Below are 57,671 nucleotides of genomic sequence, written 5' to 3'. Positions count from 1 at the left end.
TGTTATAGCAACATAATGTTCTTTTTTATTCAAATGAATAACCCCCATCTTTTTCGGCTTTTAAATTGACATGCTCGCCTTTAATGTTGTTATAAAATTTGCGTTGTTCCATTTTACTCATTAAATCTCTAGTTATCTTACCATCGGAAGATTTAATAGGCGTCAAATGGAAACGACTTGCTTTACCAGTCCAATCTTGCTGCACAATCATACCTTTATGATTTTTTGATAGAAATTCATCTGATGTTGTATTGCCTAAACTATAGAATATGGGTTTATTTTTGTACTTATCTATTTCTTGGATGACCGAATTATGTCCGATAATAATGTCAGCTCCTGAATTTATTAAAGCTTTCGCATATTCACGCTGTCGTTCTGTAACGTTGCGTTCGTTTGGAATACCCCAATCTACATTAACAACGACGTAGTCATTATTTTGTTTTAATTTTTTTAACAGTGGCATAAAAATATTAGGATCCAAACTAATGGATGTTGTATTTTTCAATGGCCCTGTGTAATTTGACTCGACATCTGTAAACGATACATTGGCAATTTTTTTATTTTTAATTGTTTGTTGAACCGTTTTACTATTAATAGGATTAGAGCCATTACCAGTTAAAAAGTTATATTCTGTTTGGGCCTCCACTTTTTTACTTAAATCTTGAGCTTGTACATTATCAACTTCGTTATTTATAAGATTGACACTTTTAATATTCTGATCTTTTAGAAATAAAATATTTTCTAAATTCTTTTTCAAATTCTCATCACTTTTATCTGAAAAGTGATTTACATGCAGTGATGCCGTTGAAAAATCACTTTGCTTTAATGGTTGTTTTAAACTAGCGAACACATCATTGAGATTGATATTACGTATATGTGAGTTAAGGTTAATGTTGCCTAGATAAGTCATGCGAATATTATTTCCAGATTTAGGGATACTATCTACTGGCTCAACCTTTTGCGAGCTAATTGCCACAACTAATAACACAAGCGTAATTACCAGCACAATTAATGTATATAAAAAGTTACGTCGTTTATGTCGTTTTGCTTGTTTTAACAACCACTCACTTGCTGTTAACTTCTTTTTCATGATTTTGCGCTCCTTGCTCGTAATTAATTAATAAAGCTATATAAGAACAAGATGACATAAGTGATACAAGTTAATAACATTGTCGTTGATAAGGTAATTACGACACCTTGTTTTTGAATTGTATTCGCAATTATTCCTGGTATAACAACACCTATGCCTGATACTTCTACGACTTCAAACGGGGTTATTGGATAAATTAAATCAAAGATAAATTTTAATACCATTCCCGTTAAAATCATCGCTGCAAATTTTCGTCTACCATATAAAATGACCCATTTGCTTATGCCAAATGTCACAATAAAATAAGTTAAGCAGCTAATGACGAGCACTGATAATAACATGATGGGCTCATCAAAGATAAGTGCTAGGTAGCCTGGTACAACAAGCCCTGCTGGATTAATTCCAAATTTTTCAGCAAAAATCAAACTAAGCACAATTCCTACAAATAAGGAAAAATATAATTCTGAACCTATCATTTTATTCTATCCCTTCTATAAATTCTGCTATTCTTCCACCTGGTCCATGAATGTTGCCGACACAAAATACAAGGGCATGTTGTGATTCTTTAAGAATCGTTCTTTCTATGTCTGCAAACGGGGCACCTTCTAAATTCAAATAGCGTTTATTAGGTTGTGATTGCATCTTATCTGTCACCATTTGCGTACTCTTTCCAGTGCAAATGAGTGTGTCATAATCTACTTCAGCAATAAAGTTTTCAACGAATTGTCTCGTTCTATCCACTCTGTCTGAGCGACAGTTTAAAATTACAATCTTCTTGCTGTATGGATAATCGTAACTTTCCACTTTATTTAAAATCGCTTTCGTAGATTGTGGTTCGTTAGCGGCAAATGCATTAACAAAGACGTTTGTTGTGCTATTTGCTTGGAAATATTTAATTTCTACCGCACCAGGATCAGGTGGTGCGTTAAGCATACCTTGCAGTGCTGTTTGTTGATCAATACCTAAAGCCTGGGCTACACCTAAAGTAATCGCCACATTATCTGGAAAGACAAGATAGTCAAATTTTCTCAAATAGGACTCTGGTACTTTTTCTTTATCAACAACAATTAACTCTGTTTTGCGCTTGCGTGCTTCTTTAGCAAAAAATTTAGTATACTTATCTTGCATTACGACTAATTTGCCGTTATATGGAATTGTTGCAGTGAAAGCTTGCGCCACATCTTGCAACGTTGGTCCTAAGACATCCATATGGTCTTCCATAACATTAACAATGACACCAATATTGGCCATAACTAAATCATTTTGAAACGTGATTTGATAATCTGGATTAACTGCCATACATTCATTAACAAGTGCCGTTGCACGTTGTTTTACCACTTTGCGGATAATGTCTCGTTGTTCCCCAATATTAGCTCCTTGTGGCTTTCGAATGACTGGATATTCTTTATCTGTAAACCAATACAGCATTCTGGCATCCGTACCAGTTGTCTTACCTACAACTCTAATGCGATCTTCACGTAGAACACTGTAAACCATCCGTGTGATTGTTGATTTACCTCTTATACCGTTAATATTAATTCGCACTGGAATTTTATTAAGTCGGTTGGTATGACGCCGTTTTTCTTTAATTCCTAACCATAATATAAGCGAGACGCAAATTATAATGAGAATCAATATTATGTACCTCTTTCCTTGATTTTCTACTAGCTGTAATAAATAGGTAGATAAATGAAAAGGCGGTCATAACTTCGACGATGCTTTTCACTTCGTACATTCCCGTTATGCCACCTATGCTGTTTTTAGTGTGTTGAACAAGTCACAACACTCTATCTCAATATGTATAGTTCAACTTAATTTTCTTTTAAGATGAAAACATCTTACATTAAGAACCCTCCCAATACGCCTAATATTATCAAACGGTTGTTGAGCGCGTTTTAAAAACTTTAATTTTTTGTTAAGTATAAATTAATATTTGTAAATTTTCAAATAAAATCGTTTCTATTTAAATTGTTTTTAAGTAAAAACTACAAAGATAACTTTTTTAATATAGTAATTAATCAAATAAAAAATATTTACTTAACCTTTACATTATCTTAAAGATGATATGTTACGTTAAACATGAGTTAAATGGGATTAGAATGATGACTTAAATTTAAGGATGAAATCTTAGGAGGAACAAAATGGCTAAGTCTAGAAAAATAGTGATTAGCATTTATCTAGGGACCGTTTTTATCGCATGTACAACTTATCTTGCATTAATTCTCATTGGTAGTTTACAAGGAAATGATATGAGCAATTCTGTACTTGATACCGATCATCGCTATATTAATCATTACAAAGAGGCAGCAAAATCTGATACATCTAATGGCACTTCTAATCACTCTCTAAATCACAGTAATCAAAACAATTGGCTTTCTCACACTATGATATCCCAAATCAATGATGATAATACCTTCAAATTAATTACCCAACCTAAAAAAGCAACTTCTTCTTATCTTGATAACTGATAGGTTGAAGTTGCTTTATAATTACATGTCTATTTGATAATTGTTTTCACTTGTGCAAAGAATTTTTCTCGTTCAGGAATTGGAAAAATCGGATAGATATGAAATAAATTGTAACCTGGATAGAAGTCGTGAAGAATGCCTTGTTGATTTAACAATTTAGATAAACGTAGTGCATCAGGATATAAAGTTTCTTTAGTACCGATAAAGATTGAAATTTTGCCAAGCCCTTGTAACGTGCCATTAATTGGAGATATTTTATAATCTTTAATAGCTGTTTTTCCTGCCCACAATTTAATAAAATATTTTGTTCCATCAATGGCAACCATTGGATCTACTTTTTCATATTTTTGAGTATCTGGGTTGCTAAATGTGCCATCCAATACTGGTGATATCAAAATAATATGTCCTGGTTGCGCATACGTCGTCTCTTCTTTTAAATATTGTGCAAATGATAAGGCAATTTGTCCTCCTGCCGAATCTCCCATAAGAATGAGTTGTTCTGGATTCTTAACCGTAGTCAATAACTTACCATAAAGTCGATACAATAAACTAAATGTCGTACGATAATCACGGTGTGGCACTTTCGGATAAACGGGCATCACAACTTTAGCATTTAAACAGCCTGCTAAGGTATCGATAAAGTCAAAATGTTGTTCAAGTGGATCTTGAAACCATGCACCACCGTGAATATAAAGAATCGTTTGTTGTGTAATATCTTGATGATCATTAATGATATATACAATTGAGCCACTGTCATCTTTAATAGTAACTGAATGTTTAAATTCATACGTCGTTCCACTATATTTTCCTGCCGTTATATCTTTCATTTCTTCTATAGCTTCTTTGGCGTTTTCCACTGATTCAAAAGGTTTTCTCACTCTAGTTAAGCGCAAATATTGTTCAAATAAAAAGCTTCGATAACTTCTTTTTTCTCTAAATTTAGCAAAAACCAGTGCTCCAAGCACTGTGGAACATAATATGCTAATCAATTGTTTTTTCATTAAGAAGCTCCTTCCTATATGTTACATTTCTAGTTTAATACATTTTTGACGATTATTTTAATGAATTTCATTAGTACATGGTTTTAAGATGATAATGTGAAGTAAATAGTAGCATATTTGCGACCTTTAAAGAGATGATTCATTAATTTCAGATGTCTACCACCGTAACATGTAGTTATTGCACGATATAATAAACCAAAGTTAGTAGTGTCATATTTTATTTTTATAAAATTAATGATAAAATCGAACTAATTAACTTTATGTTATAACCATTTCAATAATGAGGAGGCTTAATTTGATGAAAAGAAATAAAATTGTCTTAATTGGTAGCGGACATGTAGGTTCTTCCTTCGCTTACGCCCTAGTATCACATGGATCAGCCGATGAACTTGCTATTATCGACATTGACACTGAAAAGGCTGAGGCTGACGTTTGGGATTTAAATCATACTACCCCTTTCAGTCACAAACCCGTCAACGTTTATATTGGTGATTATAGTGACTGTCAAGATGCAGATATTATCGTTATCTGTGCGAGCGCATCTTTACCAAAAGGAGAAACACGTCTCAAATTATTAGAGGATAATGTAGAAATCTTTGTGCCAATGGTGCAAAAGATTGTAAATCAAGGGTTTGATGGCCATATTATATTACCGTCAAATCCTGTTGATATTATGAGCTATGTCGTGAAAAAAGTATCTGGATTTCCCAAATCAAAAGTTATTGGAACTGGAACATTGCTTGATTCGTCACGATTCCAATATTATATTGGTCAAGCACTAAATGTTGCACCTCAAAGTGTTTATGCGCCTGTTGTAGGTGAACATGGTGATTCTCAAATTGCTGTATGGTCTCATGCACGCGTTGCTGGAGAACCAGTTTTACCGATGTTACAACAATGCTACGGTAATAACGTTGATGCTGAAGTACAACGAATTACTGAAATCACTAAAAACGTTGGCTATGATATCTATGTACGTAAAGGCACAACTTGCTTTGGCGTAGCACTCGGCATTTTACGTGTTGTTGAAGCAATTTTAAATAATCAAAATATCATTTTAAACGTCTCTAGCTATGTTGAAGGAGAATATGGTCTCACTGATTTATATATAGGTACACCAACACGCATCAATGGTGCAGGTGCACAACAAGTTATTGAACTCAAACTCACAGAAGAAGAACAACATCAACTACAACAATCGGCAGCTGTTATTCATGACTATCAACAACGTGCAGATGCATTAATAGAAAAATTTAAGAAATAAGGAAAGATAAATATACTGGAATATACCCCCAAATAATACGGCGCGTGACAGCATTCATTATGAATTCGTAATCCCGCCCCGGCAAGAATGGCTAGAATTGAAAAAAGCTTGCTATCATCCTATTTTCAATCCAGTCAACGACTGCCAATATAGTGTTTATAGCCTAAAACATAATGATGTTACAGACTATATAACTATAAAAAAAGCTATGAATAAATCAATCGTCTCAGATTTATTCATAGCTCATCTTAGTATGTTTATAAATCAATACGCCGTATGATATGGCGAAAGCCATACCTGAGAAAAAGATTTTAGCGCTGCAATTTAGTCCATTACATTTATGTAACAAACTGTTTTATTTATACTCTATATTATCATTTAATTCTTTCAGTTGACGCTCAAATCTTTGCATGTCTATGAAACGTGCTTGTCTATGCACTTCCTTACCTTGGAAGAAGATTAGATCTACCGGCACTGTGAATATAGATAACTGCCTAGTGATATCTTCAACTTTGTTCTGATTAATCACCCCTAATTTAACACGGGGGAATTGTTGTATTAAGTCATCTAATTGTGGCAGTACAGCATAACAGACGCTGCAACCTGACTTCATTACATGTAAGACGCATAGTTGATTAGCGTCAACAAATTTTCGGTATTCATAAATATTTGTTAAGTTTTCATACACGATGTTCACCCCATGTTTATGATGCACACAGTTACTTATTTTAATATTTTTTGAAAAACTGTGGGCATTTTAGTGATTTTCTGTTTATCTAAATCATAAAAACATCCAGTTTGGTATCCTACACAATGAACACGATCCGCAGACGCAATTTCAAATTTAAAAATCCATTTTGTGCGACCACTTTTCATAAACCAACAACGTCCTACTGGTTTATCATGAATAGTAATAGGCACTTTATATTCCACTTCTGTCTTCATTAATATTGGTGAAATACCCTGTTTCATCATTTCTGAATAATTCATGTATTGATTAATAAATATCGTACGTAAATCTTCAAACCATCTTATATAAACAATGTTACTTACGATACCCATCGCATCAATATCGTACCCATTAACTTCAATATCATTTTCAACTACTAATAAACCTTCTTCAGTCATTACACACACTCCTTAAATAATAATATATCTCTATTTTAAGTCGTCGGCACTTAAATTTCATCTACTTGAGTTTTAGTTCCAAAAAGCAGCTCACAACATATCGCAAAAGTATATATAATTTATTATATTTCACTACAAATAAATACATTTATAATGGAAAAGATGGTATAATAATTGTGAGAATTTTCACATTTTGATTGGAGGTTTTATTTATGAAAGCTTATAATTATGAAAAACCTGGTGTAGCTAAACTTATTGACAAAGAAAAGCCTGTAGTTACAGAAAGTACAGATGCGATTATTAGAATGGTCAAAACGACGATTTGTGGCACAGATTTGCATATCATAAAAGGCGATACACCTGAAGTTCCTAAAAATACAACATTAGGCCACGAAGGTATCGGTATTGTTGAATCTGTTGGTTCAAATGTTAACAACTTTAAAGTCGGCGACAAAGTTATTGTGTCTTGTATATCATCATGTGGTAAATGTTATTACTGTAAAAAAGGAATCTATGCCCATTGTGAAAATGACGGTGGTTGGATTTTAGGCCATTTAATTAATGGTACACAAGCAGAATATGTCAGAGTACCTTTCGCAGACAATTCACTATATCATGCACCTGAGTCGTTACCAGATGAAGCATTGGTGATGCTTTCAGATATTTTACCAACTGGTTACGAAATTGGTGTATTAAAAGGTAAAGTTAAACCAGGCAGCACCGTTGCTATTGTTGGAGCCGGACCTGTTGGTTTAGCAGCTTTACTAACCGCTCAGTTCTTCTCTCCTTCAAAAATCATCATGCTCGACTTAGATGACAACCGTTTAGCTACAGCTAAATCACTTGGTGCGACGCATACAATTAATTCAACGCATACTGAAGAAGCGATTAAAAAAGTGAAAGAATTAAATCATCGTGGTGTAGATGTTGCTATTGAAGCTGTAGGTATCCCTCAAACATTTGATTTATGTCAAAAATTGATTGGTGTGGATGGCACAATCGCCAACGTTGGTGTCCATGGCTTGCCAGTTCAATTTGATATCGATAAATTATGGATTAAAAATATAAACGTTACAACTGGTTTAGTATCAGCTAATACAACTGAAGAGTTATTAGAAGCATTAACAACTAAAGTCATCGAACCAGAAAAGCTTGTCACTCACTATAGTAAATTAAGTGAAATAGAAAATGCTTATGATTTATTTAGAAATGCAACGGATCACAAAGCAATTAAATTACTGATTGAAAATGATATCACTCAACCATAAATAAAAAGGGCGTGTGACTGGGATTGAAAAAGCTTGCTATCAGCCTATTTTCAATCCAGTCAACTACTGCCTATATATAATAAGAGCCTAGAACAAAATGATGACTTGCTGCCTTCAATATCTACTTTGAAAGCAACATATCAGTTCATAATGTCCTAGGCTTCTTTATCTTTACTTATTACAAGAATCGTTTCACAGCTACTGAAATAGGCGGAATTTGATCTAAATCAAGATGTTTATCTTCTGTAACTGAACGATATGCCCATTTACCATAACCAAGTGCTTCATCATTAACGATTTTACCTGGTAATGGTGCAGCGTTTGGATCTACATGCACATCAACAATTGTTGGTTGATTTTCTGCTAACGCAGCTTGGACCACATCATCAATTTGGTTTGGATCTTTTAAGACATAACCTTTACCACCAGCAGCCTCAGCAAACTTAGCATGATTCATATCTGAGAAATCAATCGCATATTCTAATTCTCCTGCAGCTTGTTGTTCATATTTAATAAATGATAATTGTTTGTTGTTCATTACAAAAATAGTCATCGGCAAATCATATTGAACAGCTGTAGCAAAGTCTTGCATTACCATTTGGAATGCACCATCACCTACGATAGCTATCGCTTGACGTTTTGGATATGCAATTTTTGCAGCAATTGCACCTGGTAAGCCACAACCCATTGTGCCGAGCCAACTTGAAATAATAAATTTATTATTTACAGAAAGATTTAAATAACGTGTTGACCATACTGTTGAAGTACCAACATCAATAGAAAAAATGGCATCGTCATTTTTATATTCACTAATCGAACGCATTAAACGTTCAGGACGGATAGGGCTGCTCTCATTACGCATATCTTGATCCATCCATTTATCCCATACGGCTTTACGTTCTAATGTTTTATCTAAAAATGCACGTTTTGGCACATGTTTAATTGTTTCAGTTAGTTGATGTAGCGCAACTTTACTGTCCCCAACAATACCTACATTGATGTCAAAACGATGTCCAATAATTTCTGGATTAGTATCAATTTGAATCGCTTTGATATTTTTCTTCGGTAAATAATCTACATATGGATAGTTTGTCCCTACCATAATCAATAGATCCGCATCTTGCATCGTTTGATATGATGTTTTCGTACCAATTTTACCTAAATTACCAATACTATATGGATGATCATCAGGAATAACTGTTTTCGCAGGTAGTGTGTGGATAACTGGTATTTTTGCTGCTTCCACAAACTCACGTAATTCTTCACGCGCATTTTGTGCACCTACGCCAACAAGCATGACTGGTTTCTTACTTTTATTAATAAGTTTAGCTGCTTTTTTAACTGCGCGAGGTTTTGGAGATGGTGCTTTTGGACGCATTGTATCAACAGCTTTATGTGTCGTATCTTTGATTTTGTCATTTAATAAATCATTAGGACAAATAACAACCGCTACGCCTTTTTTCTCATATGCCGTACGAATTGCTTCATTAACAACTTCAAAGACATTGTCTCCTTTTTGGATTTGATGACTGTAAACAGATACATCTGATACCATGTCAGTAATATTTGTTTCTTGGAATGCTTTCGTGCCTAACAAACTACTGTTTGTTTGACCTGCTAAAATTAATTGCGGTACTCCATCTAATTTCGCATCATACATTCCGTTTAGTAAGTGAACAACACCTGGACCACCAATACTTAAGGCAACCCCAATTTTACCTGTCATTTTAGTGTAAGAAGCCGCCGCTAAACTTGCAACCTCTTCGTGACGGACATGATAGAATTTAAAAGCATCTCTCACTGTACGTAAATTATCTACAACAGCATCGATTGAATCACCTGGAATCCCATATAAATGGTCAATATCCCAAGCTTGTAATGCTCTCACTAATGCTTCATTTGCTTTAATTTTCGCCATTTTTCAAAATAGCCCCTTTCTTAACTAGTATGAATAAATGTTATATTCCCTTTAATAAAACAAAATAATCATTACTGGTATTAAAATCGAACTGATAACAGCCGTTAATATCATTCCAATGGAGCTAAAAGCGCCAGATTCATGGTCTAGCTCAAGGGCTTTGGCGGTACCAAAAGCATGTGATGCATTCCCATATGTTAAGCCTTTGGCAATAGAGGTTTGAAATCCGCCAAACTTAAGCAGCATAGAACCTAAAATACTACCAATTAACCCAGTAGTTATAATAAACATAACTGTAACTGTATCAACACCGCCTAATTCTTGTGAAACTTCGATGCCTACTGCTGCAGTGATAGATCTTGGTAGTAATGTCACTATAGCTTCTTTAGAAAAGCCCAGTAATTTCAACGAAACAAAGACTAACACAAAATTTAATATGACGCCAGCCATCACGCTTGAAAATATAATTGATAAATACTGCTTAATTTTATGTCTATTTTCATATAGGGGATATGCGAGACAAACAACTGTAGCATTTAATAGATGATTAATCCATTGACCACCGATCATGTAAGACTTATAATTCATTCCTAAAATTAATAAGATAGCAATAACTCCAATTGAGCCAATAAGTGCTGGATTTAAAAACGGATTATTATTAAACCGATGTTGTACCCATTTAGCTCCTAAGTACATAATAATTGTAATTAAAATCATTGCAGTTGCTTGAAAAAATGTTGTCATTTACTATTTCCTTTCCCGGTCATGGGCTTTTTGACCATGGTCTCTGCAATATAGCCTGAGATTAACGCAACCAAACTTGTTCCTATTATAATAACGAAGAAAAAGATGACATAATTAAAGTTAATATTAGACACGATATCCATAATACCGACTACAGAGGGTATAAAGAAAAAGACCATTGATTTAAGAAAGAAGTCTGACCCGTCTTTCACCCATTGTAATTTAATAATTTTGAACTGGAGTAAAAAATAAAATAAAATGAGGCCTACAATACTGCCTGCTAAAGGAATATGAAATAGTTGTTGAAGAACATTACCTAAATAACTGACTCCCATTATAATAGCTATTTGAAGCAATAACTTGGCCGTAAAATATGCATAATTCACTTTCATCATTCCTTTCTATAAATTTGTCTAAATTGTTACAGCGATTTTTGCTCATATACTTAATTTTAATTCAATTTTACCTATTATAAAAATATTGTTTTTATATGTTATGTATTACTTTTTTCTATGGAAGCGCTCTCTATATACTGTTTATTTAGTCACAATAAAAAACGCACAGAGCCCACTTTAGCTCCAATGCGTTTCGTAAGTTTTCATATTATTTTAAATGTGCTTGCATAAAATCTACCCAGCGTTTAGTTGCATGACTAAGTGTCTTATCTTTCATCCAAATTACACCCAATTCCCAAATCATGGTAGGATTTTTAATATTAACGCTGCTAATGCGATCACTCAACATATTTACAATACTTTTCGGTAAAATACTTACTCCCAGATGTGCAATTAATAAATCTTCAATAAACTTCCATTGCGAAATGTTAGATATTGCATGTGGAATAAAACCATTATTTTTAGCCGCTTCAATAATTTTATCATTCAAATAAAAATCCTCATTAAATAAGATAAAATCTTCATCCTTTAAATCACTCATCAAAACAGACTCCTGTTGTGCAAAGGGATGATCTTTACTAACAACTAGAACGAGTTCTTCTTTGTACAGTGCCAATGAATTGAATCTATGTGCATCTACAGGGAGGGTGGTAATGCCGATATCCAAAGTACCTTTATCTAAATTTTCTTCAATGTATTTGCCACCATGTTCATTTAAATTGTATGTTACGTTCGGATAGAGTTGATGAAACTCTCCTAAAATACGAATAAAATGGTTAACGTTCATTACAGCAGACATGCCTATATTAATATGTCCAGAATCTAGTTGCGATAACCCTTTCATCTCCGCGGGAATTGTACTATATAAATTAAGAATTTCTTCACTTTTTTTATAGAAAATTTGCCCAGCATCAGTCAAAATAAGCTGCCTATTTTTACGATCAAACAATGGCATTTCTAATTCTGATTCAATATCTTTAATGGCCTTACTAATTGTTGGCTGTGCAATAAAAAGCGCTTTAGAGGCGTTAGTCATCCCACCTTGCTTCACTACTTCAACAAAATATTTCATATGCTTAATATCCACTATGCAACCTCCCACTATCATTTAAGCCTATTATACATGAAACAACATTCTAAAATAAATGCAACTTTATATAGTAGTCAGTCATAATTTTTCAATTTAAAATTGTTGTGTTTCAGTTTGATAAATCATGTTATACTCAAAAAGGCTCAATTTGAAAATCGAGGTGATGTATTGAGCTTTTACGAATTTATGCAAAATTTTGTTGGTGATGACACACCATTAGGTGAATTGGTTGCTTGGATGAATCAAGATACCGAATTTCCTAGAGACGTGAAGAGCCAATTAGTAATTATGTCATATTTTCGTGAAAATCCGTGTCCTGAAAACATACCTGTGACAAGTATAAAACGGGCATTATCTGTTTTTAACCAATTCACTAATGTATGATTTCTATATAACATGGAAATATTCATCTCACCATGCAAAGCTGGGATCTCAATCCCAGAATAATAGCACAAAGATGATTTGACCTAAATCATCTTTGTGCTTATTTTATAAGCTAAGTACACACATTATTTGTAAATCTTAAATGAAGTATGAAGTTAATTTATTAATACGATTACAGGATGAAATATAATATTGCAGAGACATTACATTTAGTTATATAAATGGTTTCTTATATTGTCTTATACCTTTTAAAATAATATGATAATTACGGTTAATAAAAACTATTGTATATTAGGAGACGCAAATAAAAATGAATTTCAAAAAATTATTCACAAGTATTGTCTTATCTACAAGCATTTTATTTGTTGGTAATTTCACGTACCAAAGCGTTGAACAAACTCACGTTTCACATGCTGCATCATATAATTATTACAATAAACATCAATGTACATGGTGGGCTTTCAAACGTCGTGCGCAAGTTGGTAAACCGGTTTCTAATCGTTGGGGGAATGCGAAAACTTGGTACAAAAACGCAAAACGTTCTGGATATGCTACAGGTCATAAACCACGTCGATACGCAGTCATGCAATCAACTGCAGGCTATTATGGGCATGTTGCCATCGTAGAACGTGTTAATCGCAACGGAAGCATCGTTATTTCTGAATATAACTACAATCGTCCACTAGCATATGGCACTCGAACTATTAGTAAAGGGTCAGCACGTCATTATAACTACATCTATTAATACGTGAATACAAGCTTATTAAGGACACAACTACAGTTACAATAATAAGAACGGCAATTTCTATTGAAATCACTTAGAAATTGCCGTTCTTATTTTATCTATTATGATATTTTACAACATCATGTGCACATCTATTTCAATTCATCGTTACGACGTAATTGCTTTAATATTTGTGTTGCAACAGTTGTATTAGCACGATCTGTCTTTTTTAGTTCATTTGCAACTTGCTGAATTTCATCACCTTTAGCTCCTACAACAATAGCCAATGATTTATATTGCAGGCTCATGTGACCTTGTTGAATACCTTCTGATACTAATGCGCGACATGCCGAAAAGTTTTGCGCTAATCCTACTGCAGCAACCACATGTCCTAATTCTTGAGCCGAGCCAACATTCAATAATTCCAATGATGCCTTAGCAATAGGTAGTACTTTGGTGCCACCGCCTACCGTTGCCAATGTCATAGGTACTTCTATTGTTCCAATTAGCTTTTGACGTTGTCGATGATATTGCCAAGTCGCAACACCTCTATACTGTCCGGCACGACTTGCGTATGCGTGAACACTTGCCTCTGCGCCACGAGTATCATTACCAGTCGCTAATACAACAGCATGTATGCCATTCATGACGCCTTTATTATGTGTTGCAGCACGATGTATATCTACTTGTGCCAAGACTGAAGCACGTTCCATACGCTTAGCAACTTCTTCACCACGATAATCACCACGATTTAAATCTTCAACATCAATTTCACCCTGTACCTTTACAACAGATGCTGTCGCATGATTAGATAAAATGCTCATCAAGATATCATGTTCTGGAAATTCATGTTTTAAATAATTCGTGATACCTTCTAATATCGTATTCAACATATTAGCACCCATAGCATCCTTAGTATCGACAAATATTTTTAAAGACAAGAATCCATCTTGAGGGAAAGTATCAATATCAAGTCGGCGATAGCCACCCCCTCGAGCAATCATTGAAGGATAGGATTCATCTGCAATCGCTTTAATCTGAGATTCTAGCTGTTTAATCAAAGTGGCTAAAGAAGCGGTATCTTTAACGTTATCGAAGACAATTTGACCAATCATCAATCGTTCACTGATTATCGTTTTAAATCCTCCTGTTCGATTGATGAGTTTAGCGCCATAGCTTGCTGCTGCAACAACAGATGGTTCTTCTACCATCATAGGCACAACATATTCCTTATCATCCACAATAATCTTAGGCAAAAGACCTACAGGTAAAGTTCCCTGTCCTATCACATTTTCTATTAAACTATTTGCTATATCCTCATCGATAAGTGGATGATTAAGCAGAATATCATGTGTTTCTGATGTTATCCAACCATGTGTTTCTAACTGATTTAACTTCTGTGATCGCGTTAAATGTCGAAAATCTTTACTTAAGCTCGTCATGCTTATGATTCCCCTTTTTCAATCATTAGCGCAATACCTAGGCCGCCACCAATACAAGCAGTAGCTACACCCGTTTGCTTTTCTTCTTGCGCCAATGCGTTTACCAATGTTGTCACTAACCTTGCACCACTTGCGCCAATCGGATGACCAAGTGCAATTGCACCACCATATATATTTAATTTATCATCCGGAATATGCAAATTATCTTTAACTGGAATACTTTGTGCTGCAAACGCCTCTGTCATTTCTACAATATCTACTTGATCAATATGACGCTGAGTTTTTTCTAATAATTTTTCAACAGCATAGAATGGAGCATAGCCCATATATTGTGGATCGCAACCAACTTCAGCGTAGTCACCTATCAAGCCAAGTATCTCGAATCCATGTGCTTTAGCATAACTTTCTTCCATCAAGATAAGTGCAGACGATCCATCATTTATACTAGAAGCATTGCCACCTGTGACCGTACCTTGCTCTTTAAATATTGTTTTTAACGTAGCTAATTTCTCAACACTACTATTAGCACGAATACCTTCATCTGAAGTCATTTCATTACCTTCAGCATCGATTAGAGGCACTATTTCATTATTAAATTTTCCATTTATTGTAGCCTGATGCGCCTTTTGTTGTGATTGATTAGCGAACGCATCTTGCATTTCTCGACTAATATGATATTTTTCTGCAATGTTTTCAGCAGTCACACCCATTGGAACATAATGGAAAGCATCGGTTAAACCATCATGCATAAAACTTTCTACAGGGTCTTGTCCTTCTTTTAAAATCAACTGTGGTGCATTTGTCATACTTTCAACACCACCAACTGCCACAACTTTTGCTTCGCCTAATTGTATTAATTGCTTGCCTAAAATAATTGCTTTAAGGCCTGAACCACATACCTCGTTTATTGTCATTGCCGGTGTCGTGTTAGGTAACCCAGCTTTAATAGCAATTTGACGTGCTGGATTTTGACCAACCCCACTTTGAAGAACGTTACCAAAAATGACTTGTTGAATTGTACTTGGATCAATATCAATAGCTTCTACTGCTGCTTTTAAGGCTGCTGTTCCTAGTTCAACTGCTGAATAGTCTCGTAACTTACCTTTGTATCTTCCAATTGGTGTGCGTTTAGCACTAACGATTGCAATATTTCTCATGTTATTTTTCTCCTTATATGTAGATATATATCTTTGCCATTCAAATCGTCAATTTGGTATGATAATGATTAAATATGGCTACCATTTTAATTAAATTAATCGAAAGGATGTAATGCCCATATGAATATAGGTATCGATAAAATTAACTTTTATATTCCTAATTATTTTATAGACATGGTTAAGCTTGCACAAGCACGCCAAGTTGATCCTAATAAGTATTTAATTGGTATTGGACAAACACACATGGCGGTAAGTCCAGTTAACCAAGATATTGTATCAATGGGAGCTAATGCTGCTAAAGATATTATAACAGATGATGACAAAAATCATATTGGAATGGTCATTGTAGCAACAGAGTCCGCTATCGATTCAGCAAAAGCGGCTGCCGTTCAAATACACCATCTTCTTGGGATTCAACCCTATGCACGTTGCTTTGAAATGAAAGAAGCTTGTTATGCTGCCACACCAGCGATTCAACTTGCTAAAGATTACTTAGCAACACGTCCTAATGAAAAAGTATTGGTTATTGCTAGTGATACGGCACGATATGGTCTTAACACAGGCGGTGAGCCAACTCAAGGTGCTGGAGCTGTAGCAATGCTCATTTCACATAACCCACGTATTTTAACATTAAATGATGACGCTTTAGCATATACTGAAGACGTTTATGACTTCTGGAGACCAAGCGGTCATCATTACCCACTTGTCGATGGTGCTCTATCTAAAGATGCCTATATTCGTTCTTTCCAACAAGCATGGAAGACTTATGCATCTCGCCAACATAAATCATTAGCTGATTTTGCTGCGTTATGTTTCCATGTTCCTTTTACTAAAATGGGTAAAAAAGCATTGGATTCTATTTTAACTGATACTGATGAAGCTACAGCTGAACGCTTAGAAACTGGTTATCAAGCAGCTACACATTATAATCGCTATGTAGGTAACATCTATACAGGTTCGTTATATTTAAGCTTAATTTCATTGCTAGAGCATCATGACTTACACGCTGGGCAAACAATTGGTTTATTCAGTTATGGTTCCGGTTCTGTTGGAGAATTTTTCAGTGCTACTTTAGTTGAAGGTTTTGAACAACATCTGAATCATAAAGCGCATCAAAATAGTCTTGATCAACGCATCGAACTTTCTGTAGAACAATATGAAGATTTCTTTAATCGCTTTGATCAATTACAGTTTGATCATTCAAAAGAAGCTGCGAGTAAACAAAATCAAATATTCTATCTTGAACGTATTTCTGATAATATTAGACATTATCACACGCCACAACAGTGACCTATAAAATGGGGAGCGGGACAGAACTCATAATGAATTCGTAGTCCCGCCCCGGCAAGGTTGACTAGGATTGAAAAAAGCTTGGTATCCAGCTTATTTTTCAATCCAGTCAACTACTGCCAATACATATAGTTTATAGCCCAAAACATACTTATGTCTCAAACTGTTTTTCCATATAAAATGTTAAAAATTTCTCCATGGCTAACTCAATCAAATACTGTAGTCAAAATATGATTCATAATCATAGCGACTTCTTTCGGCTTTTCTTTTCTTCCTCTCTGCACCCAATCTTGTAATACACCGAAAATAGCATTACTCATAAAAATAATTAAAAAATATTTTTCTTTATGTGTTAAGGTCTGTGTCTTTAAAAATGGAATTAAACGCACTTCAATATTCTGTTGCAAATTGCGTTTAATATCTTGATGAATCATATGCGCACCTTTATCCTCAATCAGTTTTAAAAAAATACTCCCCTCTTGTTCCCAAAAGTTTAAGACATTTTCAAAGAATTGTATTTTATTATCGAATTGAACCTTTAAAATACGCTTTTTAATGCTTTTGATAACCTCTTGCTGGTATGTCATAATAAAATCTTCTTTATCTTTATAATGCAAATAGAAAGTAGCACGACTTACACCACTTGCTTCACAAATATCTTTAACCGATATATCATTATAATGTTGTTCTTCTAGTAGCTGTAACATCGATTCACGTAAACGTTTTTGAGTACGCAATACGCGCTTATCCATCAACTGTTCTTGTTTCATATGGCACCGCCTCTTTAATTTTTTCTATACAAAACATAATAGTGTGTCTAATAAATCAACAATTATTGTTCTACCTTATATCAATTGGTTTATATTTAATATATAGAAATTAGACACTGTGTCAATAAGGAGGAGAAATTATGACAAAAACACCTATTGCACAACTATCACGAGCTGAAAAATCATTCAATAAAGAGCCTGTACTTAATCAAATTAGTCTCACTATCAACCAAGGTGAACTATTAGGCTTAATCGGACCTAGTGGTTGTGGTAAAACTACAACAATTAAATGTTTACTTGGTATGGAAAAGCTTAACTCTGGTTCAGCAACTATCTTTAATCAAGCAATGCCTAATCGTAAAGTATTAAGTCGTATAGGTTATATGGGACAAACAGATGCACTATATGAAAGCTTAACAGCACGTGAAAATTTATTATTTTTTGGGCGTTTGGCTGGCTTAAAAGGCGAAAGCCTAACTGATAATATGTTGGAAGCCATGGACTTAGTAGATTTAATGCATGCCATTGATAAACCTGTTCACACTTTTTCTGGAGGAATGAAGCGACGATTATCATTGGCTATCACCCTACTTTCTAAACCTGAGTTGATTATTTTAGATGAACCTACAGTCGGTATTGACCCAAAATTGCGACAACATGTTTGGCAACAGCTTAAAGACTTAACTCGTAAAGGACAAAGTGTAGTAGTTACAACACATGTCATGGATGAAGCCGAACGTTGTGATAAGGTAGGACTAATTATTGACGGACAATTAGTTGCGCTCAATACGCCATCAGCATTAAAGCAACAATTTAACGCGCAATCTATTGAAGATGTTTTTATTAAAGCTGAAGAGGGGCAAGACATATGAAACTTATCGCAATCATCCAACGTGTAATTAAAGAGCTTTTACGTGATAAACGTACGCTCGCATTGATGTTTCTAGCACCACTGCTTATCCTAACACTTATGTATTTTATTTTTAATGGCAATGATGATGATACGTTAAAAATTGGCGTGGCAGATTCTGTGACGTCAAACATCACGAGCCAACTCGAAACCAAACATACTGACATTCAACGCTTTAGCACGAATAAAGATATAAAAAATAAGATTGAACACCATGATTTAGATGCTTTTGTTTATCAGACCCATCACAAACTTCAAGTTATCTATAAGAATGAAGATCCAAGTAAATCATCGGCAGTAAAGCAAATGATTGGCAAAGCTATTCAACATAATAAAATGTCAGAAGTAACTACAATGATGCATAAGCTGCCACAATCTCAATTGCAGAAAACGAGTAATACATTAACAGTTGATGCCCATTATTTATATGGTTCAGCAGATAGTACCTATTTTGATAAAATGTTCCCAATCCTCATGGGCTTCTTTGTTTTTTTATTTGTATTTTTGATTTCAGGCATTGCTTTGCTACGAGAACGTACAACAGGAACATTAGAACGCTTGTTGGCAACATCTATTCGACGCAGTGAAATCGTCTTTGGTTATCTTATTGGATATGGTGCATTTGCTATTGTACAAACTTTAATTATTGTACTGTTCTCAATTTATTTATTACAAATAAATTTAGCTGGACATCTTGGGTATGTCTTGCTGATTAATATATTATTAGCTTTTACAGCTCTAGCTATGGGTATTTTCATTTCCACATTTGCAAATTCTGAATTTCAAATGATTCAATTTATTCCTATTGTCGCTGTACCACAAGTATTCTTTTCAGGTATTTTCCCACTAGAAAATATGCCTCAGTGGTTAAGTAGCCTTGGATACTTATTCCCACTGCGCTATGCTGGCAATGCATTAACCAATGTCATGATTAAAGGCTTGGGTTGGCAAGATATTTGGTTAGACTTGACTATTATAGTTATCTTTATGCTTGCCTTTATATTGCTAAATATAATTGGTTTAAAACGTTATCGCAAAGTTTAACAATGTGACATCTCGTTACACTAGGTTATAAATAAACATATGTAGCACAAAATTCATTATCTATATTTATTTTTAATTATAATTGCTTGCAACTCTTTTCGTCTTTGCACACACATTTCCAAAGTGTTGCATTTTTGTGCTTTTTCGTTATTTACACTAGATTTACAATCACGCTAAACCTTTGATATTGAGATAATTACAGCGATTTTTACTATATTCCTAACTGTTATAAGGTTGACACTTTTGTACTGATAAACATAACTTAGGCACAATTTCACTAAATCTACAAAATCTACTCTATAATTTTAGATAGTAAGAGGCACACAATAAAGGAGGTAACTACAATGATGATTGCAGATATTATTGGCGGTATCATTAAGTTGATCAAAACTTTAGTTGATACATTCCGCAAAAAATAGTTTTTAAATAAGGGAAATTAGGACTAATACTATATAAAGGAGTGGATTTACATGTCAGGTATCGTAGATGCAATTACTAAAGCAGTACAAGCAGGTTTAGATAAAGATTGGGCTACAATGGCTACAAGCATTGCTGATGCAATCGCTAAAGGTGTAGACTTTATCGCTGGTTTCTTTAACTAAAATATAAATTGAGACTTTAACAATAATCGTAAAAAGGAGCGTTTACAATATGTCAGGTATCATTGAAGCAATTACTAAAGCAGTACAAGCAGGTTTAGATAAAGATTGGGCTACAATGGGCACTAGCATTGCAGAAGCACTTGCTAAAGGCATTGACGCAATTTCAGGCTTATTTGGTTAATCTCAAATATAATAAATAATACTATTTAAAATAAAAATATTTTTAAAGGAGCGAACATATCATGGACGGAATTTTTGAAGCAATTTCTAAAGCAGTACAAGCAGGTTTAGACAAAGACTGGGCTACAATGGGTACTAGCATTGCAGAAGCACTTGCTAAAGGTGTAGACTTTATTATTGGATTATTCCACTAATATAATGTTCTAAATCTTTGAAAGACCATTCAACAAGCACTTTAACTTGTTGGATGGTCTTTTTATGCCTTTGAGATAGTTAAGGCTTTGTGCTGTACTTAGGTCGGTAAAGTGCCGACATGTTGACGCCTTCAAGTTGTAATAATTTTATTTTATTATCAATCGTGCCGCCAAAGCCAGTTAAGCTTCCATCTTTACCAACTACACGATGACATGGCACAATAATAGAAATGGGATTCCTTCCTACTGCACCACCGACTGCTTGTGCTGACATATGTGACTTCCCAAGCTGTTTCGCTATCTTTGTTGCCAGTTCTCCATAGGTTACAACGTGGCCATATGGAATTTCACTTAACAATTGCCAAACCTTTTGCTGAAATGGTGTCCCTTCTGGTTTTAATTTCAGTGAAGACTGTGGCTTTTCCCCTGAAAAATAACAATCTAACCATGCTTCAGCTTGTTGCAAGATAGGAACGTTGCCAGTCTGTATCATTTCATCAGAGCAAGCTTGATTAGCAAATAAAACTTGGGTTATTGATTCACCGTCTGATAGAATTGTTAACGGCCCTACTGGTGCATCATATTTCATAGCGTATGTCATCAGCATACCTCCTTCTCACTAGCATCACTGCGTCATAGCCAATCTTTCTTTTTAAAAAATAAAATTAACGTTATAGTTACTATAAGCGAAATACCGATAAAAGCAAAGTAACTATAATGCCAGTTGAGTTCGGGCATATATTTAAAGTTCATCCCATACCAACCTGTTAAAAACGATAACGGGAAGAAAATCGAAGAAATGATAGTTAAGACGTTCATCACACGATTAATTCGATTAGAACGATAAGATTCATTATTATCTTTAATATCGTCCGTAATTTGTTCGCATGAAATTAACGTATCACGTTGATGTTGTAACCGACTGTGAATATGTTTAAATAACCAGCGCTGTTGTTGTGCAATCGTATACATATCCTCGTCAACAACTTGTGCTAATAGTTGTTCCATAGGAATTAGCACTCGTTTTAGCTTTATAATTTCAGAGCGGATATCATAAACATCATCCATCAACTTCTTATTGTTAGTACGGTCAACATTTTGATTTTCAAATGAAAAAACGCGATCCTCTACTTCATCAATAAATCGAAAATAATTTTTAGTAATAATATCTATGAGCTGAAGCGCCAGATCATCTGTTGATGTAATATCCAACTGCTGTTGTTGCCATGCATTTTGTAACTGGTTAATCGCATCCAGCTCCGTACGATGAATGGTAATCATCCACTGTTTATTGACATGAATACTCATTGGATGCGCTGAAAAGTTATGATCATCAATCGCATGCAATAATACATATGTACTTTGCTGTTGCTCATTTAAAATAAATTTCGGCCGACTCATTAAATATACGGATTCTTCAATATGACGCTCAATTAATGCAAAACGTTCTGTGATTAGCTTTTTTTCTTCGGCTGTTGGATTTACTACATCCATCCATTTTAACGATGCTGCTGATGGGACATGTTCCCAATTCGTCGTGCTCACGCATTGCTGCTGATCATTTTTATAATGTATTGTTATAGTCATAATTTTGTTCCTCTGTATATTATTCTGTGCTAATCTAGATTAATATCATAATAATTGATTAAATGATAGCCTTTATTCTTGGCATACTCTATTGCTAAAAATTCTAAAATATTAATGAATGCGGGTTCATTTTTAACATTAATATATTGAAATTTAAGATTAAGCGCTTCGGCTGTAATTAGCGACGTGTCAGTAACATCTAATGTTTTAGTTGCAGCAAGTCCTTTTTTAAATTTAGCTGTACCAACACCAGATTTTAAGTTAAACTGTCCTAGTTTATAAGCTAAATCTCGTGTAATAGGTTGGTATCCTGTAGAATAGCCACCTGATTGTCCAACAAAGATTGGTGTTTTATTATCAAATATGACAAATACTCCATATTTATCCGCTACTTCCTCACGATCTTCCTTTGAAAATGTGAGTGCCTTCTTTTTATCATATTTAAATAACTTTGAAAGTTGTTTATCATTGTCTTGCAACATTTTGTCTATTTGTTTTGTGCCTTTCATCATGCGTCCCCCTATTATTTGACTACTTATATTCTGATACCCTTTATCATTACCATCAAACGCTCTGTGCTTCTCGCATAATAGAAACCCTTCAAATCTGCATATGATTTAAAGGGTTAAAATTGCTATTTTTTATTTTGTTTTAGTTGTTGTGCTATAAGTTCGTTTAATTGTTTTATATTATCACTTTGTGTCTGTAACAATTGTGTTATCTCTAATTCACTTTGATTATACCGACTGTCATCAAAATGATCTGTTTGCTGTTGTTGATAATTTTTTAGCGCACGATATAAGAAATGTGTATCATGTGTATGTTGCTGAATTGCGTGATACAACTCATACGTCGGCTGGTCTACTTGAATCGTACGCATGGATGATTGATTTAATTCTTGTGATGATGCATTTGGAGTAGACGCAATATTAAATGACTGTGTATAGTTTTCTGTATGGCGATGTCGTTGATAACTATCACCACTTGGTGTTTTCATACTTTCTAGTGCATGACCTTCAATGTCTATGTGTGGAATAATGCGGCTTAACCAACCTGGTAAATACCATGATGCCTTACCAAATAATTGAGTTAGTGCTGGAATAATCATCATACGCACAACAAACGCATCAAAGAGCACACCAAATGATAGTGCCATACCCATTGATTTAATCATTACATCTTCTTGGAATACAAATGCAAAGAATACACTAAACATAATGAGTGCTGCTGCAATGATTACAGGTCCGCTTTCTTTTAATCCCACTTTAATGGAATAGGCATTATCACGTGTTTTACTATATTCTTCATGAATGCGAGACATTAAGAAGACCTCATAATCCATTGCTAGACCGAATAAAATACCTATTGTGATAACCGGTAAGAATGCTAACATTGGCCCCGTTGTTTCAACACCGAAAAGACCTTTCATAAAGCCGTCTTGCATAACGAGTGTCGTAAATCCTAAAGTGGCCATTAAGGATAGTACAAATCCAAGAACTGCTTTTAATGGGATAATGATAGATCTAAAGACAATCATTAACAGTACAAATGCTAGAATAACAATCACACCTGCAAAGAGTGGAATAGCTTCGTTTAATTTCTTAGACATGTCTATATTAATGACACTTTGTCCTGAAATTTCTGTTTTAAAACCATACTTATCTTTGGCGTCTTTATTATAATCGCGCAAATCTTGTACTAAATCATTCGTTGCTTCAGTATTTGGACCTTTTTTAGGAATCACTGCCATAAGTGCATAATCATTGTTTTTACTCATTTGAGGTTGTGATACAACATCAACATTTTTCATGTCACTAACGTCTTTATACAGTGCTTTTAAGTCTTTCTGCAATTGCTGAGGGTTATCTTTTTGATCTTTTACATTGATCAACATTGGTATTTGGCCATTGAAACCTTCACCAAATTTATCTGAAATAATATCATATGCTTTTTTCTGTGTCGTGTCACTTGGTTTCACACCATCATCAGGTATCGCTAACCGCATATGACTCACAGGTATCGCTGCTGCCACTAAAATAATTAAACCTAATAATACAGCAGCTAATGAATTGCCAACTACAAACTTAGACCATGGTGTGTCAACATGATTCTTAAATTCTGATTTGGTTGTTTTTGGCTTGATTTGATTATGAAAAATACTAATCAACGCTGGCAATAAAGTCAATGCGCTAAACACAGCAAACGCGACACTTATTGCAGACGCAAATCCCATGACAGATAAGAAATCAATGCCTACTAACGATAAGCCACAGACCGCAATTATAACTGTCACACCAGCAAAGATAACTGCACTACCCGCCGTGCCAACTGCTAAACCAACACCTTTGATATAATCTGTTTCCGTCTTCATCACTTGACGATATCGGAAAAGAATAAATAGCGCATAATCAATACCCACTGCTAATCCAATCATTACCGCCAGCGTCAACGTTACATTAGGTATATCAAATGCAAATGTTAATAAACTAATAATACCTACACCACTACCTAGACCAATTAATGCACTGACAATAGGTAGACCTGCTGCTATAAAAGAACCAAATGTGATTAATAAGACAACGAAAGCCACAATCACACCTACAAGTTCAGACGAACCGCCAACTTCATTTGTTTGCATGCCATTACCAGTGAGTTCTGTTTGTACATTATGGTCATCTCGTAAATCTTTTAAATGATCTTTCACGTTATCGCGTGATTTATCCGATAAAGATGTTGCTGATTTGTCATAAGTAATTTCGGCAATTGCCGTCGATTTATCTTTACTAATTTGTTTTGTTTGATATGGATCTGATATTTTATCCACATGTTTATCGTCATTCTTAATATCTTTCAGTGTTTTTTTTATATCTTTTGTCATACTTTTTGAGACGATACCATTATCACTTGAAGATTTTAAAACTACACGTATGGATGCCTTTTCACTATCTTGGTTAAAATGTTTTTCAATTTTATCATTAGTATCTAGTGATTTTAGACCACTCATTTTAATATCATTATCAAATTTAGGTGCGTTAAACGATAATGGAATCATAATTGCCGCCAAGATAACAACCCAAGCTATCAAACTTGACCACTTGTGCTTCGCTACAAATGTGCCTAATTTATATAAAAATTTTGCCAAAGTATTGCCCCCTTCTAAAATCAACGTTATAGTTTAACTATACATTGTAGATTATTTAACATGCCAATATGTTACATTCTTTTGCTCTGTATTTAAAGTCATAATTAATGATATATGTATAGATAAACTACGGTTTGGAGTGAATTGTATATGAACCATAATGATTTGAGAGTTATAAAAACGAAAAAAGCATTATCTCAGAGCTTATATGAATTATTAGAAAAGCATATGTTTACAACGATTTCAGTCAATCAAATTTGTGATAACGCTATGGTACATCGCACAACGTTTTACAAACATTTTTATGATAAATATGATTTACTAATCTACTTAATCAAATTATTAACTAAAGATTATCTTGCAACGGATATTAAAGAACGGCTCAACAATCCTTTTAAAACCATTTACACAACTTTTCAAAATAAAGCCGAATTGCAACGTATTCAACAAAAGCAACAAGATGATAAAGAATTTGAAAAAGTTGTGTCGAAATTTATCATTGATACTTTAAAAAATGATATTAAAGAAAATCAACATCGCATTATCGTCGATCGTGCTGTTCCAGAAAGTTTAATTTTTTATATTTATGGCTCGACGTTAGCAGGTTTTGTAGAATGGGCTAGATGTGAAAATCCCAATATGGATGCGGATAAGATGGACAAAATATTTCATAAAGTCGTCAATTTAAAAATCCGTGATTAAAATTGAAGCTTCTATTAATAACGTATGTTGCATCATGTTATCATTATTATACATAAGGCACCTCGTTCATTTAGTTTAGTGATATTTATTAAATGATACGAAACTGCCTTATTTTTTAAACATTTAAAGGTGAAATTACATGTTAATACGTAGTATTGAATAAAAAAGAAGCGCTCAGATGAGTTGAATTCAATTCATTTGAGCGCTATTTTTCTGGGATTTATATCCCAGCCTGTTTAAGTTTTAAAACATTTCTGAAACAACTTTTTGTTCTAAGAAGTTTAATAAGTAATCTGGACTACCAGTTTTAGCATCCGTACCTGACATTTTGAAACCACCAAATGGATGATAGCCTACTACCGCTGCAGTACAACCTCTGTTGAGATATAAATTACCTACGTCAAATTCATTAACTGCTTTCATCCAATGTTCACGGTTATTCGTAATCACAGCACCTGTTAAACCGTAATCTGTATCATTGGCAATGTCTATCGCTTCATCAAAGGTATCAAACTTTGTAAAGCCAACAACTGGACCAAAAATCTCTTCTTGCATAATTTGATCTGAAGATTTCAACCCTGAAATAATGGTAGGTTTAATGAAGTAACCTGTTGAATCATCTGTGTCGCCACCGATTTCAATTTTTCCTTCTTTACTACCTATTTCGATATAATTTTTAATTTTATCGAATTGCTTTTTATTAATCACAGGACCCATAAATGTGTTATCTACAGTATTACCTACTGTTAACTCTTTTGTTAATTCAATCGCTTTCTCTAACACTTCATCGTAAACAGAACTGTGTACGATGGCACGTGAGCATGCGGAACATTTTTGACCAGAAAAGCCGAATGCTGAAGTGACAATTGCTTCTGCAGCCAAGTCAGTATCAATATTCTCATCTACTACAATGGCGTCTTTACCGCCCATCTCTGCAATCACACGTTTCAAGAATGTTTGGCCTTCATGAACGACTGCACTGCGTTCGTAAATTCGTGTACCTGTTGCACGTGAACCTGTAAATGTGATGAAATGCGTGTGAACAGAGTCTACTAAATCATCACCAATTTCTTTCGGATCACCAGGTACAAAGTTTACGACGCCTTTAGGTAAACCTGCTTCTTCTAAAATTTCGATTAATTTATAAGCCGTTAGGACAGTGTCTTCCGCTGGTTTTAACAGTACTGTGTTACCGGCAATCACTGGCGCTAATGTCGTACCTGCCATAATTGCAAATGGGAAATTCCAAGGTGGGATTGTAACGCCTGTACCGATTGGTTTATAGAAGTATCTATTATGTTCACCTTCACGGTCTAATACTGGTTTACCGTCAGCTAAATCCATCATTGAACGCGCATAATATTCGATAAAATCGATACCTTCAGCAGCATCACCTACCGCTTCGTCCCATGGTTTACCTGCTTCATAGACCATTACTGCTGAGATTTCTTCCTTACGTCGACGAATGATTGCAGCTACACGTAATAATAATTCAGCACGATCTCTATGTGACCACTTGCTCCATGATTTATAAGCTTTATTTGAAGATTCGAATGCTTTTTCTACATCATCTTTAGTTGCTTTGGATACTTTTGCAATTAATTCTGATGTATTAGCAGGATTGATTGAATCAAATGTATCATCTTTAGTGATATGCTTCCCATCAATAACGATTGGAAGTGTTTGACCAAGTTCACGCTTTACCTTTACTAATGTTTTTTGAAATCTTTCAACATTTTCTTGCACTGAAAAGTCAATTCCAGGTTCATTTTTGAAAGGTACTACCATTCTTAATTACCCCCTAAGTTTATAAAAGCTTTAAATTAAATCGTATTTTGTCTTACATAAAATGATATTTCATATCATTAAGTTCATTTTACTATTACATCCCCCATTTTTGCAATCGCTTACACAATGTTATCTGAAAAGTCTCACCTTTCTTTAGGTAACCCACATTTAATCATTCTAAACAGCACGACACAAATGTTATATAGAGGATTAATTTTATAATAGAAATAAAGTATAATATAATTATCATATTTTTAACGACATCATGAGTAAGGACGTGGTACTATGAAAGCACTTATTACGGGTGGAGCTGGATTTATCGGTTCTCACGTAGCAGAAAAATTTTCAAAAGAAGGTATCGAAGTATTTGTAATAGATAATTTAAGTTCAGGATTTCTCGACAATATCCCTTTTATTGATAAGGAACATATTTTTATTAAAGATGTCACTGATTTTAACTTTGTAACTGAATTAATAAAAGTATATCAATTTGATTATGTTATTCATTTAGCAGCTATGGTTAGCGTAGTTGAAACCGTTGAAAAACCAATAGAATCTAACCAAGTGAACATAGATTCTACGATTAATTTATTAGAGGCTTGTCGAAAATGGAATTCCAATTTGAAGAAATTTATCTTTGCTTCATCGGCTGCCGTTTATGGTGATTTACCTGAATTACCAAAATCAGTTTCGCAGTCTTATATTTGTCCATTGTCTCCATATGCTATTCAAAAATTTTCTGGTGAACAATATGTCAAAATTTATAATAGCCTCTATAATGTGCCAACGTCTTGTTTAAGATTTTTTAATATATATGGTCCTAAACAAAATCCAACTTCAGATTATTCTGGTGTATTGTCTATTTTAAATAATAAATTTTCACATAATCAAACTTTTACATTCTATGGTGATGGTGAACAGACACGCGATTTTGTCTATATTGATGATTTAGTGGCAGCGTTATGGATGGTATTAAATCATTCATGTACGAATGGTTTAATCTATAATGTAGGAACTGGCCATCAAACAACTTTAAAGGATGTATTTAAAGCTTTTGAGAATAGTTATGGCTATAGCATTCCTGTTCGATATGAACCACCGAGAGTTGGCGATATTAAACATTCATTAGCTGACATAAAGCCGCTTCAGCAACTTGGTTACACACCCCAATATACTATTTCAACAGGTATCGCAGCTTATTTAGATTATAATAAACAACATTAAATAGAGAGATCTGAGACATTTATTTTCATCTCAGATCTCTCTTCAACTATTTAAGTAGCTTATAAAATTCATTAATTGCTTGCTTATTATATGAAAGATAATCAAATGTTTCATATACGTCATTTTCTTTTTTGATAAAATGTTCAATCGCCTTAGCTATATCTTTAATATCGTGACTAACAAGTTTACCAAACTTGCCATCATTTAAGACATATCGATTTGCCTCAATATCAGACGCTAAAATGTTCATACCTAATGTTAAAGCTTCTAATAATACCATTGATTGACCTTCATAGTAAGAAGTCAAAGCTAATAAATCAGAATGTTTCATGATATAAAATGGATTGCTACGTTGTCCTAATAAAAATACATTGTCTTCTAATTTTAATTGCTTAATTTGCTTTTGTAATTGATTTCTAAGTGCGCCTTCTCCTATAATATAAAGCTTTACTTTAGGATAGTGTCCCACTAATTCAGATACTGCTTCAATCAATAAATCAAAGCCTTTTTCAGGTGATAATCTACCTACTGTAACTATTTTAAAATCTTCATCACTAAATCGAACAGAGTGAACTTTATTATCTCTCACATTAACTAATACAGATTCACCATGCTTTTCATATTTATCAGAATCATCATTTTTCAGCTGATTAATTTTAGTAATATTAATTGTATTTCTAGCAGTAGCAAATTTCTTATTTAAGTTCTTTTGATTAATCTTCTCTTTATTTAATTGTTTCGTCGCATCGGATACACTGATTAGTTTATCAAAATACTGATATGTCGAAATAGCACCTTTCACATTTAAATAATGCGGTCTTTTACCATTAATTGTGCGCTTCATATCTGCTTTCATATCACTATGTAAAAAGATGAATTTGCGTTTCGCATGACTTGCTAAAATAAGATTAGCCCAAAACATAGAATACCCGCTAAAATCGATAGCGTAGTCAAATTTACTATTACCAAATACTTTACGGAAATCACGTTCGTAAACTTTTTTAGGATAAAGCCATTTTTCAAACGTTTTATTCAAACCTCTTTGCCTAATAAAATTGACAATATACATTTCTTTTAATGATGCAAATAAAGGTCCTCTTCTCAAGATAATTCTGACATTTTCATTTACATTATTTAAATTATTTAAAACTTCTGCATTATTAGTACGATTAAGAAATATCGTTACATCAAAACGGCTATAATCAAGATTCTCTAATAAGTTGATGGCCGAAGAAGTAATCCCGTTATTCTTCATGCCACCCGGATAAATGAGGATTTTCTTTTTATTTACAACATTTGTTACTGGATCTATCACTTTTTTACCTTTAAATACATAATCAATGAGCGTTTGGGTAACGCTACCATTATCTAAATTGACATAGGTTTGTTTGAAATGTTGATAATTCTTTAGATATTTATCTGAAAAGTAGCTTTGTTGTTGAATAGCATCGATAACTTCTTCGATGTGGTGACAAACTGGTCCGGGTAAATCATCTATTCCTATATACATGCCTCTTGATGTTTCATATTCTTCATAATCTGGTGTATAAAATATGATGGGTTTATCTGTAACTAAAAAGTCAAAAAAGATACTTGAATAGTCCGTGATCATTAAATCTATCGCTGATAATAGCTCATTTGTATCAAAATAATCTGGTATTAAATACGGGAGTAATGCTTCATTTTCTAATGCTTCTTGATATGCATATGGATGAACTTTAACTAATACTTGATAGTTAATATGCTTTTCCAACTGTTTAATTTCATCTAGAATGTTGTTCAGACTTTCAGTTGGATTGTTAACATCCGATCCTCTCCATGTTGGACAATACAATGCTATTTCTCTGCCATCTAAATTAATATGTGTACTGATTTTACTTAATATGGATGGTTTACTTGTATTAAGTGTTAAATCGATTCGAGGATATCCTATTTCAAGTATTTGTCCTCCATATATCGTTTCAAGTGCAAAAGCCCTCTTGAATATTTCTGTAGTGTGCTGATTGGGACTAATTAAATAATCACTTTGTAAAAAGTTTTTAATAATGTTTTGGGAACCTCGAAGACTATCTTCAATATCTAAGCCCATACATTTGAGAGGTGTACCATGCCAGGTATTCACGTAGATTTGATCAACTTTTTTAGTATAATAAGCTGGAAAAGTTGAGTTATTAAATAAATATTTGCATTCTGCTAAAGCTTTTAAATAATCATCAGATTCTTTAATAATAAATTCAATATTCTTAAATTTAGAGAATTTTTGTTTATAGAAATTGAGCGTAGCTTCATTGTCTACTACCCATTTATGAGTATACTTTCTATATTTTTTATTGTTTAATAAACTTTTAAAAATAGCATAGGGGCTATCTGTAATACTTTTTCCATCTCTCACTTGATATAAAATCAAGTTATTCTTTACTTTCAATCTATCGTAATATTTAGCATATGTCATAACTTTACTAGTATATGCCGATTTTTTCTTATTCTTAAGAGGAGTTGATATAAATTTGAACTTCCTTTGAATTTGATTAATTATAAATTTCTTTAATGCCATATTAATTTTTCCTTTCTAAGTTGTACTATTTAACATTATTTCTAGTTGCTTAAAAATTAATTCTATTACTACCACTATAGCTAAAAGGTTCAATTGGCAATAAAACAGAAAGTAATATAAGATCACTTCATTATATCATTTTTTTATTATATCGTGTATATTATGCGTGATAAAGTTACGTAGCTCATTGAAATGTTTCTCAACAAAAAACCTTTAATGACTTTTCTTATTTAAAGCCATTAAAGATTTGTTATTTCTGTTAACAGTATTTATATTTTCGGTGAATCACTATCATCAATGACTCTTACTACCTTGGCAGGAATACCTGCCACTAAACTATTGGGTGGAACATCTTTCGTAACTACAGCTCCAGCTGCTATAACTGAACCGTCTCCAATTGTTACCCCTGGTGTTACTACTACATTACCACCTATCCATATATTATTTCCAATTGTAATTGGAAGTGCTAATTCTAATCCTATATTACGTTCTTGATGCGTCAATGGATGGTGCGCTGTATAAAATCCACACGATGGTCCTATAAAGACATTATTACCTATAGTTATACCTCCACCATCCATAAAGTAACAATTGCTATTCACAAAAATATTTTTCCCCAATTTAACGTTCCAACCATAATCCATATCGAGAGGACTATTAATAACTACATTTTCAGTTTCATAACCTAACAACTCACTTAGAATCTGAATACGTTTTTTTGAATCACTTGGTCGCGTTTGATTGTAGTCATAACATAAATCCTTTGCACGTAATAAATCTTGATGTAATTGTGTATCATAATTAGCATCATACCATTGATGAGCAAGCATTTTTTCTTTTTCTGTCATTACAATCTCCTCCACAACATCATTATTAGTTTCATTTTAATGACTAATATTCACTTTAACAACCGTTATTGTTGTCGGCTATATTCCACCCTTAATATCTCTATTATTTTTTCACTCATTACTACTTTAGAACCAGATAAAATCACTGCTCAAGTCTCATGAAATTGCTATTTATTTTTACTATACTTATACCATGACATAGCAAAGGAGATTACAATTATGAAAGGAATTTTAAAAGGTGTCTTTATTATATTAGTCATATTGGGCCTTGTTCGAACGTTTGAAAACTATGCAATTATAGATGACGTATCTAATTATTATCACGAAAACTTTGCTGAAAAGGTTAATCAATTTCAACATCATTCTAAGCAAACTGAATCGTTGTCCCCTTCTGATTTCTTCTAAACCTATGTTAACTTTTGACACTTCTTTTAACTGAACCTATAAAAGTTGCGAAAATGAACTACACATATGCTATATCGTACTTTATAAGTCCGTTAAAACATTAAAGGATTGAAATTTCTACCACTACGGTTGATTTCAGTCTTTTTTTATATGCAAACAGAATGATTGACCTATATACCTAGTAGGGGTATATTAGTAAGTAATATAAGGGAGGTTTGCATATGTCCCATACCAAATCTACTACATTAACTGTTACAGGTATGACTTGTGCTGCGTGTTCAAATCGCATTGAAAAAAAGCTTAATCGCTTAGATAATGTCACTGCCCAAGTTAATTTAACAACTGAACAAGCACATATTGAATACGATCCAAACCAATATTCGCTGCAAGCTTTCATCACTCAAATTCAACAATTGGGTTACGATGTTGCCACAGATAACTTGGAACTCGATATTACAGGAATGACTTGTGCTGCGTGCTCAAATCGCATTGAAAAGGTTCTAAGTAAACAACCTGGTGTTAATCAAGCCAACGTTAATTTAACGACTGAACAAGCATCAGTTGATTATTATCCAGGACAAACCGACGCAGATACACTTATCCAACGAATTAAACAATTAGGGTATGGTGCCCAGCTAAAGCAAAATGATGAAACACAGCACAAGCGCAAAGCGCAAGCACTCGCACATAAAAGAAATAAACTCATCGTATCAGCTATACTGTCTGTTCCTTTAGTATTAACCATGTTGATTCATCTGTTTCATATGAACTTGCCTCATATTTTAATGAATCCATGGTTCCAATTTCTGCTCGCCACGCCTATCCAATTTATGATTGGTTGGCAATTTTATGTAGGTGCTTATAAAAATTTACGCCATGGCGGTGCCAATATGGATGTACTCGTTGCTCTAGGTACTAGTGCTGCATATTTTTATAGTCTTTACGAAATGATAAAGTGGTTGTCTAAGAATACGTATCAACCACATCTTTACTTCGAAACGAGCGCGGTTCTTATCACGTTAATTCTATTTGGAAAATATTTAGAGGCACGCGCCAAATCACAAACCACATCCGCTTTAAGTGAACTGTTAAATCTGCAAGCTAAGTCTGCACGTCTCATTCAACAAGATGGCACTGAAACGATGATCCCTCTTGCCAAAGTACAAGTCGGTCAACATTTCGTTGTTAAACCCGGAGAAAAGATTCCTGTTGATGGCGTCATCACTTCAGGGCAAACCGCAATTGATGAATCCATGCTAACTGGTGAATCATTACCTATAGATAAAACAATTGATGATGAAGTCATCGGTTCAACAATGAATCAGCAAGGTGTTATTACAATGAAAGCAACAAAAGTTGGTGAAGATACTGCCTTAGCTAATATCATTAAAGTTGTAGAAGATGCACAAGGTTCTAAAGCTCCTATTCAACGACTTGCTGACATCATTTCAGGTTATTTTGTACCTACTGTCATTGCTATAGCAATTCTAACATTCAGTATTTGGTTACTATGGATCCATCCTGGCTCCTTTGAAGATGCTTTAGTTGCAGCCATTTCCGTCTTAGTTATTGCATGTCCATGTGCACTCGGATTAGCCACACCAACTTCTATCATGGTAGGTACAGGTAAAGCAGCAGAAAACGGCATTTTATTTAAAGGCGGTGCGTTTGTTGAAACTACCCATAATATTGATACGATTGTCTTTGATAAAACAGGAACTATCACACATGGCAAACCACAAGTTACAGACTATATCGGCGATTCACGCACCTTGCAATTAGCCATGAGTGCTGAGCATAGTTCAGAACATCCACTTGCTACTGCCATCGTGACATATGGTCAAGGGCAAAAACAGACATTAACAACTGTACAATCATTCACTAATCTGCCCGGCCATGGTATTCAAGCTACCGTAGATCATGAGCACGTGCTCATCGGTAATCGTAAATTGTTATCTGACCATAATATAGCTATAGATAAATTTGATGCGCAATGTCGTCAATTAGAGTCTGAAGGTAAAACCGTTATGTTTATCGCAGTGAAAAATCAACTAACTGGCATGATCGCAGTTGCAGACACAGTGAAAGCTACTGCAAAGCAAGCGATTCACCAGCTGCATGTTATGAATATTCAAACTGTTATGCTTACCGGTGACAATGAACACACTGCGAAAGCCATTGCTCAACAAGTTGGTATCGATAAAGTCATCGCACATGTTTTACCTGAAGACAAAGCGTCACATGTTGCAGATTTACAACGAGAACAGCATCAAGTTGCAATGGTGGGTGATGGTATCAATGACGCACCAGCACTAGTACAAGCAGATGTTGGCATTGCCATGGGCACAGGTACAGAAGTTGCCATTGAATCAAGTGACATCACTATTTTAGGTGGCGATCTTTCCTTATTACCAAAAGCGATTATCGCCAGCGAAAAAACAATTCATAATATTAAACAAAACCTATTCTGGGCTTTTGGTTATAATATTGCTGGTATTCCAATTGCCGCATGCGGTTTACTTGCGCCATGGGTGGCAGGTGCAGCAATGGCATTGAGTTCAGTTAGTGTTGTTACCAATGCGTTACGTTTAAAACGTATGAAACTATAAAAACTTCTCTTTATATGGTAAAAAATATTATAATACGGGTAAATACTAAATATAAAAAATGTGGAGGTTTAAATATGAAAATAGATACTTTAAATGTAGAAGGTATGAGTTGTGAACATTGTCGTAATGCAGTAGAATCTGCTCTTGCAAAACTAAATGGTGTTTCATCTGCTGAAGTTGACTTAGATAAAGGTCAAGTAAGAGTAGGTTATAGTGAAGATAAAGTTACAATAGCTCAAATGAAAGATGCTATTGAAGACCAAGGTTACGATGTAAAATAAATCGTTGTGTTAAGAATCTGAGATATAAATCCCAACATAATGCAGTTTGGGACATAATTCCTAGAAAAATAGGGAGCGGGACAGCATTCATTATGAATTCGTAGTCCCGCTCCCTTCTTTATTTACACTTTTTGTTGGTTCACTTGCTAATAGAACCGTTTTAACCACCCAACTTGCTTTACTTGTTGAAATGCGTCTCGCATTTCTCACTGTTGGGGCCTCACCCCAACTCGCGTTGTCCGTTGGCTTTCTTTTTGAAAGCCTCTTTGTTGGGGCCCCACCCCAACTCGCGTTGTCCGTTGGCTTTCTTTTCGAAAGCCTCTTTGTTGGGGCCCCTTTCAGCTTGTTCTGTTTGCTCGAGAGTCTCTTTTTAAAATAAGGCATTTTTGTTTTATTTAATAAACGTTTTAATTGTATTATTATTAATTTACGCGTAAATGAGTAGTTCCGGTATTTAAGACATCTAATGTTGCATCTAACGCATCAACAATAAGGTTTTTAACTGCTGCATCAGTGTAAAATGCGATATGAGGCGTTAAAATAATATCTTCACGTTCAATTAGTTCATCCAGTAATGCATCATTGAGTTCTTGACCTTGATGGTTAATTGGGAAGACACCTCGTTCGTATTCATAAGTATCTAAAGCAGCACCTTTAATGTGCTGTGAATCAATATTTGATAATAAGGCTTTTGTATCAACGAGTGATCCACGAGCCGCATTAATAAATACTGCACCTTGTTTAAATTGTTTAAATAAATCGTCATTAAATAAATGATGATTATATTTTGTAGCTGGCACATGGATTGTTACAATATCTGCTTGACCAACAGCTTCTTCCAATGTTTCGGTATATGTAACATACTCAGCAACATGTTCATTTGGAAATGGATCATAAGCTATCACCTTGCTACCGTATCCCTTAGCAAATATTTCTGCCGCACGACCACCAATTCGCCCTGTACCAATAACCGCTACTGTTAAATCACGAATAGAACGTGATAAAATACTTGGTTGCCATCGAAAATCATATTGACGTACATTGTTTTGAATTTGGTTGGCATTTCTAATAAGATTAATCGCTTGTGTCACTGCAAATTCAGCAATTGACGTAGGTGAATATGATGGCACATTAGATACAATTAAATCGTACTTAGTAGCTAATTCTAAATCAAAGCCATCATATCCTGCACTACGTTGTGCAATTTGTTTAATCCCAAATTCATGGAGCTTAGCATATATGTTTTCCGATAAAGGTAGCATTTGTGATAACGATAAACCATCAAAACCTTTTACGGTATCTACATTTTCTTCGGTGAGCTGTGCAGTATCTAAATCTACTTCAACATCATTATTTCGTGCCCAATCTTCAATAAAAGGGATATCTTCTTCACGTACTGTCATGATTTTAATTTTCGTCATTCGAATTCCTCACATTCTAATTATTATTGGTATATAAATGCGTCAACGTTGCTAAACGTTGTGCTGCCTCTTCAAGTAATTGATCATCTAATGCTAAAGATATACGTACATAGTGCTTACCATTTTGACCAAATGGAATACCAGGTGCCACCAAAATAGACAATTCTTGTAATAAAAATTGTTCAAATGTCTCACTATCATATCCTGGGGGCGTATGCAACCATTCATAAATACCACCTTTTGATGATACAAATGGCAAGTGTGCTTCAAGTAATTGTTGTTCAAAATAATTTCTACGACGCTTAAATGTTTCATTTTGTTGATCTAAAAAGTCATCATAGTTATTTAGTGCATAGGTAGCAGCATCTTGTAATGCGCCAAACATCCCTGCATTCGTATGCGTTTGATACTTTTTAAGCGCTTGAATCATCTCTTTATTTCCTACTGCAAAACCAACACGGAAACCAGACATATTATAGCCTTTAGATAGAGAGAATATTTCAATTGCAACATCCTTACCATGTTCAGATGCTAATATACTTGGGTTTTTAGCGTCAAAACCAAAGGCACTATATGCAAAGTCATGAACAATTTTCGTCTTAGTATCCTTAAATTGATTTATCGCTGCATCAAATACAGCTTTTGTTGCAGTTGAACCAGTGGGATTATTTGGATAAGTTAAATAGACAAGTGCTGTATTTTCTAAAATATGTGGTTCTACTTTATCCCATTCAGGTAGATAATGTGGTGGTTCTAAATTTAATGGAACGGGGTTTGCATCTGCAAGCATAACGCCCGCCAAGTAATCCGTATAACCAGGGTCAGGAAGCAAAACATGCTCTCCAGGATTTACAACACATGCAGGTAAGGCCACTAAGCCGTTTTTAGTGCCATACAAGATACACACTTCATCTTCTGGATCTAATAACACATCATAATGTCTATGATAAAAATCAACGATAGCTTGTCTAAATGAGGCTTTACCATGAAAAGCACCATATTTTTGATTTTCTGGGATACTTACGGCTTGCGCAAAACAATCCACAATCCCTTTAGGTGTTTCCCCGTCAGGGATACCTACTGCCATATTAATCAATGGTAACGGGCCATGTTCTATTTTACGTCCCATCGTTTTCCCAAAATAGCTATCTGGTATGCTATCAAGTCTTTGAGAAATAATCATAAGTAAACCTCCTTAAAAAACTCTATCCTACTTAATTTAGTCATATATCACATCTTTGTCTAATCTCTACATTTCAATGTTCCACTTAATATATACATTCTATTGTAATTGAGTGAATAATGTCAATATTCTAACAATTTATGGGTTATGTACTTTATTAGCAAAACATAACACATTATGGGACATAAATATAACGGAAATTAAAACGGCAAAGCCCTTTCTTTGAGTATAGTTAATACAATATCATTTGAAAGTATTAAAACTGGCATTTCTATTTGTAGCGTATATGAGTGCGTCACGTTATCTTTTTTTCATAAGGCAATTTGTTTAATGAAGTTTATTCATAGATGCGAAAGTATCTTAACTTTTTCAAAACATAATGTACAATCATATTTAAATAGGCCATATCTTGGCGAGAATAAAACAATATGACGAGACCCCAACAAAGAGAAATGAGAAAAGTATTTCAACAAACAAAGCAAGCTGTCCTTAAGCAAGTGAGCCAATAATACAAAGCATTGTAAATAAAGAAGCCAGCAAATGAATTTGCAAGAAACGCATTTACTGGCTAAATTTTTAGAATTTATGTTCAGTGGTTATATGACTTAGTTGATATTTATCTCTACCGAAATAAATTATTATTTATTTTTCTCTTTTTCTGTTTGTTCAATGGTTTTTATAATTTCATTTGATAAGGCTTTACATCCACTATACTCTAAATGAATGCCGTCATAAGCAAAGTACTCTTGATGTCCTGCTGAAGCGCTATACCAGTCAACTAAATGTACATTCTTTTTATTTTTAGTTATATCTTTCATTAACTTATTATTATTTTGTTGATAATCTCTTGGCACACGTGTATTAACTAAATAAATATCAGCCTGACCAAATGCATCAACCAATTCTTTAAGTTGATCTTTAGTAAACTCACCATTCGTACCTAATTCCAATACCACAATTTGTCCTTTTTTATTATATTGTTGGTATTTTCCTTTAGCTAAAGGCGCAGCTTCAATTAACTGACGTCCAACTTTACCATCTATATTAGCGTTTGGTACTTTATCGGCGAATACTTCTCCGATGTCAACCATCACTGAATCTCCTAATAACAATGGTGAAGATTTTTTAATATTAAACTTAGTCTGTCCTTTATTTTGATCCGGCTGTGGTTTCGGCTGCTTTTTATGACTAGTATTAAAAGAAGTCTTTTTCGAATGTTGTTTTGCTTCGTGTTCTTTACCTAAACTATCAAATACACCAGTAAACGCTATTAACGTTGGAATTAAAAATACTAAAATGAGTACTGTTCTGATGATACGTTTGACATGTTTTGGGTTGAATGTAAATGCTTTGAACCCCTTTTTTCTGATTGGATTTTCTATAAATTGATATGAAAATTCAGCCATGACAAACATTAATATAACTTCAATGATGTAGACATATGCAGGAATTTGACCTTGTACATAATAACTATTCATTAAAACAATAATTGGAAAATGCCATAAGTATAAACTATATGATCGCTTTCCAATATAAGTAAATAATTTAAAGCTGAGCAGTTTCGCTAATATAGATGATGGGTGCACTGCACTGGCAATAATAAATAATGTCATGGCAGAAATTAAATAGAACCCGCCTTGATAAATCCATTTATCTTGGTCACTAATAATGAAGAAAAAGCTGACTAATAAAATAAAGGCAATAATTCCAGATAAATTTATACCTAAGTAGGACATTTTATATTTTGTCTTTTTAAGTCCAAATGGGTTCCACACAAACGCAAGAATACAGCCTAGCAATAGCGTTTGTAACCGTGTATCTGTACCAAAGTACACGCGAGAACTATCCCCTGTCACACCAAAAATAATTGCCATCGTTACCAAAGATAATAGAGAGACAATCCATAATATAAGTGTGATTTTTTGCGGTTTAAAACGTTTAAACAAGAAGAAAACCACAATTGGATAAAAGACATAAAATTGTTCTTCTATAGCTAATGACCACAAATGTTTCAATGGAGCTATCGCAAATTGATTAAAGTAATCAACATTTTGTGATATATACCACCAATTGGAAACATACAAAAATGCTGCTATAGCATCTTTTTTGATTTCAATGATTAAATCCGGTTTAAAGAGCAATATAAAGACAAGTACGGCAGACACCATAAAATACACTGCTGGAATAAGCCTTTTTATTCGTCTAATCCAAAATGCCCTTAAATCAATTGTACCTGTTCGATAATATTCAATGATTAATAAGCTTGTAATTAAATAGCCTGAAATAACAAAGAATGTGTCAACACCTAAGAATCCACCACTAAGCCATTGGGGATTAAGATGATAGATAATGATACCTAACACTGCAATGGCTCTAAGGCCGTCTAGTCCAGGCATATATCTTAACTTGTAGTTCCGATCAATACGTCTTAAATCTTTTTTCAACAATAGCCACTCCCACAACTTAAATGTTCACAATTTTCACAATACACCATGTTAATTTTTTTGGATATTGTTTGTAGATATTATATTCCCAGTAGAAAAATACTATTAACATTCATATTTATATTTGATTATGTAGTGCGTCTACTAATATGAACGAATACTGTACCATTATAGCAAAGTTTTATTAAATTGATGACATTTTTATTGTGACAATGTTGTAAGAATATTTAAGTACGTAAAAAAACACCCCAAAGCATAGGCTTTGAAGTGTTTTTTTAAGTTTATATTGTAGTAATGTTTATCTTACATTCCCCAAGCAGATAAACCTTGAGCTTTGTATGCTCTAACTGCAGCATTGATTTGATCGTTTACTGTAGCAGTTGAACCCCAACCTGGCATAGTTTGGAATAAACCTGAAGCACCAGAAGCATTACGTGCATTTGCTTGACCATTAGATTCACGTGCAATGATTGCAGACCATGTTGATGCTGGAACGCCAGTACGTTGAGCCATAATTGCTGCTGCTGAAGAACCAGTAGCACCTGCAGTGTTTCCGTTAGATAATCTTACTGAACTGCTGTAGCTTGAAGTAGCTGGAGCTGAGTAAGAAGTTGTTGATGTTTGGTAGCTTGATCTTGGTGCAGAAACTGCTTGTACATTTGTGTTGCTAGCTTGTGCATTTGAACTAACTGCTTGTGTAGAACCTTCAGTGTAACCTTGAGTTGAAGGTTGGCTGTCTGCTTCACCTGTGTAGATATATTTCCAAGTAAAGTTTTGACCATTTGAAGTGAATGTATATCTAAAACCATCTTTCACGAAAGAAAAATCATATGCGCCAGCTTTTACTGGGTGTGCATTTAATTCTGATGGATTATGTTGTGCTAAGTTAGCTAATTGATCATAGTTAGTAGTTTCAGCTGCGTGAGCTTCATGACCTGAAGTTAATGCATAACCTGTTACTCCTAAAGTTACTGCTAATGATGATGCTAATACTGTCTTTTTCATAATAATAAATTCCTCCAAAAAATTGTTGTATATTTTCGTTTACTGTTCTCTAATGTTCTAAAAAACGTATTGAGTTGTTACCTCAAATTCATGTTTAACTTTTGACACTAGAAACTATAACATAAAATTTGGCGATTTATATTACACCTATCTTACAAAAAATTACAATAATAGACATCATTTGTAATGTTGAAACATAATTGTCTTGCAATGTAACACACAATTTCGTATCTATAAGTAAAAAATTTCATCTTAAACCCTTGATTTACAATAGAATATTAAAAAATTTACACATGGATGACACCACCTGAATTATTACAAATTGCAGCTCTGTTACAAATATGTAATACATTACACATATTTATCTATTTATAAAAATAGGGAGCGGGACAGAATTCATTATGAATTCTTAGTCCCGCCCCGGCAAGGTTGACTAGGATTGAAAAAGCTTGGTATAAGCGTATTTTTAGTCCAGTCAACTGCTGCCAATATAGAGTTCACAACTTAAAACATAATGATGTCCCAGTCTCCTATAACTTTATATCAATGTTTAACTCCCCAAAGTGCGTGTTCACATTGTTGAATAATATATTGCATTACTTTCAATCTAGATGTTTTCTTATGATCTGCTGGAATAACATACCATGGTGCATGGTCTGTATCCGTGCGTTTAATCATGTCCACACTCGCTTCTAAGTACAGATCCCATTTGTCACGGTTACGCCAATCTTCACTGGTAATTTTCCACTGTTTGTTCACGTTATTCTCTCTATCTTTGAATCGTTTAAGTTGTTCTTTTTTATCCAAAGTCAAGAAAAATTTAAGTACAATAGCACCCTCATCCGTCCACATCTTTTCAAAAGCATTGATTTCATCATAAGCGCGTTGCCATTCCTTCGTTGTTGCAAAGCCTTCTACACGTTCAACAAGTACCCTACCATACCAACTGCGGTCAAACATTTCAATATGCCCTGTACGAGGCATTTCTTTAGCAAAACGCCATAAATAATGATGTTGTAGCTCTACGTCTGTAGGTGCACTTATACCATTAACCTCATATCCTGTAGGATCTAACTTTTCTCTAATTCTTTTGATATTTCCCCCTTTTCCTGCAGCATCCATACCTTCAAATACTAATATCAAAGGAATTTTTCTATCATATAAAGCAAATTGTAGTTCACGTAATCGTTTTTGTAAGTCAACAACTTGCGATTTATATTCTTTTTTAGACACTTTATCAAGTGTTTGATTAAAAAAGTCTGTCGTATAATCTGATGTAAATAACCCGTCATAATTGTGCGATTGTCGTTGATGTTTCTTAATTGCCTTTTCTAAACGTTTAATAATATGCTCATACATCTTCTCTATAGCATGTTGACGCTCTGTATAATCAATCACTTTCCAATCTTTATCTCGTTCAATAAAACCATGCATATCTCTTAAATAAATATCACTATCTAGAACTTTCTCATATTCTTGTACTTTCCATTGCATTAATGGATTATTATTCGTTTGTCGAATATGTTCTTGGCGTTTCTCTTCATTTATTTCAATAAAAAACTTAATGATTTCATAATGATCTTGTATAAGCATCTTTTCAAAAGAATGAATTTGAGATTCTAACACTTCATAGTTAGGGTATTGTAATGATTTAATAGCATTTTCTCTATAATCTAAATAATGTGAATACCAGCTACGGAAGTAAACATTAATACCCCCTTTTTTCGGTAAGCTATTCCAATATTTTTGTAGAAATTGATATCTCAAGTCATTTTCTTTTGGAGATTGTGTTGTAATAAAGCGTGTATATTTAGCGTCAAAATTTAATAATAGTTCATTTGATAAACGTGTCTTTCCTGATGCTGGAACACCTTCAAATAATATCATCACTGGAATACCTAATTCATGAGTTTGTCGCGTTAATTTCGCAGCTTTCAGTGCAAGTGTTTCGATATTTTTGACCATGTGTGTCATCCTTTACTTATTAAATATTAATGCACAGGCATGCATTATTTGTTACTTATTACTATACGCTATCTGTCAGCGTTTTTACATATGCTTTATAACATCTATTTCAGGGAACATATGTAATATGGAGGAGATTTACTATGACTGTTAAAATTGCACGTATTTATGATGATTCTATCCCAGAGGGTAAAAGAATTCTTGTCGATAGAGTGTGGCCTCGAGGCATCTCCAAAGCACACGCACAACTTGATGAATGGTTGAAAGACATTGCTCCTAGTACAGCATTACGACAATGGTTTAATCATCAAGATGACTTATTTAAGCAATTTAAAGAAAAATATAAAAAAGAGTTACAAGATAATGATGAACAAGCACAGGCGTTTAATAAGCTTAAACATATAATAGAAGAAAGTCATCAAGATGTCATCCTGCTCTATGCCGCAAAAAATACCAAATATAATCAAGCCATAGTACTACAAGAACTATGTACAAAATAAAAGTCACAGAACTCTCGGAGCCTGTGACTTTAACTTTATCCTAGGAATTTAAAGATATTTGAATCATATAACTTCAATACTCTTCTAAATAGAATATCTAAAGCATATGCAACTGCTAATGGAACAATAAAGAAAGCTAAAACAATCAAACCTAAACTAATCCATGCAGAATCAACATGTAAGAATTTGAAAGCACTGATAGGTCCTATCATACCGATAAAACCAAATCCTGCAGATTCTTTTGTTCCGGCAATACCAATCAAACTTCCTACAACACCTGATATTGCAGCATTCACTAATATAGGAAGCATGATAATTGGATAACGAACCATATTTGGCATCATCATTTTGACACCACCAAAGAAGATTGAAATCGGTACAGCAACACGATTCACTCTACTTGTGCCTATAAGTAATACTGCTTCTGTCGCAGAGATACCTATTGATGCCGAACCTGCTGCAAGTCCTGTGATACCAATCGCTATCGCAATGGCTACCGTTGATAATGGCGAAATGATAATGAAACTAAATACCATCGAAATCAACATACACATTAATATAGGTTGTAATTCGGTAAAGCTGTTTACCATATCACCAATAGCTGTAGTAATTAAATGTACATAAGGTAATATTAATACCCCAACAAATGCTGATAAACCACCAACAACTGTTGGATAAACGATTAATGCCATACTGCCAACACGTTTTTCTATTAACAAAATAAATAAAACTGTAATTGCAGCCGTAATCATTGTATTGATTAAATCACCAATGCCGGCAATAACCCAAACACCATGTTTAAATTGTGCGGCACCGCTACCAACGTATGAGGCACTTGCTACAACAGCAATTGCTAAAGGTGTCATATTAAATTTCAATGCGATTAACGCACCTATTAAAGCTGGTACAGTAAACTGAAGTGCTTGCACCACATGTAATAATATGGCAAATATTGGCGAATACTGCATTAAATATTTTAAAATCTCACCTAAAATGGCATTGGGCACTAAACCAACGACGATCCCAATGGCTACCCCGGATAGTACTCTAAAGGTGAAATCTTTTACTCCTATCTTTCTAATTGTTGTCATAAAATTACCTCCTGCTGTGTCTCTGACACATCTCTATATGTTGTATTGTCATTCATGCTGATGAATTCTATATATTTAGCAGTTCACCAATGTTTTAAATGATAAAATTATAATAACACATGTTCTGAATTTTCAGAATATTAAATTTAAAAATTTTCAAAATAGACATAAACAGTGCCAAATTTATGCATTTATATACCAGAATTTTTATCAAGATAACGAAATCATCAATTATAAGAGGAACGTCGTCTTGTTATGAAATACATGGCATATTATTGCTAAAAAATAGGGAGCGGGACAGCATTCATTATGAATTCGTAGTCCCGCTCCCTTCTTTATTTACAATGCTACGTATTGTTGATTCACTTGCTAATAGAACCGTTTTAGCCACCCAACTTGCTGTGCTTGTGGAATTTCTTGTCGAAATTCTCTCTGTTGGGGCCACCCCAACTTGCGTTGTCCGTTGGCTTTCTTTTCGAAAGCCTCTTTGTTGGGGCCCCACCCCAACTTGCGTTGTCCGTTGGCTTTCTTTTCGAAAGTCTCTTTGTTGGGGCCCCGGTATTCTAATCTTTCAAGTGTCTTGCTAAAGTATGTTGTATTAATATTTGACTTTATTAGGATTGTATTCCTGATTTTTTTGTCTCTTTGCGATAGCGTAGATACATTAAGCATAGGATACCCAACCAAACTGGGGATAATAAAACTGCCCAACGTGTTGTGTTGCTAATAAGTAGAACGATAAAAATAAATGCGAAAAATATGAGTATTCCAGTAGCCATAAATTTTCCGCCTGGCATTTTATAATTACTTTGCTTATGCAACTCTGGGTTATGCTTTAAGAAACCTAAATAAGACATCACTATAATCGCCCATATAATAATATTTAAAATCGTAGAGAATGTCGTAATTGACACAAACACTTTGGTCGCATCTTTATAAATATAATTTAAAATAACAGAGATGCTAAGCAAGCCACATGTAATGAGGATGGCATAATATGGCACACCATTACGATTCGTCTTATGTAAAAATGGTGGTGCCTGTTTGCGTCCAGATAAGCCAAACATCGTTCTACTATTTGCAAATATTCCGCTATTACAAGATGATGCAGCGGCTGTTAATACAACAAAATTTATGATTCCTGCAGCAAAAGGTATACCAACCAAACCAAATACCTTAACATAAGGGCTATCTGCCGGGTTAAGTTTATCCCAAGGAACAACCGCCATAATCACTGCTAAAGAGCCAATATAAAATAATAATATTCTAAGTGGCACATTATTAATCGCTTGTGGAATCGTTTTATGTGGATTTTGTGTTTCTCCCGCAGTAATACCAATCAATTCAATACCAATGAATGAAAAGATTGCCATTTGGAATGACATAAAGAAACCAGAGGCACCATTAGGAAAGAAACCACCATGACTCCAAATATGTGTCACGTTAGCTGTACCATATGGCGTTTTAAAAGCGAAAACCACCATTACAATTCCAACAGTAATCAAGGCAACAATGGTTACCACTTTAATAATAGCTAACCAAAATTCCAGCTCACCAAACAACTTAGCGCTGAATAAATTTAATGTTACAAGTATTAAAATCGTAAAAGCAGCAGTAATCCAGTTTGGAATTTGTGGATACCAGAATTGTACATACTTTGCTACTGCAGTTACTTCGGCCATTCCCGAGATGATCCACGTAAACCAATACGTCCACCCCACCATAAAGCCAGCTAGTGGACCAAGATGATGATGTGCAATATCAGCAAACGATTTAAAACCTAAATTCGACAGTAGCATTTCTCCCATTGCTCTCATAAACATAAATAATACAAAACCTACAACAGTGTATGTTAATAATATTGATGGTCCTGCTAGGTGAACCGATTCACCTGATCCCAAGAATAAACCTGTTCCAATTGCCCCACCAATTGCAATTAATTGAATATGCCTATTACTTAACTCTCTCTGAAGCTTATCAGCCATGATTTCCCTCTTCTCCATCCCCTAAATTATGAACTATGTAATTAGTGTCATAATAATTGTTGGTATCATAGCATAGCTCTAATTTTCACTCTTTTTAATTTTTATTTGAGCACTTTTTAATTCCTTTACATTTATATTCAATGCATTGATTAAACCTTGATGATAAACTGCTGTAATCATTTGAGCAATTTCTTCTTCACTTACTTTATCTTTATATTGCGCCCAATATTCAAAAGTTTGAATAATTATAGCTATCAGATACTCCTTTCCTAACTCTAACCTAACATTCGAACTTTGAAACATTTTATTTAAGAAATCGAGTCGCTGTGACACAATTTTTCTAATCTTCATTTTAAAACTCAAAACCCCTACATTTGTTAAAAGTACTCTTAATACTTCACTATAGCGATCTAAAGCGTTGAATAATTTAATTATATTATCAGTGTCGAAAATTTCAGTTTTGTCGTCCATCAAGAACTCGACCTCCCTTTCATTTCTAATAAATTGAAGGATTTGATCTTCGATTTCAGAGAGTAATTCATATTTATCATCGTAATATCTATAGAAAGTACTTCTAGTAACATATGCCTCTGAGACAATGTCATTAACTGTAATTTCCTCAAAATTTTGCTGTCCCAATAACTTTATCAGTGCCTCTTTAAGTAAACGTTGCGTTTGTTCTATTTTTCTATTATATGCCATAGTCTCATCCTTTCTTTATATTCAATATAATACATTTTAAGACGCAGTGTGTCATTTTATACAATATAGTTTATTTTGTTCTCCTTTTTCTCTAAAAAAGTTGTTACATTAATCCAGTAACTTTAAAGGAGGAATATTATGTCAGAGAATATTAATACTCAATTTGATTTAGATGAACACGGTAAATCTTATAGTAAATTTATGGTAATGTTTGTTATATTACTTGCGACGTTTGCGGGAGCTTTAATGCAAACGTCACTAGGGACAGCATTACCAACATTAATGAAGGATTTTGATATAGATTTTAGTACGGCACAACAAGCTACTACATGGTTCCTATTAGCTAACGGTATCATGGTCCCTTTGTCAGCCTACTTAGCTACGCGTTTTTCAACTAAGTGGTTACATGTCATTGCATATGCCATTCTCTTAGTAGGCTTAATTCTAACTGCGATTGCACCTTCCAACAGTGATTCATGGAACATATTTTTAACTGGTCGCATTGTTACTGCCATTGCCGTTGGTTTGATGTTACCTTTAATGCAAATCATTATTATTAATATGTTCCCACCTAATAAACGTGGTGGTGCTATGGGTCTTAGTGGTTTAGCAGTTGGTTTAGCTCCAGCACTTGGTCCCACATTTGCAGGTTGGATTTTAAATAAAGACCACGTTATTTTAGGTCTAACAATTAGTGACTCTTGGCGTAATATCTTTGTTTTTCCAATCATCATTGTCACCATTGCCTTTATATTAAGTTTCTTTTTTATGAAAGATGTAATCCCAAATAGAAAGATTAAATTAGACATATTATCACTGATTTTATCTTGTATAGGATTTGGGCTATTTTTATGGGGATTTTCCAATGTTTCGACAGAGGGATGGCGTAGTTTCAATTATGTAATTTTACCGCTCATTTTAAGCTTGATTATCATCGCTTGGTTTGGTTTCAGACAGTTTAAATTGGATGACCCATTTTTAGATTTACGTGTTTTTAAATCTTCAGGTTTTGTAATTGCAACAATTGGCCTTATTGTAGTCACAATGGCAATGTATGGCGTGGAAATGATGTTGCCTACGTACCTACAAAATATTCATGGTTTTTCACCATTTGAATCTGGTTTGACCTTACTTGCTGGTGCCTTAATGTTAGGTTTTATCTCACCAATTTCAGGCTCACTTTATAATAAAATAGGTATCAAGCGTCTGACATTTGTAGGATTTTTAATTTTAACATTAGCATCTTTACCGTTTGGCTTCTTATCAGATACCACTTCACCTTCACTTATATTAGTGCTCTACTCTATTAGAATGTTTGGCGTGGCATTAATGATGATGCCTTTAACAACAAATGCTATGGATGCTTTACCGACAAAAATGGGCACACATGGTACTGCTGCAAATAACACCGCGAGACAAGTGGCATCTTCAATTGCCGTTGCATTACTTACATCTATAACACAAAACATAATCAACAATAATATGCCAACAAAAAGTTTAAAAGATGCTAATCCACTTCAATATGCTGCACATGCTCAACAAGCCTCTATTGATGGTTTTAATACATCATTTTTAATCGGTGTTGCGTTTGCAGTGATTGGTTTAATCATCGTACCTTTCTTAAAAATGTATCATTCAGAAAGTGAGGAAAAATAAATGATTATATTAATTATCTTAACAATAGCTCTATTCGCATCATGGTTACTCATTCCTCAAAAGTTAAGTCGCTATATCATTGGTTCAATAGTTACTTTCCTATTTGTTGTTCAAATCATAGGTATTGTAGCGAATATGACACATCATTTTGGTATGCAAAAAGAAACGATTCACGAATCGGAAAAACGTATTTATTCAGCTGCGAATTCAAAATCACCAGCACAGATGCTTATAGCAAATGAAATTGGAAACAATTCTAACAATTATGTCATGGTATATAAAGATAACAAAGATGATACTAAAGCTACGGCTCATTTTAAACCAAAGACTACAAAAGAAGATATATCTGAATCTACTAAAAAACAGGCTTATTATGAAACATCTAATGACGATAATGCTACGTTAAAAAATACAAAAGAATATTGGGTATGGAAAAATAAATACTATCGCTATTTATTTGATTTTGGTAAAGAAGATAAAGAACTTATTAAAGAAACATCAGTTGTGACTGTTCCAGATGATACGTGGGTAGTACTTAATGCACAAGAAGCTAAAAAATTACAAAAACAACAATCAAAACTAACTAAGAATTCTCAAAAAAAGGCTAAAGAAGCTATTCAAAATAAAATAATCACATATAAAAAAGAACATCCTAAAGCATCCGATAAAACAATAAAAGCTATTGCAGAGAAGGAACAAAAACGGTATATTACACAACAAATTAAAGATATGATGAAATAAAATCGATAAGCTTGAATTTTGACAACGCTCCACTTTCAGATGATAATTTAGTATAAAGTTATTTTTGACAAGGGAGGTGCTAAATGTGCCTACAACCAAAGTTGATCCACGTATTTTACGTACTAAAAAGTTGCTAGTAGAATCTTTTCAACAAGTGTCTCGCGAGAAAAAGATGTCTCAAATCACTGTAAAAGATATTACCGAACGTGCAACGGTAAATCGTGCCACATTTTATGCTCATTTTACCGATAAATATGACATTTTAGATTACACTTTATCTGTCACGATTCTAAAAGATTTAAATGATGCTTTAACGATTTCTGAAATTGTTAATGCGTCGGTTATCTCCAATTTGTTTATCACTATCGCACAATACATGATTGAAGTACAGGACTCATGCAAGATGAACAGTGAAACATTTTGTAATCAAGCGCATAAACGCATTCATAATGAATTGGAAGATATTTTTACGATTATGCTGCGTAACAGTTATCCACAGCAAGACATTGATGTTCTTGCTAGTAGCGCAAGCTTTTTAACTGCTGGCTTATGTGGACTTGTTAGACATTGGCTTGATACAAGCCAACTTTCTGCCGACGACTTTATTGACAAGAATCTTCCTTTTCTACTCCATCACATCACACATCTTTAATTAAGTAAAAGCGTCAAGAACATAAACGTTTCTAAAAGACTGAAGCTATCCTTTAGCAAGACAAGCGTGCGAATTATTGAAAATAGAAGAAGCGCAAAGAGTTTTTTAATTAAAAATCCTCTTTGTGCTTTTATTTTGAGATTTTTATCCCAACCTGTTCTTTTATATTTTATTTACGAATGCTATACAACACCTTTAGGTATATGTCGTTTAAGCTACAAATGATATAAGCATGAAAGTTGCACATTGTTTCCTTCACATGTATAGTATATCTAAACAACATATGTCGTTTAGAATATAAGTGTTGTTTTTAGTAAAAGTATATGAGGCACGAACACAAATCATATTTTTTAAGATTCACAAATAATGAGCAAGATTTAATAGATCTTATTGTGCCACATTTTACAACACATACAAATTAGGAGGACAAATAATGAACAATTTATTAGAAAGAATTAATCAATTAGCAAACAAAGAAAAAGTACAAACACTTAGTATAGAAGAAAAACAAGAGCAACAAGCTTTAAGACAAGATTATTTAGCCATGATTAGAGGACAAGTCCTTCATACATTTTCTACTATGAAAGTTCTAGACCCTCTTGGCCAAGATGTTACACCTGATAAAGTATATGATCTCAGAGAACAATACGGCAATATTCAAGAAAATGAATCATAGGGAATGAATAATCTATAGCAAACCTAATATAATAAAATACAAACTGAGACATAACTCTTAAGATGATGGGAGCGTGACAGAATTTATTATGAATTCGTAGTACCGCTCCCATTTTTATATTCAACACTACATATTTTACTTTCATGTTCCTAGGGATGGCGACTCAGATGTATCACTATAAATACGTCGCATTTATATGTAATTTCACATCAACATACTTTTAAAAAATAAGGCCCTTTCGTATCATTTAATAAATATCACTAAACTAAATGAACGAGGTGCCTTATGTATAAAAGCTATCATATGATTCAATTTAAACTACCAAAACTACTAATAGAAGCTTTAATTTTAATCCGTTACATCAACAATCTATACTGCTTTTATTTTATCGCATATATACATCATCACTTTAATGATCTATAAATTACTGTTTAAACTTTACTCTATACATTCTTTTTGTTAACAAACTAAGAAATTATATTTATGACCATCTGGATCTGCAAACATTGCACCATAATAACCTTGATAGAAACCTGGTTTATCAATGATAGTCCCACCTGCTTGTTCAACCTTTTGTACTAATACATCTACTTCACTATTTGTCTTGACACCAAGAGAAATAATAACTTCATTAGGTTGCGCTAAAGTTTTATCATGAGTGATATTTTCGAAATGATTATTTTCAATCAGAATAACAATCGTTTCACCAATTGAAATACCTACCATCTTATCTAACATATCTGGATTTTTATTAATTTTAAATCCTAAATTTTTATAAAATTGCTCACTACGTTTTAAGTCTTTTACATGTAAATTAAACCACATTGATTGCATCATATACTTCACCTCATTTTTAAAATTTTAAAATCCAGCTTTATCTATCCACTGTTGTAATGATAATTGTTGTGGATTTATATTCTCCATTTGATTGAAATCAATTTCGTACCCTTTGTATTCTAACCATTCTCGTTCAGCTGTACCACTTGAATATGAACCCTTAATTTGTGCTGGCTTCCCAGTCACTGTTGCAAATGTTTTAACAACTTCTTCTAATGTTCGTTCATCTGAAGCAATCTCGATAGCACGGTGATTAAACTGTTTTGTATTTTTAAAAATATGTGCTGCAATTTTTGCAATATCAATAGAAGAAATCATCGCAAATTTAACAGCTTTATTTATAAATTCTGGAATGTAAATGACTCCATCTTCTACAGTGATAATTCTCAAGAAATTATCCATAAAGAAAGCTGGCTTAATAATTGTATAATTTAATGGACTGTTTTGAAGTTCATTTTCAATCTGTGCTAATGCTTCAAAATGAGGGCCCGTACGATTACGATTCACACCGCCAGCTGTACTATAAATAATATGTTCAATACCTTGTTGATAAGCTGTATTAATTATCATTTTACCTTGGCGTATTTCTTCAGTCACATTATCGAGTATAATTGGCTGCACACTATAGACACCAAATTGATCTTCCATCGCTTGTTTTAAGCTATCTAGGTTCCCCAAATCCCCTTCAAAAATTTCTAAGTTTTTATGTTTAATTGTAGTAAGTTTGTCATTTTGTTTATTGCGTGTATAAGCACGGACTTGCCAGCCCTCATGTAATAATTGTTTGACTACAGCATTCCCTTGTTTACCTGTAGCTCCAATAACTAAAATACTTTTCTTCATCACTTATCTCCCTACTGTAAGAACCAGTAATCTTCTTTTTCACCTTTTAAATATGAATATGCTTTTGGCTCGTTACCATTTTGTCTTATATTTTCATTTATTAAATCACGCACATCCCAAACTAAGTGAATAAATGTATGTAATTTATTTCCAAAAATACCATTGGGTGCATGCATATCTAATACATTTCTTACTTCAGCTGCAGAAATATTTAATGTCTGTGCAAGTGCTTCAATAGTTAGTGTTGATTGATGAAAATGTGCTTTAAGTTCAGCGCTCGTCACGCGTCTTTGTTCTTTATTTAATGACAATACTCATCACCCTTTTCTAAAATTCAATGCGTTTAAACCTAAATTATTGAACTTCTAATTAATACGCTTTATAATAAACGGAGCGTTATCCGTTTGTCAATAATAAAAATTTTTAATGAGGTGACATGATTGCGTAAAGATGCACTTAAAAATCGACAGCGTATAGAATCCAAGGCACTTGAATTATTTAATGCAGAAGGTGTTGAACATATCAGTATGAATCGCATTGCTAAAGAATTAAATATCGGTATGGGCACACTCTATCGCCATTTCAAAGATAAAGGTGATTTATGTTATCACATCATTGAACATGATTTTGATGATATTATGCAAGATATGTTAACCATTAAACAACAATACACGTCAGCACGTGATATTATGCAATATTCACTTGATATATTTTTAGCTTTTAAAACGGATAAAAGTGATTTACTCAATTGTATTGAAGGCAACGACAACACTAAATTATTCCGTGATAGTAACTTTTTCAAAAATTTGAATCAATTTTACTTTGAGTTATTTTATGATTACAACGATACATCATGGGCTATATTCAAAACAGATATGTTTTTAAAATCATTAACAACCACAACGTTTGAATTTCAAAAATCTGAACGACAATTATCGAACGAAACATTTCGCGATAACTTAATTAAATTATATTTACCTAACGAGGTGACAAAATAATGGAAAGAATTGTATTAATCACTGGCGGCAATAAAGGATTAGGTTTTGAAACAGCGAAAGTTTTACAACAAAAAGGCTACAACGTGTATATAGGTTCACGCGATGCTGAACGTGGACGACAAGCTGCAGATGAACTCGGTGTCAAGTACGTCCAACTTGATGTTACAGATGATATTTCCATTCAACAAGCATATCTTCAAATTCAAGATAGAGAAGGACGCCTAGATATTTTAATCAACAATGCTGGAATTTCAGGTGGCTTCAAAAAACCTGCAGATTTGACTGTTAATGACGTGCAACAAGTCTACAATACAAATGTCTTTGGCATTGTACGTATGATGCATACTTTTATCCCACTCCTTGAAAAGTCAGAACAACCTGTCGTAGTCAATGTTAGCAGCGGTTTAGGTTCATTTGGTATGGTAACCAATCCAAACACACAAGAATCAAAAGTGAACTCCTTAGCATACTGTTCATCTAAATCTGCGGTGACAATGATAACATTGCAATATGCAAAAGGCCTTCCACATATACAAATTAACGCAGCAGATCCTGGCTCAACGAATACTGATTTGGTGGGAGACTTTAGTAACAATGCAAAACCTGCTTCAGAAGGGATTATTCCTATCGTAAAACTTGCAACAATTGATAAAGATGGTCCAACTGGTACATTTATTGATAGCAACGGCTCAATGCCCTGGTAGAATTAATCATTTTTTATAGGAAGCTTTTAAATTGAAAAGCATTAATTTTGAAGAACATTATGTTATTGAGGATATTCAACAAGAAACAATGAAATATATGTCACCAGATCCAAATGGTGTACCGCTAAAAACGATGCTTGACGGACTTGCACTAAAATCGGGTTTCACAGATGCCGATAAACTGTCTTATCACGATAAACGCATTGGTTTTATGGATAAACATGATGTTCAAATGCAAGTTTTATCGTATGGCAATGGTTCACCTTCAAATTTACAAGGAGAACGTGCTATTGAGTTATGTCAACAAGCAAATGATACCCTAGCAGATTATATTAAACAATATCCTGAGCGTTTTGTTGGCTTTGCAACATTACCGATTAATGAACCTGAAGCAGCAATTGAAGAACTTAAACGTTGTATAACAGAACTTGGCTTTAAAGGTGCGCTTATAATGGGACACCCTAATGGCGGATTCTTAAATCAAGATGCGTACGAAGGTCTGTTCGCTGCAGCAGAAGAATTAAATGCACCGATATACCTACACCCTTCACCTGTACAAAGTGATGTTTATCAAGCTTACTACAAAGGAAACTATCCAGAGGTCACTGCAGCAACATTTGCATGTTTCGGATATGGCTGGCATGTAGATGTAGGTATTCATGCCATTCATCTCGTACTATCTGGCATATTTGACCGATATCCTAATTTAAATATCATTATCGGGCATTGGGGAGAGTTTATTCCTTTCTTTTTAGAACGCATGGATACCATACTAGTTGCTGAGCATTTGGCACATCCGATTAGCTATTATTTTAAAAACAATTTCTATATTACACCAAGCGGTATGCTAACTAAACCGCAATTTGATTTAGTCAAAGCTGAACTAGGTGTAGACAGAATACTCTATTCAGCGGACTATCCATATGTTGAACCTGAAGAATTAGGTACTTTTTTAAGTGATTTAGGTTTAACTAAAGAAGAACAAGAGAAAATTAGTTATACAAATGGTGCTAAATTATTAGGCATAGAATAATTTATATTAGATATAAAACTATAGATTAATTTGGAGGGTTTATATATGGAAACATTAAAATTACAAGGTGCTAAATTACGCTATCATAAAGTGGGCAACGGTCCTTTACTTATTTTGATACCTGGTGCAAATGGTACAGGTGATATCTTTATGCCACTCGCGCAACAGTTAAAAGATACTTTCACAATAGTGGCTGTTGATCGTCGTGGTTATGGAGAAAGTGAATTGACAGAACCTCTACCTGATGAAGCAATTAATCCTAATAGTCGCTACCGTATTAAACGCGACGCACAAGATATTGCCGAATTAGCAAAATCACTTAGTAATGAACCCGTCTACATTTTAGGTTCAAGTTCCGGTTCAATTGTTGCCATGCATGTGTTAAAAGATTACCCTGACATCGTTAAACGTATTGCATTTCACGAGCCTCCTATTAACACCTTCTTACCAGATGCTAAATATTGGCAAGATAAAAATGCTGAAATCATTGATGTTGCAATAAATGAAGGTATGCCACAAGCGATGAAATTATTTGGTGAAACGCTGCATATTAGCCAATTAGATGCTGAATATATGTCTAAACCTGCACAATCATTAGATGATGCTGAAAGCAAAAAAGTATTCGAACAAATGATGAATTGGTTTAAATATGAAATACGACAATATACAGAATCCGATATTTCTATTGAAGATTTCAACAAACATAAAGAACTTATTACATTATTAAATGGCACTGATTCAAAAGGTTCATTCCCTCAAGACGTAAACTTCTATATTTCTAAACATACCGGAATCGACATCATTGATATTCCAGGTGGTCATTTAGGTTACGCACAAAAACCTGAAGGCTTTGCGAATGTCTTACGTGAAATGTGGGGCTAAGCACGGCAATAATAGTCCAGTGTTTAAATTATGAAACAGACTAAGTTTTCATTCTTGAAAATATACTAAAATAAAAATCTGAGACAAAAATATCTCTGATAAGCTAAAGAAAGGGACGGGACAGAATTCATTATGAATTCTTAGTCTCGC

At 33.9% G+C, this 57,671-nt stretch carries 57 protein-coding genes (1 of these 57 running past the window's edge); 25 read left to right on the top strand and 32 right to left on the bottom strand.

Annotated elements, in window-relative coordinates; translation table 11 throughout:
• The 4 genes in view from HMPREF3267_RS12600 to pgsB are tightly spaced (at most 23 nt apart) and all read right to left on the bottom strand, a layout consistent with a single transcriptional unit that may run on beyond the window.
• Positions 1–33, bottom strand: partial view of a hypothetical protein gene (locus HMPREF3267_RS12600; protein ID WP_002478612.1) — the 5' portion only. 129 nt of this gene lie to the left of the window's left edge; the window shows 33 of its 162 coding nt (coding positions 1–33); the start codon lies at positions 31–33; its stop codon lies off the left edge, out of view.
• On the bottom strand, positions 26–1,090 hold the full coding sequence (locus HMPREF3267_RS07565) for a CapA family protein (RefSeq protein ID WP_002478611.1): 1,065 nt from the start codon (positions 1,088–1,090) through the stop codon (positions 26–28). Before HMPREF3267_RS07565 ends, HMPREF3267_RS12600 begins: the two co-directional genes overlap by 8 nt.
• Positions 1,091–1,113: 23 nt before the next feature.
• Entirely contained in the window at positions 1,114–1,566 is a 453-nt protein-coding gene (pgsC, locus tag HMPREF3267_RS07560; RefSeq protein ID WP_002460457.1) for a poly-gamma-glutamate biosynthesis protein PgsC, read from the bottom strand.
• Position 1,567: 1 nt separating this feature from the next.
• Positions 1,568–2,725, bottom strand: a complete 1,158-nt coding sequence (gene pgsB / locus HMPREF3267_RS07555) for a poly-gamma-glutamate synthase PgsB (RefSeq protein WP_037543293.1) — start codon at positions 2,723–2,725, stop codon at positions 1,568–1,570.
• Positions 2,726–3,231: 506 nt separating this feature from the next.
• Between pgsB and HMPREF3267_RS07550 the strand changes: the two genes are divergently transcribed.
• Complete coding sequence (locus HMPREF3267_RS07550) at positions 3,232–3,558, top strand: hypothetical protein (RefSeq protein ID WP_002478608.1); 327 nt, start codon at positions 3,232–3,234, stop codon at positions 3,556–3,558.
• A gap of 29 nt (positions 3,559–3,587) precedes the next feature.
• Here HMPREF3267_RS07550 and HMPREF3267_RS07545 read toward each other — a convergent pair whose 3' ends face one another.
• Entirely contained in the window at positions 3,588–4,559 is a 972-nt protein-coding gene (locus HMPREF3267_RS07545) for an alpha/beta hydrolase fold domain-containing protein (protein WP_062078117.1), read from the bottom strand.
• A gap of 298 nt (positions 4,560–4,857) precedes the next feature.
• On the opposite strand from HMPREF3267_RS07545, the gene HMPREF3267_RS07540 reads away from it, so the two are divergent.
• A complete protein-coding gene (locus HMPREF3267_RS07540) occupies positions 4,858–5,823 on the top strand; it encodes an L-lactate dehydrogenase (RefSeq protein ID WP_062078119.1) in 966 nt (321 codons plus the stop codon).
• A 355-nt stretch (positions 5,824–6,178) separates the two neighbouring features.
• Here HMPREF3267_RS07540 and HMPREF3267_RS07535 read toward each other — a convergent pair whose 3' ends face one another.
• Positions 6,179–6,511, bottom strand: a complete 333-nt coding sequence (locus HMPREF3267_RS07535; protein ID WP_062078121.1) for a thioredoxin family protein — start codon at positions 6,509–6,511, stop codon at positions 6,179–6,181.
• 35 nt (positions 6,512–6,546) lie between these two features.
• Positions 6,547–6,951: an acyl-CoA thioesterase gene (locus HMPREF3267_RS07530; protein ID WP_002478605.1), complete on the bottom strand. Its 405-nt coding sequence runs from the start codon at positions 6,949–6,951 to the stop codon at positions 6,547–6,549.
• 212 nt (positions 6,952–7,163) lie between these two features.
• Here HMPREF3267_RS07530 and HMPREF3267_RS07525 point away from each other — a divergent pair, with 212 nt between their 5' ends.
• Entirely contained in the window at positions 7,164–8,219 is a 1,056-nt protein-coding gene (locus HMPREF3267_RS07525; protein ID WP_002460465.1) for a zinc-dependent alcohol dehydrogenase family protein, read from the top strand.
• Between the two features lie 178 nt (positions 8,220–8,397).
• Here HMPREF3267_RS07525 and HMPREF3267_RS07520 read toward each other — a convergent pair whose 3' ends face one another.
• The 4 genes from HMPREF3267_RS07520 to HMPREF3267_RS07505 all read right to left on the bottom strand — a co-directional run bounded on the left by HMPREF3267_RS07520 (position 8,398) and on the right by HMPREF3267_RS07505 (position 12,363).
• On the bottom strand, positions 8,398–10,137 hold the full coding sequence (locus HMPREF3267_RS07520; protein WP_002460466.1) for a pyruvate oxidase: 1,740 nt from the start codon (positions 10,135–10,137) through the stop codon (positions 8,398–8,400).
• A gap of 51 nt (positions 10,138–10,188) precedes the next feature.
• Complete coding sequence (locus tag HMPREF3267_RS07515) at positions 10,189–10,881, bottom strand: LrgB family protein (RefSeq protein ID WP_002460467.1); 693 nt, start codon at positions 10,879–10,881, stop codon at positions 10,189–10,191.
• Entirely contained in the window at positions 10,878–11,267 is a 390-nt protein-coding gene (locus tag HMPREF3267_RS07510; protein WP_002478601.1) for a CidA/LrgA family protein, read from the bottom strand. The genes HMPREF3267_RS07515 and HMPREF3267_RS07510 overlap by 4 nt, the downstream gene beginning before the upstream one ends.
• 217 nt (positions 11,268–11,484) lie before the next feature.
• Positions 11,485–12,363 carry a cidABC operon transcriptional activator CidR gene (locus HMPREF3267_RS07505; protein WP_002478600.1) on the bottom strand — a complete coding sequence of 293 codons (879 nt, stop codon included), beginning with the start codon at positions 12,361–12,363 and terminating at the stop codon, positions 11,485–11,487.
• Positions 12,364–12,534: 171 nt separating this feature from the next.
• Between HMPREF3267_RS07505 and HMPREF3267_RS07500 the strand changes: the two genes are divergently transcribed.
• Positions 12,535–12,750: a sterile alpha motif-like domain-containing protein gene (locus tag HMPREF3267_RS07500; RefSeq protein ID WP_002478599.1), complete on the top strand. Its 216-nt coding sequence runs from the start codon at positions 12,535–12,537 to the stop codon at positions 12,748–12,750.
• Between the two features lie 310 nt (positions 12,751–13,060).
• Positions 13,061–13,495 carry a CHAP domain-containing protein gene (locus tag HMPREF3267_RS07495; RefSeq protein ID WP_062078123.1) on the top strand — a complete coding sequence of 145 codons (435 nt, stop codon included), beginning with the start codon at positions 13,061–13,063 and terminating at the stop codon, positions 13,493–13,495.
• Positions 13,496–13,626: 131 nt separating this feature from the next.
• On the opposite strand, the gene HMPREF3267_RS07490 is transcribed toward HMPREF3267_RS07495, so the two are convergent.
• Both HMPREF3267_RS07490 and HMPREF3267_RS07485 read right to left on the bottom strand, forming a co-directional pair.
• A complete protein-coding gene (locus HMPREF3267_RS07490) occupies positions 13,627–14,916 on the bottom strand; it encodes a hydroxymethylglutaryl-CoA reductase, degradative (protein ID WP_002478598.1) in 1,290 nt (429 codons plus the stop codon).
• A gap of 2 nt (positions 14,917–14,918) precedes the next feature.
• The gene (locus HMPREF3267_RS07485; protein ID WP_002460473.1) at positions 14,919–16,073 is read right to left on the bottom strand and encodes a thiolase family protein; all 1,155 of its coding nucleotides are present in this window, start codon (positions 16,071–16,073) and stop codon (positions 14,919–14,921) included.
• Positions 16,074–16,193: 120 nt separating this feature from the next.
• On the opposite strand from HMPREF3267_RS07485, the gene HMPREF3267_RS07480 reads away from it, so the two are divergent.
• Positions 16,194–17,363 carry a hydroxymethylglutaryl-CoA synthase gene (locus HMPREF3267_RS07480; protein WP_062078125.1) on the top strand — a complete coding sequence of 390 codons (1,170 nt, stop codon included), beginning with the start codon at positions 16,194–16,196 and terminating at the stop codon, positions 17,361–17,363.
• A gap of 206 nt (positions 17,364–17,569) precedes the next feature.
• Here the strand turns inward: HMPREF3267_RS07480 and HMPREF3267_RS07475 are convergent, their stop codons facing one another.
• A complete protein-coding gene (locus tag HMPREF3267_RS07475) occupies positions 17,570–18,133 on the bottom strand; it encodes a TetR/AcrR family transcriptional regulator (protein WP_002460478.1) in 564 nt (187 codons plus the stop codon).
• A gap of 140 nt (positions 18,134–18,273) precedes the next feature.
• Between HMPREF3267_RS07475 and HMPREF3267_RS07470 the strand changes: the two genes are divergently transcribed.
• The 5 genes from HMPREF3267_RS07470 (at position 18,274) to HMPREF3267_RS07450 (ending at position 21,063) form a co-directional block, all read left to right on the top strand.
• Positions 18,274–19,005, top strand: a complete 732-nt coding sequence (locus tag HMPREF3267_RS07470) for an ABC transporter ATP-binding protein (RefSeq protein WP_070823870.1) — start codon at positions 18,274–18,276, stop codon at positions 19,003–19,005.
• A complete protein-coding gene (locus HMPREF3267_RS07465) occupies positions 19,002–20,087 on the top strand; it encodes an ABC transporter permease (RefSeq protein ID WP_002460481.1) in 1,086 nt (361 codons plus the stop codon). The genes HMPREF3267_RS07470 and HMPREF3267_RS07465 overlap by 4 nt, the downstream gene beginning before the upstream one ends.
• Before the next feature lie 470 nt (positions 20,088–20,557).
• A complete protein-coding gene (locus HMPREF3267_RS07460; RefSeq protein ID WP_037545387.1) occupies positions 20,558–20,689 on the top strand; it encodes a beta-class phenol-soluble modulin in 132 nt (43 codons plus the stop codon).
• 49 nt (positions 20,690–20,738) lie between these two features.
• The gene (locus HMPREF3267_RS07455; RefSeq protein WP_002478595.1) at positions 20,739–20,870 is read left to right on the top strand and encodes a beta-class phenol-soluble modulin; all 132 of its coding nucleotides are present in this window, start codon (positions 20,739–20,741) and stop codon (positions 20,868–20,870) included.
• A 61-nt stretch (positions 20,871–20,931) separates the two neighbouring features.
• Complete coding sequence (locus HMPREF3267_RS07450) at positions 20,932–21,063, top strand: beta-class phenol-soluble modulin (protein WP_002460486.1); 132 nt, start codon at positions 20,932–20,934, stop codon at positions 21,061–21,063.
• A 79-nt stretch (positions 21,064–21,142) separates the two neighbouring features.
• Here the strand turns inward: HMPREF3267_RS07450 and HMPREF3267_RS07445 are convergent, their stop codons facing one another.
• From HMPREF3267_RS07445 to HMPREF3267_RS07430, 4 genes are all read right to left on the bottom strand, one after another.
• Positions 21,143–21,664 carry a methylated-DNA--[protein]-cysteine S-methyltransferase gene (locus HMPREF3267_RS07445; RefSeq protein ID WP_002478594.1) on the bottom strand — a complete coding sequence of 174 codons (522 nt, stop codon included), beginning with the start codon at positions 21,662–21,664 and terminating at the stop codon, positions 21,143–21,145.
• Positions 21,665–21,696: 32 nt separating this feature from the next.
• Positions 21,697–22,650, bottom strand: a complete 954-nt coding sequence (locus HMPREF3267_RS07440) for a CorA metal ion transporter family protein (protein WP_062078129.1) — start codon at positions 22,648–22,650, stop codon at positions 21,697–21,699.
• Positions 22,651–22,679: 29 nt separating this feature from the next.
• Complete coding sequence (locus HMPREF3267_RS07435) at positions 22,680–23,159, bottom strand: hypothetical protein (protein ID WP_002478592.1); 480 nt, start codon at positions 23,157–23,159, stop codon at positions 22,680–22,682.
• A gap of 125 nt (positions 23,160–23,284) precedes the next feature.
• Entirely contained in the window at positions 23,285–25,792 is a 2,508-nt protein-coding gene (locus tag HMPREF3267_RS07430; protein WP_070823871.1) for an MMPL family transporter, read from the bottom strand.
• A gap of 150 nt (positions 25,793–25,942) precedes the next feature.
• On the opposite strand from HMPREF3267_RS07430, the gene HMPREF3267_RS07425 reads away from it, so the two are divergent.
• On the top strand, positions 25,943–26,494 hold the full coding sequence (locus HMPREF3267_RS07425; protein ID WP_002460495.1) for a TetR/AcrR family transcriptional regulator: 552 nt from the start codon (positions 25,943–25,945) through the stop codon (positions 26,492–26,494).
• Between the two features lie 243 nt (positions 26,495–26,737).
• Here HMPREF3267_RS07425 and pruA read toward each other — a convergent pair whose 3' ends face one another.
• The gene (pruA, locus tag HMPREF3267_RS07420) at positions 26,738–28,282 is read right to left on the bottom strand and encodes an L-glutamate gamma-semialdehyde dehydrogenase (protein WP_062078133.1); all 1,545 of its coding nucleotides are present in this window, start codon (positions 28,280–28,282) and stop codon (positions 26,738–26,740) included.
• Positions 28,283–28,567: 285 nt separating this feature from the next.
• Here pruA and HMPREF3267_RS07415 point away from each other — a divergent pair, with 285 nt between their 5' ends.
• Positions 28,568–29,506, top strand: coding sequence for an NAD-dependent epimerase/dehydratase family protein (locus tag HMPREF3267_RS07415; protein ID WP_002460497.1), 939 nt, complete (start codon positions 28,568–28,570; stop codon positions 29,504–29,506).
• A 46-nt stretch (positions 29,507–29,552) separates the two neighbouring features.
• Here HMPREF3267_RS07415 and HMPREF3267_RS07410 read toward each other — a convergent pair whose 3' ends face one another.
• Positions 29,553–32,060 (bottom strand): glycosyltransferase, encoded by a 2,508-nt coding sequence (locus tag HMPREF3267_RS07410; protein WP_062078135.1) that lies wholly within the window; start codon positions 32,058–32,060, stop codon positions 29,553–29,555.
• Between the two features lie 269 nt (positions 32,061–32,329).
• Positions 32,330–32,908 (bottom strand): sugar O-acetyltransferase, encoded by a 579-nt coding sequence (locus tag HMPREF3267_RS07405; protein WP_002478587.1) that lies wholly within the window; start codon positions 32,906–32,908, stop codon positions 32,330–32,332.
• 219 nt (positions 32,909–33,127) lie between these two features.
• Here HMPREF3267_RS07405 and HMPREF3267_RS07400 point away from each other — a divergent pair, with 219 nt between their 5' ends.
• From HMPREF3267_RS07400 to copZ, 3 genes are all read left to right on the top strand, one after another.
• Positions 33,128–33,313 (top strand): hypothetical protein, encoded by a 186-nt coding sequence (locus HMPREF3267_RS07400; protein ID WP_002460500.1) that lies wholly within the window; start codon positions 33,128–33,130, stop codon positions 33,311–33,313.
• Between the two features lie 221 nt (positions 33,314–33,534).
• Complete coding sequence (locus HMPREF3267_RS07395) at positions 33,535–35,922, top strand: heavy metal translocating P-type ATPase (protein ID WP_062078139.1); 2,388 nt, start codon at positions 33,535–33,537, stop codon at positions 35,920–35,922.
• Between the two features lie 74 nt (positions 35,923–35,996).
• Positions 35,997–36,203, top strand: coding sequence for a copper chaperone CopZ (gene copZ, locus HMPREF3267_RS07390; RefSeq protein ID WP_002478585.1), 207 nt, complete (start codon positions 35,997–35,999; stop codon positions 36,201–36,203).
• A 422-nt stretch (positions 36,204–36,625) separates the two neighbouring features.
• Here copZ and HMPREF3267_RS07380 read toward each other — a convergent pair whose 3' ends face one another.
• From HMPREF3267_RS07380 to HMPREF3267_RS07360, 5 genes are all read right to left on the bottom strand, one after another.
• Positions 36,626–37,624 carry a D-lactate dehydrogenase gene (locus tag HMPREF3267_RS07380; protein ID WP_062078143.1) on the bottom strand — a complete coding sequence of 333 codons (999 nt, stop codon included), beginning with the start codon at positions 37,622–37,624 and terminating at the stop codon, positions 36,626–36,628.
• A gap of 16 nt (positions 37,625–37,640) precedes the next feature.
• Positions 37,641–38,804: an aminotransferase class I/II-fold pyridoxal phosphate-dependent enzyme gene (locus HMPREF3267_RS07375; protein WP_172952960.1), complete on the bottom strand. Its 1,164-nt coding sequence runs from the start codon at positions 38,802–38,804 to the stop codon at positions 37,641–37,643.
• Between the two features lie 641 nt (positions 38,805–39,445).
• Positions 39,446–41,254, bottom strand: a complete 1,809-nt coding sequence (locus tag HMPREF3267_RS07370) for an acyltransferase family protein (RefSeq protein WP_002460509.1) — start codon at positions 41,252–41,254, stop codon at positions 39,446–39,448.
• Between the two features lie 300 nt (positions 41,255–41,554).
• Entirely contained in the window at positions 41,555–42,256 is a 702-nt protein-coding gene (locus HMPREF3267_RS07365; protein WP_002460510.1) for a transglycosylase SLT domain-containing protein, read from the bottom strand.
• A gap of 543 nt (positions 42,257–42,799) precedes the next feature.
• A complete protein-coding gene (locus tag HMPREF3267_RS07360) occupies positions 42,800–44,221 on the bottom strand; it encodes a polyphosphate--AMP phosphotransferase (protein ID WP_002478581.1) in 1,422 nt (473 codons plus the stop codon).
• Positions 44,222–44,364: 143 nt separating this feature from the next.
• On the opposite strand from HMPREF3267_RS07360, the gene HMPREF3267_RS07355 reads away from it, so the two are divergent.
• On the top strand, positions 44,365–44,721 hold the full coding sequence (locus HMPREF3267_RS07355) for a DUF488 domain-containing protein (protein ID WP_002460512.1): 357 nt from the start codon (positions 44,365–44,367) through the stop codon (positions 44,719–44,721).
• Between the two features lie 35 nt (positions 44,722–44,756).
• Here HMPREF3267_RS07355 and HMPREF3267_RS07350 read toward each other — a convergent pair whose 3' ends face one another.
• From HMPREF3267_RS07350 to HMPREF3267_RS07335, 3 genes are all read right to left on the bottom strand, one after another.
• Positions 44,757–45,812 (bottom strand): PTS sugar transporter subunit IIC, encoded by a 1,056-nt coding sequence (locus tag HMPREF3267_RS07350; protein WP_002460513.1) that lies wholly within the window; start codon positions 45,810–45,812, stop codon positions 44,757–44,759.
• Between the two features lie 614 nt (positions 45,813–46,426).
• Complete coding sequence (locus tag HMPREF3267_RS07340; RefSeq protein WP_037543308.1) at positions 46,427–47,797, bottom strand: amino acid permease; 1,371 nt, start codon at positions 47,795–47,797, stop codon at positions 46,427–46,429.
• 78 nt (positions 47,798–47,875) lie between these two features.
• Entirely contained in the window at positions 47,876–48,499 is a 624-nt protein-coding gene (locus HMPREF3267_RS07335) for a TetR/AcrR family transcriptional regulator (protein ID WP_002460516.1), read from the bottom strand.
• A gap of 138 nt (positions 48,500–48,637) precedes the next feature.
• Here HMPREF3267_RS07335 and HMPREF3267_RS07330 point away from each other — a divergent pair, with 138 nt between their 5' ends.
• From HMPREF3267_RS07330 to HMPREF3267_RS07315, 4 genes are all read left to right on the top strand, one after another.
• Positions 48,638–50,155, top strand: coding sequence for an MDR family MFS transporter (locus HMPREF3267_RS07330; RefSeq protein WP_002492420.1), 1,518 nt, complete (start codon positions 48,638–48,640; stop codon positions 50,153–50,155).
• Complete coding sequence (locus HMPREF3267_RS07325; protein ID WP_062078145.1) at positions 50,156–50,896, top strand: DUF4811 domain-containing protein; 741 nt, start codon at positions 50,156–50,158, stop codon at positions 50,894–50,896.
• 85 nt (positions 50,897–50,981) lie between these two features.
• Positions 50,982–51,548 (top strand): TetR/AcrR family transcriptional regulator, encoded by a 567-nt coding sequence (locus HMPREF3267_RS07320; protein WP_002460519.1) that lies wholly within the window; start codon positions 50,982–50,984, stop codon positions 51,546–51,548.
• A 433-nt stretch (positions 51,549–51,981) separates the two neighbouring features.
• Positions 51,982–52,224, top strand: a complete 243-nt coding sequence (locus HMPREF3267_RS07315; RefSeq protein WP_037545743.1) for a DUF896 domain-containing protein — start codon at positions 51,982–51,984, stop codon at positions 52,222–52,224.
• Positions 52,225–52,683: 459 nt separating this feature from the next.
• Here the strand turns inward: HMPREF3267_RS07315 and HMPREF3267_RS07310 are convergent, their stop codons facing one another.
• From HMPREF3267_RS07310 to HMPREF3267_RS07300, 3 genes are read right to left on the bottom strand one after another with little or no spacing between them, the layout of a single operon-like run.
• Positions 52,684–53,061, bottom strand: coding sequence for a VOC family protein (locus HMPREF3267_RS07310; protein ID WP_062078147.1), 378 nt, complete (start codon positions 53,059–53,061; stop codon positions 52,684–52,686).
• A 24-nt stretch (positions 53,062–53,085) separates the two neighbouring features.
• Positions 53,086–53,904, bottom strand: a complete 819-nt coding sequence (locus HMPREF3267_RS07305; protein WP_062078148.1) for an NmrA/HSCARG family protein — start codon at positions 53,902–53,904, stop codon at positions 53,086–53,088.
• Positions 53,905–53,915: 11 nt separating this feature from the next.
• A complete protein-coding gene (locus HMPREF3267_RS07300; protein ID WP_002478574.1) occupies positions 53,916–54,215 on the bottom strand; it encodes a DUF2316 family protein in 300 nt (99 codons plus the stop codon).
• 129 nt (positions 54,216–54,344) lie between these two features.
• Between HMPREF3267_RS07300 and HMPREF3267_RS07295 the strand changes: the two genes are divergently transcribed.
• From HMPREF3267_RS07295 to HMPREF3267_RS07280, 4 genes are read left to right on the top strand one after another with little or no spacing between them, the layout of a single operon-like run.
• Positions 54,345–54,902, top strand: coding sequence for a TetR/AcrR family transcriptional regulator (locus tag HMPREF3267_RS07295; RefSeq protein WP_002460526.1), 558 nt, complete (start codon positions 54,345–54,347; stop codon positions 54,900–54,902).
• The gene (locus HMPREF3267_RS07290) at positions 54,902–55,606 is read left to right on the top strand and encodes an SDR family NAD(P)-dependent oxidoreductase (RefSeq protein ID WP_002478573.1); all 705 of its coding nucleotides are present in this window, start codon (positions 54,902–54,904) and stop codon (positions 55,604–55,606) included. Before HMPREF3267_RS07295 ends, HMPREF3267_RS07290 begins: the two co-directional genes overlap by 1 nt.
• 31 nt (positions 55,607–55,637) lie before the next feature.
• A complete protein-coding gene (locus HMPREF3267_RS07285; RefSeq protein ID WP_002478572.1) occupies positions 55,638–56,639 on the top strand; it encodes an amidohydrolase family protein in 1,002 nt (333 codons plus the stop codon).
• A 45-nt stretch (positions 56,640–56,684) separates the two neighbouring features.
• Entirely contained in the window at positions 56,685–57,521 is an 837-nt protein-coding gene (locus tag HMPREF3267_RS07280; protein ID WP_070823872.1) for an alpha/beta fold hydrolase, read from the top strand.
• The last annotated feature ends 150 nt before the right edge of the window (positions 57,522–57,671 follow it).

The organism is Staphylococcus sp. HMSC62D11 (genome assembly GCF_001839145.1).
Classification (GTDB): Bacteria; Bacillota; Bacilli; order Staphylococcales; family Staphylococcaceae; genus Staphylococcus; species Staphylococcus lugdunensis.
Note: the sequence above shows the minus strand (reverse complement) of the source record. Positions and strands in the feature narration are given on the sequence as shown.

What these genes read in the sequence shown, in the direction of transcription:
- HMPREF3267_RS07460 (WP_037545387.1), top strand. Translation starts at nt 20,558, where the DNA reads ATGTCAGGTATCGTAGATGCAATTACTAAAGCAGTACAAGCAGGTTTA.
- HMPREF3267_RS07405 (WP_002478587.1), bottom strand. Translation starts at nt 32,908, where the DNA reads ATGACAGAAAAAGAAAAAATGCTTGCTCATCAATGGTATGATGCTAAT.
- HMPREF3267_RS07525 (WP_002460465.1), top strand. Translation starts at nt 7,164, where the DNA reads ATGAAAGCTTATAATTATGAAAAACCTGGTGTAGCTAAACTTATTGAC.
- HMPREF3267_RS07520 (WP_002460466.1), bottom strand. Translation starts at nt 10,137, where the DNA reads ATGGCGAAAATTAAAGCAAATGAAGCATTAGTGAGAGCATTACAAGCT.
- HMPREF3267_RS07290 (WP_002478573.1), top strand. Translation starts at nt 54,902, where the DNA reads ATGGAAAGAATTGTATTAATCACTGGCGGCAATAAAGGATTAGGTTTT.
- HMPREF3267_RS07280 (WP_070823872.1), top strand. Translation starts at nt 56,685, where the DNA reads ATGGAAACATTAAAATTACAAGGTGCTAAATTACGCTATCATAAAGTG.
- HMPREF3267_RS07545 (WP_062078117.1), bottom strand. Translation starts at nt 4,559, where the DNA reads ATGAAAAAACAATTGATTAGCATATTATGTTCCACAGTGCTTGGAGCA.
- HMPREF3267_RS07490 (WP_002478598.1), bottom strand. Translation starts at nt 14,916, where the DNA reads ATGACGAGCTTAAGTAAAGATTTTCGACATTTAACGCGATCACAGAAG.
- HMPREF3267_RS07445 (WP_002478594.1), bottom strand. Translation starts at nt 21,664, where the DNA reads ATGACATACGCTATGAAATATGATGCACCAGTAGGGCCGTTAACAATT.
- HMPREF3267_RS07435 (WP_002478592.1), bottom strand. Translation starts at nt 23,159, where the DNA reads ATGAAAGGCACAAAACAAATAGACAAAATGTTGCAAGACAATGATAAA.
- HMPREF3267_RS07425 (WP_002460495.1), top strand. Translation starts at nt 25,943, where the DNA reads ATGAACCATAATGATTTGAGAGTTATAAAAACGAAAAAAGCATTATCT.
- HMPREF3267_RS07355 (WP_002460512.1), top strand. Translation starts at nt 44,365, where the DNA reads ATGACTGTTAAAATTGCACGTATTTATGATGATTCTATCCCAGAGGGT.
- HMPREF3267_RS07380 (WP_062078143.1), bottom strand. Translation starts at nt 37,624, where the DNA reads ATGACGAAAATTAAAATCATGACAGTACGTGAAGAAGATATCCCTTTT.
- HMPREF3267_RS07480 (WP_062078125.1), top strand. Translation starts at nt 16,194, where the DNA reads ATGAATATAGGTATCGATAAAATTAACTTTTATATTCCTAATTATTTT.
- HMPREF3267_RS07365 (WP_002460510.1), bottom strand. Translation starts at nt 42,256, where the DNA reads ATGAAAAAGACAGTATTAGCATCATCATTAGCAGTAACTTTAGGAGTA.
- HMPREF3267_RS07310 (WP_062078147.1), bottom strand. Translation starts at nt 53,061, where the DNA reads ATGATGCAATCAATGTGGTTTAATTTACATGTAAAAGACTTAAAACGT.
- copZ (WP_002478585.1), top strand. Translation starts at nt 35,997, where the DNA reads ATGAAAATAGATACTTTAAATGTAGAAGGTATGAGTTGTGAACATTGT.
- HMPREF3267_RS07530 (WP_002478605.1), bottom strand. Translation starts at nt 6,951, where the DNA reads ATGACTGAAGAAGGTTTATTAGTAGTTGAAAATGATATTGAAGTTAAT.
- HMPREF3267_RS07565 (WP_002478611.1), bottom strand. Translation starts at nt 1,090, where the DNA reads ATGAAAAAGAAGTTAACAGCAAGTGAGTGGTTGTTAAAACAAGCAAAA.
- HMPREF3267_RS07450 (WP_002460486.1), top strand. Translation starts at nt 20,932, where the DNA reads ATGGACGGAATTTTTGAAGCAATTTCTAAAGCAGTACAAGCAGGTTTA.
- HMPREF3267_RS07515 (WP_002460467.1), bottom strand. Translation starts at nt 10,881, where the DNA reads ATGACAACATTTTTTCAAGCAACTGCAATGATTTTAATTACAATTATT.
- HMPREF3267_RS07340 (WP_037543308.1), bottom strand. Translation starts at nt 47,797, where the DNA reads ATGGCTGATAAGCTTCAGAGAGAGTTAAGTAATAGGCATATTCAATTA.
- HMPREF3267_RS07475 (WP_002460478.1), bottom strand. Translation starts at nt 18,133, where the DNA reads ATGAAACAAGAACAGTTGATGGATAAGCGCGTATTGCGTACTCAAAAA.
- pgsC (WP_002460457.1), bottom strand. Translation starts at nt 1,566, where the DNA reads ATGATAGGTTCAGAATTATATTTTTCCTTATTTGTAGGAATTGTGCTT.
- HMPREF3267_RS07470 (WP_070823870.1), top strand. Translation starts at nt 18,274, where the DNA reads ATGACAAAAACACCTATTGCACAACTATCACGAGCTGAAAAATCATTC.
- HMPREF3267_RS07330 (WP_002492420.1), top strand. Translation starts at nt 48,638, where the DNA reads ATGTCAGAGAATATTAATACTCAATTTGATTTAGATGAACACGGTAAA.
- HMPREF3267_RS07335 (WP_002460516.1), bottom strand. Translation starts at nt 48,499, where the DNA reads ATGGCATATAATAGAAAAATAGAACAAACGCAACGTTTACTTAAAGAG.
- HMPREF3267_RS07485 (WP_002460473.1), bottom strand. Translation starts at nt 16,073, where the DNA reads ATGAGAAATATTGCAATCGTTAGTGCTAAACGCACACCAATTGGAAGA.
- HMPREF3267_RS07350 (WP_002460513.1), bottom strand. Translation starts at nt 45,812, where the DNA reads ATGACAACAATTAGAAAGATAGGAGTAAAAGATTTCACCTTTAGAGTA.
- HMPREF3267_RS07550 (WP_002478608.1), top strand. Translation starts at nt 3,232, where the DNA reads ATGGCTAAGTCTAGAAAAATAGTGATTAGCATTTATCTAGGGACCGTT.
- HMPREF3267_RS07440 (WP_062078129.1), bottom strand. Translation starts at nt 22,650, where the DNA reads ATGACTATAACAATACATTATAAAAATGATCAGCAGCAATGCGTGAGC.
- HMPREF3267_RS07410 (WP_062078135.1), bottom strand. Translation starts at nt 32,060, where the DNA reads ATGGCATTAAAGAAATTTATAATTAATCAAATTCAAAGGAAGTTCAAA.
- HMPREF3267_RS07315 (WP_037545743.1), top strand. Translation starts at nt 51,982, where the DNA reads ATGAACAATTTATTAGAAAGAATTAATCAATTAGCAAACAAAGAAAAA.
- HMPREF3267_RS07360 (WP_002478581.1), bottom strand. Translation starts at nt 44,221, where the DNA reads ATGGTCAAAAATATCGAAACACTTGCACTGAAAGCTGCGAAATTAACG.
- HMPREF3267_RS07495 (WP_062078123.1), top strand. Translation starts at nt 13,061, where the DNA reads ATGAATTTCAAAAAATTATTCACAAGTATTGTCTTATCTACAAGCATT.
- HMPREF3267_RS07415 (WP_002460497.1), top strand. Translation starts at nt 28,568, where the DNA reads ATGAAAGCACTTATTACGGGTGGAGCTGGATTTATCGGTTCTCACGTA.
- HMPREF3267_RS07400 (WP_002460500.1), top strand. Translation starts at nt 33,128, where the DNA reads ATGAAAGGAATTTTAAAAGGTGTCTTTATTATATTAGTCATATTGGGC.
- HMPREF3267_RS07325 (WP_062078145.1), top strand. Translation starts at nt 50,156, where the DNA reads ATGATTATATTAATTATCTTAACAATAGCTCTATTCGCATCATGGTTA.
- HMPREF3267_RS07465 (WP_002460481.1), top strand. Translation starts at nt 19,002, where the DNA reads ATGAAACTTATCGCAATCATCCAACGTGTAATTAAAGAGCTTTTACGT.
- pruA (WP_062078133.1), bottom strand. Translation starts at nt 28,282, where the DNA reads ATGGTAGTACCTTTCAAAAATGAACCTGGAATTGACTTTTCAGTGCAA.
- HMPREF3267_RS07540 (WP_062078119.1), top strand. Translation starts at nt 4,858, where the DNA reads ATGAAAAGAAATAAAATTGTCTTAATTGGTAGCGGACATGTAGGTTCT.
- HMPREF3267_RS07305 (WP_062078148.1), bottom strand. Translation starts at nt 53,904, where the DNA reads ATGAAGAAAAGTATTTTAGTTATTGGAGCTACAGGTAAACAAGGGAAT.
- HMPREF3267_RS07395 (WP_062078139.1), top strand. Translation starts at nt 33,535, where the DNA reads ATGTCCCATACCAAATCTACTACATTAACTGTTACAGGTATGACTTGT.
- HMPREF3267_RS07455 (WP_002478595.1), top strand. Translation starts at nt 20,739, where the DNA reads ATGTCAGGTATCATTGAAGCAATTACTAAAGCAGTACAAGCAGGTTTA.